This window comes from Bacillus sp. 5w2 (assembly GCF_054353775.1).
This window is the reverse complement of sequence record NZ_JBTIWT010000003.1, coordinates 1-57,671: the sequence shown is the minus strand read 5'-3', so window position 1 is coordinate 57,671 and position 57,671 is coordinate 1. Positions and strand designations below refer to the sequence as shown.

The 57,671-nt window shown below is 34.0% G+C and carries 57 protein-coding genes and 3 pseudogenes; 45 read left to right on the top strand and 15 right to left on the bottom strand.

Annotated elements, in window-relative coordinates; all coding sequences use genetic code 11:
* Window positions 1-63: 63 nt before the first annotated feature.
* Both ACXY7N_RS07690 and ACXY7N_RS07685 read right to left on the bottom strand, forming a co-directional pair.
* The gene (locus ACXY7N_RS07690; protein WP_016135219.1) at window positions 64-1,401 is read right to left on the bottom strand and encodes an NAD(P)/FAD-dependent oxidoreductase; all 1,338 of its coding nucleotides are present in this window, start codon (window positions 1,399-1,401) and stop codon (window positions 64-66) included.
* Window positions 1,402-1,666: 265 nt separating this feature from the next.
* The gene (locus ACXY7N_RS07685; protein WP_016135218.1) at window positions 1,667-2,464 is read right to left on the bottom strand and encodes a cell wall hydrolase; all 798 of its coding nucleotides are present in this window, start codon (window positions 2,462-2,464) and stop codon (window positions 1,667-1,669) included.
* A 297-nt stretch (window positions 2,465-2,761) separates the two neighbouring features.
* Here ACXY7N_RS07685 and ACXY7N_RS07680 point away from each other — a divergent pair, with 297 nt between their 5' ends.
* The 12 genes from ACXY7N_RS07680 to ACXY7N_RS07625 all read left to right on the top strand — a co-directional run bounded on the left by ACXY7N_RS07680 (window position 2,762) and on the right by ACXY7N_RS07625 (window position 15,051).
* Window positions 2,762-4,603, top strand: coding sequence for a S8 family peptidase (locus ACXY7N_RS07680; protein WP_016135217.1), 1,842 nt, complete (start codon window positions 2,762-2,764; stop codon window positions 4,601-4,603).
* A gap of 177 nt (window positions 4,604-4,780) precedes the next feature.
* Window positions 4,781-5,761 carry a phosphatidylinositol-specific phospholipase C gene (locus ACXY7N_RS07675; RefSeq protein WP_016135216.1) on the top strand — a complete coding sequence of 327 codons (981 nt, stop codon included), beginning with the start codon at window positions 4,781-4,783 and terminating at the stop codon, window positions 5,759-5,761.
* A gap of 233 nt (window positions 5,762-5,994) precedes the next feature.
* Window positions 5,995-7,710, top strand: coding sequence for a methyl-accepting chemotaxis protein (locus ACXY7N_RS07670; RefSeq protein ID WP_016135215.1), 1,716 nt, complete (start codon window positions 5,995-5,997; stop codon window positions 7,708-7,710).
* Window positions 7,711-7,940: 230 nt separating this feature from the next.
* Window positions 7,941-9,350, top strand: a complete 1,410-nt coding sequence (locus tag ACXY7N_RS07665) for a GH1 family beta-glucosidase (RefSeq protein ID WP_016135214.1) — start codon at window positions 7,941-7,943, stop codon at window positions 9,348-9,350.
* Window positions 9,351-9,380: 30 nt separating this feature from the next.
* Entirely contained in the window at window positions 9,381-10,088 is a 708-nt protein-coding gene (locus ACXY7N_RS07660) for a GntR family transcriptional regulator (RefSeq protein ID WP_016135213.1), read from the top strand.
* Between the two features lie 207 nt (window positions 10,089-10,295).
* Window positions 10,296-10,487 (top strand): hypothetical protein, encoded by a 192-nt coding sequence (locus tag ACXY7N_RS07655; protein WP_000006467.1) that lies wholly within the window; start codon window positions 10,296-10,298, stop codon window positions 10,485-10,487.
* Between the two features lie 53 nt (window positions 10,488-10,540).
* Window positions 10,541-11,221: a bacillithiol biosynthesis deacetylase BshB2 gene (gene bshB2 / locus ACXY7N_RS07650; RefSeq protein WP_016135212.1), complete on the top strand. Its 681-nt coding sequence runs from the start codon at window positions 10,541-10,543 to the stop codon at window positions 11,219-11,221.
* 23 nt (window positions 11,222-11,244) lie between these two features.
* On the top strand, window positions 11,245-12,018 hold the full coding sequence (locus ACXY7N_RS07645; protein ID WP_016135211.1) for an alpha/beta fold hydrolase: 774 nt from the start codon (window positions 11,245-11,247) through the stop codon (window positions 12,016-12,018).
* Between the two features lie 68 nt (window positions 12,019-12,086).
* On the top strand, window positions 12,087-13,523 hold the full coding sequence (gene pdxR / locus ACXY7N_RS07640) for a MocR-like pyridoxine biosynthesis transcription factor PdxR (RefSeq protein ID WP_016135210.1): 1,437 nt from the start codon (window positions 12,087-12,089) through the stop codon (window positions 13,521-13,523).
* A 30-nt stretch (window positions 13,524-13,553) separates the two neighbouring features.
* The gene (locus ACXY7N_RS07635) at window positions 13,554-13,910 is read left to right on the top strand and encodes a CidA/LrgA family holin-like protein (RefSeq protein ID WP_016086668.1); all 357 of its coding nucleotides are present in this window, start codon (window positions 13,554-13,556) and stop codon (window positions 13,908-13,910) included.
* A gap of 23 nt (window positions 13,911-13,933) precedes the next feature.
* Window positions 13,934-14,605: an LrgB family protein gene (locus ACXY7N_RS07630; RefSeq protein WP_488592357.1), complete on the top strand. Its 672-nt coding sequence runs from the start codon at window positions 13,934-13,936 to the stop codon at window positions 14,603-14,605.
* Between the two features lie 20 nt (window positions 14,606-14,625).
* Window positions 14,626-15,051 (top strand): YfmQ family protein, encoded by a 426-nt coding sequence (locus tag ACXY7N_RS07625; RefSeq protein ID WP_088084168.1) that lies wholly within the window; start codon window positions 14,626-14,628, stop codon window positions 15,049-15,051.
* A gap of 22 nt (window positions 15,052-15,073) precedes the next feature.
* Here the strand turns inward: ACXY7N_RS07625 and ACXY7N_RS07620 are convergent, their stop codons facing one another.
* Both ACXY7N_RS07620 and ACXY7N_RS07615 read right to left on the bottom strand, forming a co-directional pair.
* Window positions 15,074-15,544, bottom strand: a complete 471-nt coding sequence (locus ACXY7N_RS07620) for a CBO0543 family protein (protein WP_098412991.1) — start codon at window positions 15,542-15,544, stop codon at window positions 15,074-15,076.
* Window positions 15,450-16,628 (bottom strand): DUF2515 domain-containing protein, encoded by a 1,179-nt coding sequence (locus ACXY7N_RS07615; protein WP_016086672.1) that lies wholly within the window; start codon window positions 16,626-16,628, stop codon window positions 15,450-15,452. Before ACXY7N_RS07615 ends, ACXY7N_RS07620 begins: the two co-directional genes overlap by 95 nt.
* A 295-nt stretch (window positions 16,629-16,923) precedes the next feature.
* On the opposite strand from ACXY7N_RS07615, the gene ACXY7N_RS07610 reads away from it, so the two are divergent.
* From ACXY7N_RS07610 to murG, 4 genes are read left to right on the top strand one after another with little or no spacing between them, the layout of a single operon-like run.
* Window positions 16,924-17,910, top strand: coding sequence for a UDP-N-acetylglucosamine 4,6-dehydratase family protein (locus ACXY7N_RS07610; RefSeq protein WP_016086673.1), 987 nt, complete (start codon window positions 16,924-16,926; stop codon window positions 17,908-17,910).
* Window positions 17,907-18,818, top strand: a complete 912-nt coding sequence (locus ACXY7N_RS07605; RefSeq protein WP_016135207.1) for an SDR family oxidoreductase — start codon at window positions 17,907-17,909, stop codon at window positions 18,816-18,818. Before ACXY7N_RS07610 ends, ACXY7N_RS07605 begins: the two co-directional genes overlap by 4 nt.
* A gap of 25 nt (window positions 18,819-18,843) precedes the next feature.
* Window positions 18,844-19,164 (top strand): DUF6572 domain-containing protein, encoded by a 321-nt coding sequence (locus tag ACXY7N_RS07600; RefSeq protein ID WP_033659754.1) that lies wholly within the window; start codon window positions 18,844-18,846, stop codon window positions 19,162-19,164.
* A gap of 48 nt (window positions 19,165-19,212) precedes the next feature.
* Entirely contained in the window at window positions 19,213-20,277 is a 1,065-nt protein-coding gene (gene murG, locus ACXY7N_RS07595; protein WP_016135205.1) for an undecaprenyldiphospho-muramoylpentapeptide beta-N-acetylglucosaminyltransferase, read from the top strand.
* Between the two features lie 98 nt (window positions 20,278-20,375).
* On the opposite strand, the gene ACXY7N_RS07590 is transcribed toward murG, so the two are convergent.
* Entirely contained in the window at window positions 20,376-23,096 is a 2,721-nt protein-coding gene (locus ACXY7N_RS07590) for a sensor domain-containing phosphodiesterase (protein WP_142292012.1), read from the bottom strand.
* A 423-nt stretch (window positions 23,097-23,519) separates the two neighbouring features.
* Between ACXY7N_RS07590 and ACXY7N_RS07585 the strand changes: the two genes are divergently transcribed.
* The 4 genes and pseudogenes from ACXY7N_RS07585 to ACXY7N_RS07570 all read left to right on the top strand — a co-directional run bounded on the left by ACXY7N_RS07585 (window position 23,520) and on the right by ACXY7N_RS07570 (window position 25,064).
* Window positions 23,520-23,909 carry a VOC family protein gene (locus tag ACXY7N_RS07585; RefSeq protein WP_016135203.1) on the top strand — a complete coding sequence of 130 codons (390 nt, stop codon included), beginning with the start codon at window positions 23,520-23,522 and terminating at the stop codon, window positions 23,907-23,909.
* Between the two features lie 219 nt (window positions 23,910-24,128).
* Window positions 24,129-24,372, top strand: a pseudogene (locus ACXY7N_RS07580) (alpha/beta fold hydrolase); the annotation flags it as partial.
* Window positions 24,362-24,520: pseudogene (locus tag ACXY7N_RS07575) on the top strand (histidine phosphatase family protein); the annotation flags it as partial. The pseudogenes ACXY7N_RS07580 and ACXY7N_RS07575, both read left to right, overlap by 11 nt.
* Before the next feature lie 226 nt (window positions 24,521-24,746).
* Window positions 24,747-25,064 (top strand): hypothetical protein, encoded by a 318-nt coding sequence (locus tag ACXY7N_RS07570; RefSeq protein ID WP_016086679.1) that lies wholly within the window; start codon window positions 24,747-24,749, stop codon window positions 25,062-25,064.
* 90 nt (window positions 25,065-25,154) lie between these two features.
* Here ACXY7N_RS07570 and ACXY7N_RS07565 read toward each other — a convergent pair whose 3' ends face one another.
* Window positions 25,155-25,793 carry a YczE/YyaS/YitT family protein gene (locus ACXY7N_RS07565; protein ID WP_016086680.1) on the bottom strand — a complete coding sequence of 213 codons (639 nt, stop codon included), beginning with the start codon at window positions 25,791-25,793 and terminating at the stop codon, window positions 25,155-25,157.
* Between the two features lie 196 nt (window positions 25,794-25,989).
* Between ACXY7N_RS07565 and pepT the strand changes: the two genes are divergently transcribed.
* Entirely contained in the window at window positions 25,990-27,222 is a 1,233-nt protein-coding gene (gene pepT / locus ACXY7N_RS07560; protein ID WP_016086681.1) for a peptidase T, read from the top strand.
* Between the two features lie 37 nt (window positions 27,223-27,259).
* On the opposite strand, the gene ACXY7N_RS07555 is transcribed toward pepT, so the two are convergent.
* Genes ACXY7N_RS07555 through ACXY7N_RS07545 form a run of 3 tightly spaced genes read right to left on the bottom strand, consistent with a single transcriptional unit; the run spans window position 27,260 to window position 29,275 of the window.
* On the bottom strand, window positions 27,260-28,171 hold the full coding sequence (locus ACXY7N_RS07555) for a DNA-3-methyladenine glycosylase family protein (protein WP_016086682.1): 912 nt from the start codon (window positions 28,169-28,171) through the stop codon (window positions 27,260-27,262).
* A complete protein-coding gene (locus tag ACXY7N_RS07550; protein WP_016135200.1) occupies window positions 28,168-28,698 on the bottom strand; it encodes a methylated-DNA--[protein]-cysteine S-methyltransferase in 531 nt (176 codons plus the stop codon). The genes ACXY7N_RS07555 and ACXY7N_RS07550 overlap by 4 nt, the downstream gene beginning before the upstream one ends.
* The gene (locus ACXY7N_RS07545; RefSeq protein WP_088084166.1) at window positions 28,679-29,275 is read right to left on the bottom strand and encodes a bifunctional transcriptional activator/DNA repair enzyme AdaA; all 597 of its coding nucleotides are present in this window, start codon (window positions 29,273-29,275) and stop codon (window positions 28,679-28,681) included. Before ACXY7N_RS07545 ends, ACXY7N_RS07550 begins: the two co-directional genes overlap by 20 nt.
* A gap of 154 nt (window positions 29,276-29,429) precedes the next feature.
* Between ACXY7N_RS07545 and ACXY7N_RS07540 the strand changes: the two genes are divergently transcribed.
* The 6 genes from ACXY7N_RS07540 to ACXY7N_RS07515 all read left to right on the top strand — a co-directional run bounded on the left by ACXY7N_RS07540 (window position 29,430) and on the right by ACXY7N_RS07515 (window position 35,175).
* The gene (locus tag ACXY7N_RS07540) at window positions 29,430-30,188 is read left to right on the top strand and encodes an exodeoxyribonuclease III (protein ID WP_088084165.1); all 759 of its coding nucleotides are present in this window, start codon (window positions 29,430-29,432) and stop codon (window positions 30,186-30,188) included.
* A 300-nt stretch (window positions 30,189-30,488) separates the two neighbouring features.
* Window positions 30,489-31,454, top strand: coding sequence for an iron-hydroxamate ABC transporter substrate-binding protein (locus tag ACXY7N_RS07535; protein ID WP_016135197.1), 966 nt, complete (start codon window positions 30,489-30,491; stop codon window positions 31,452-31,454).
* A 27-nt stretch (window positions 31,455-31,481) separates the two neighbouring features.
* On the top strand, window positions 31,482-32,489 hold the full coding sequence (locus tag ACXY7N_RS07530; RefSeq protein WP_016086687.1) for a FecCD family ABC transporter permease: 1,008 nt from the start codon (window positions 31,482-31,484) through the stop codon (window positions 32,487-32,489).
* On the top strand, window positions 32,482-33,504 hold the full coding sequence (locus tag ACXY7N_RS07525; protein ID WP_016135196.1) for a FecCD family ABC transporter permease: 1,023 nt from the start codon (window positions 32,482-32,484) through the stop codon (window positions 33,502-33,504). Before ACXY7N_RS07530 ends, ACXY7N_RS07525 begins: the two co-directional genes overlap by 8 nt.
* Before the next feature lie 14 nt (window positions 33,505-33,518).
* The gene (locus ACXY7N_RS07520) at window positions 33,519-34,340 is read left to right on the top strand and encodes an ABC transporter ATP-binding protein (protein WP_016135195.1); all 822 of its coding nucleotides are present in this window, start codon (window positions 33,519-33,521) and stop codon (window positions 34,338-34,340) included.
* Window positions 34,341-34,356: 16 nt separating this feature from the next.
* Window positions 34,357-35,175 carry an alpha/beta hydrolase gene (locus ACXY7N_RS07515; protein WP_016086690.1) on the top strand — a complete coding sequence of 273 codons (819 nt, stop codon included), beginning with the start codon at window positions 34,357-34,359 and terminating at the stop codon, window positions 35,173-35,175.
* A 37-nt stretch (window positions 35,176-35,212) separates the two neighbouring features.
* Here the strand turns inward: ACXY7N_RS07515 and ACXY7N_RS07510 are convergent, their stop codons facing one another.
* Complete coding sequence (locus ACXY7N_RS07510) at window positions 35,213-35,902, bottom strand: class I SAM-dependent methyltransferase (RefSeq protein ID WP_488592356.1); 690 nt, start codon at window positions 35,900-35,902, stop codon at window positions 35,213-35,215.
* Between the two features lie 153 nt (window positions 35,903-36,055).
* Here ACXY7N_RS07510 and ACXY7N_RS07505 point away from each other — a divergent pair.
* The 6 genes and pseudogenes from ACXY7N_RS07505 to ACXY7N_RS07480 form a co-directional block, all read left to right on the top strand.
* Window positions 36,056-36,580, top strand: a pseudogene (locus tag ACXY7N_RS07505) (cation diffusion facilitator family transporter); the annotation flags it as partial.
* Between the two features lie 259 nt (window positions 36,581-36,839).
* Entirely contained in the window at window positions 36,840-37,067 is a 228-nt protein-coding gene (locus ACXY7N_RS07500; RefSeq protein WP_000849106.1) for a hypothetical protein, read from the top strand.
* Between the two features lie 291 nt (window positions 37,068-37,358).
* Entirely contained in the window at window positions 37,359-37,661 is a 303-nt protein-coding gene (locus ACXY7N_RS07495) for a metal-sensing transcriptional repressor (RefSeq protein WP_000349636.1), read from the top strand.
* Between the two features lie 203 nt (window positions 37,662-37,864).
* On the top strand, window positions 37,865-38,071 hold the full coding sequence (gene copZ / locus ACXY7N_RS07490; protein ID WP_016135194.1) for a copper chaperone CopZ: 207 nt from the start codon (window positions 37,865-37,867) through the stop codon (window positions 38,069-38,071).
* Window positions 38,072-38,166: 95 nt separating this feature from the next.
* Window positions 38,167-40,587 carry a heavy metal translocating P-type ATPase gene (locus tag ACXY7N_RS07485; protein ID WP_488592355.1) on the top strand — a complete coding sequence of 807 codons (2,421 nt, stop codon included), beginning with the start codon at window positions 38,167-38,169 and terminating at the stop codon, window positions 40,585-40,587.
* Window positions 40,588-40,748: 161 nt separating this feature from the next.
* On the top strand, window positions 40,749-41,228 hold the full coding sequence (locus ACXY7N_RS07480; RefSeq protein WP_016135192.1) for a GNAT family N-acetyltransferase: 480 nt from the start codon (window positions 40,749-40,751) through the stop codon (window positions 41,226-41,228).
* 20 nt (window positions 41,229-41,248) lie between these two features.
* Here ACXY7N_RS07480 and ACXY7N_RS07475 read toward each other — a convergent pair whose 3' ends face one another.
* Window positions 41,249-41,521: an HU family DNA-binding protein gene (locus ACXY7N_RS07475; RefSeq protein WP_001043904.1), complete on the bottom strand. Its 273-nt coding sequence runs from the start codon at window positions 41,519-41,521 to the stop codon at window positions 41,249-41,251.
* A gap of 141 nt (window positions 41,522-41,662) precedes the next feature.
* Entirely contained in the window at window positions 41,663-42,478 is an 816-nt protein-coding gene (locus ACXY7N_RS07470; protein WP_016135191.1) for a formate/nitrite transporter family protein, read from the bottom strand.
* A gap of 196 nt (window positions 42,479-42,674) precedes the next feature.
* Here ACXY7N_RS07470 and ACXY7N_RS07465 point away from each other — a divergent pair, with 196 nt between their 5' ends.
* On the top strand, window positions 42,675-43,568 hold the full coding sequence (locus ACXY7N_RS07465) for a metallophosphoesterase (protein ID WP_016086698.1): 894 nt from the start codon (window positions 42,675-42,677) through the stop codon (window positions 43,566-43,568).
* A 101-nt stretch (window positions 43,569-43,669) separates the two neighbouring features.
* Window positions 43,670-44,881 carry a M20 metallopeptidase family protein gene (locus tag ACXY7N_RS07460; RefSeq protein WP_016135190.1) on the top strand — a complete coding sequence of 404 codons (1,212 nt, stop codon included), beginning with the start codon at window positions 43,670-43,672 and terminating at the stop codon, window positions 44,879-44,881.
* Between the two features lie 52 nt (window positions 44,882-44,933).
* Here ACXY7N_RS07460 and ACXY7N_RS07455 read toward each other — a convergent pair whose 3' ends face one another.
* The gene (locus tag ACXY7N_RS07455; RefSeq protein ID WP_098986040.1) at window positions 44,934-46,016 is read right to left on the bottom strand and encodes a chitinase; all 1,083 of its coding nucleotides are present in this window, start codon (window positions 46,014-46,016) and stop codon (window positions 44,934-44,936) included.
* Between the two features lie 422 nt (window positions 46,017-46,438).
* Here ACXY7N_RS07455 and gabP point away from each other — a divergent pair, with 422 nt between their 5' ends.
* From gabP to entD, 8 genes are all read left to right on the top strand, one after another.
* The gene (gene gabP, locus ACXY7N_RS07450) at window positions 46,439-47,833 is read left to right on the top strand and encodes a GABA permease (protein WP_016135188.1); all 1,395 of its coding nucleotides are present in this window, start codon (window positions 46,439-46,441) and stop codon (window positions 47,831-47,833) included.
* Between the two features lie 134 nt (window positions 47,834-47,967).
* Window positions 47,968-48,306 (top strand): hypothetical protein, encoded by a 339-nt coding sequence (locus ACXY7N_RS07445; RefSeq protein WP_116349040.1) that lies wholly within the window; start codon window positions 47,968-47,970, stop codon window positions 48,304-48,306.
* A 318-nt stretch (window positions 48,307-48,624) separates the two neighbouring features.
* Complete coding sequence (locus ACXY7N_RS07440; RefSeq protein WP_000228316.1) at window positions 48,625-49,167, top strand: DUF420 domain-containing protein; 543 nt, start codon at window positions 48,625-48,627, stop codon at window positions 49,165-49,167.
* A gap of 115 nt (window positions 49,168-49,282) precedes the next feature.
* Window positions 49,283-50,446 (top strand): iron-containing alcohol dehydrogenase, encoded by a 1,164-nt coding sequence (locus ACXY7N_RS07435; protein ID WP_016135187.1) that lies wholly within the window; start codon window positions 49,283-49,285, stop codon window positions 50,444-50,446.
* A gap of 157 nt (window positions 50,447-50,603) precedes the next feature.
* On the top strand, window positions 50,604-51,356 hold the full coding sequence (locus ACXY7N_RS07430) for a DeoR/GlpR family DNA-binding transcription regulator (RefSeq protein WP_016135186.1): 753 nt from the start codon (window positions 50,604-50,606) through the stop codon (window positions 51,354-51,356).
* Window positions 51,353-52,264, top strand: a complete 912-nt coding sequence (pfkB, locus tag ACXY7N_RS07425) for a 1-phosphofructokinase (RefSeq protein ID WP_016086705.1) — start codon at window positions 51,353-51,355, stop codon at window positions 52,262-52,264. Before ACXY7N_RS07430 ends, pfkB begins: the two co-directional genes overlap by 4 nt.
* A 13-nt stretch (window positions 52,265-52,277) precedes the next feature.
* Window positions 52,278-54,137 carry a PTS fructose transporter subunit IIABC gene (locus tag ACXY7N_RS07420; RefSeq protein WP_488592354.1) on the top strand — a complete coding sequence of 620 codons (1,860 nt, stop codon included), beginning with the start codon at window positions 52,278-52,280 and terminating at the stop codon, window positions 54,135-54,137.
* Window positions 54,138-54,484: 347 nt separating this feature from the next.
* Window positions 54,485-55,417 (top strand): cell wall-binding protein EntD, encoded by a 933-nt coding sequence (gene entD, locus ACXY7N_RS07415; protein ID WP_016086707.1) that lies wholly within the window; start codon window positions 54,485-54,487, stop codon window positions 55,415-55,417.
* A 60-nt stretch (window positions 55,418-55,477) separates the two neighbouring features.
* Here entD and ACXY7N_RS07410 read toward each other — a convergent pair whose 3' ends face one another.
* A complete protein-coding gene (locus ACXY7N_RS07410; protein ID WP_016086708.1) occupies window positions 55,478-55,723 on the bottom strand; it encodes a hypothetical protein in 246 nt (81 codons plus the stop codon).
* A 182-nt stretch (window positions 55,724-55,905) separates the two neighbouring features.
* On the opposite strand from ACXY7N_RS07410, the gene miaA reads away from it, so the two are divergent.
* Window positions 55,906-56,859, top strand: coding sequence for a tRNA (adenosine(37)-N6)-dimethylallyltransferase MiaA (miaA, locus tag ACXY7N_RS07405; protein WP_016086709.1), 954 nt, complete (start codon window positions 55,906-55,908; stop codon window positions 56,857-56,859).
* A 21-nt stretch (window positions 56,860-56,880) separates the two neighbouring features.
* Entirely contained in the window at window positions 56,881-57,105 is a 225-nt protein-coding gene (gene hfq / locus ACXY7N_RS07400) for an RNA chaperone Hfq (protein WP_000813896.1), read from the top strand.
* An 80-nt stretch (window positions 57,106-57,185) separates the two neighbouring features.
* Here hfq and ACXY7N_RS07395 read toward each other — a convergent pair.
* Window positions 57,186-57,671 (bottom strand): Gly-Xaa-Xaa repeat protein (locus tag ACXY7N_RS07395; protein ID WP_488592353.1); only part of this gene is annotated, 486 nt, incomplete at its 5' end.

Below are 57,671 nucleotides of genomic sequence, written 5' to 3'. Positions count from 1 at the left end.
TAAGGTACATAAATAAAGCATTATGGAAGTTAAAATATTTGATTGCTATCTTAATGAAAGAATTTAATTGTCATATAAATATTTTCCAACATACAACCCACTTGCAGCGGCTTGAGATAATGAATGAGTGACGCCTGAACAATCTCCAACTAAAAATAGTCCATGCACACTTGTTTCAAAATGGTTATTGATTTTTATCGTAGGAGCATAGAACTTTCCGTCAATTCCATATAATAAAGTATCTTTATCGATCGGTTCTTGGATAAATTGTTCTAAGCGTAATAAAAATTCTTTAAGTCCTTTAATATATAATGGAGGAATTTCTGTATTCAAATCTCCATAATCTCCTTTTAGTGTAGGCTGTATACGGTTATGTTTCATGTCGTTCGCTGTTGTAGGTTGTTTTTTTAGTAAGTCCTCTAAGCGCTGTATAACAATCCGATCTCGTCCTTGGTTAATGTTTTTTATAATTGAACTTGCGTATACATTTGCTTCTTTGAGAGTTGAAAAATAGCGCGGGATAAATAAAGTGAAATTTAAGTTAGGTGTGCCAGTTCCTTTCTCCCGAAAATTTTGACCGTCAGGCATAACTAAACCTTCTTCGTACTTTCTAATAATACGTCCTTTTGGATTCATACAGTACGTAGTTGCTGTGAAATCTTCATGCTCATAAGAAAGTTTTGTCTCAAATGTATCTTTTAATATAGAGCGTAATTGGTGTTCTTTCATCTCTACTCTAATACCTAAATCTACACGAATTTGTTCTTGAGAAATATTTAGAGAAGTGCACATTTCTTTTAACCAATCCGCTCCGGAACGTCCAGTTGCAAATACTAGTTGCTTAGATTGAACTGTTCCTTCATTTGTCTCTATTGTAAAATGATCTTTCTGTTTCATAATGTGTTGTACATCTATATGAAATTGTATATTTATTTTCGTAAGTAAAAATTCATAGAGCTGCTGAAAAATGTCACTTGAAAGTGTAGTGCCAAGGTGCCTTACTTCTGTTGTTAGCATTTGTAAACCGCACGCTTCAGCTCTCTTATTAAGAGTTGGATTTTCCGTAGAATATTTTGAAACAGAACTTCCTCCGAACTGACATAGAATTTCATCTACTTCAGCCATAAGTTGTATAAAGCCTTCTTTACCGACTTTTTGCTCAAGTTCTCCGCCAAATCCGTTTGTATAATTAAATTTCCCTTCAGATTTTCCTAAACCACCAAACCCAAAATATTTATCGCATGTAGTACAATTACACACTTTTCCTTGGTCTAAAGGACAATGGCGATCTTCTAGCGCCTTACCTTTATCAAGAATTAAAACCTTTTTGTTACTTTTAGCTAGTGAATAAGCCATAAAAATGCTACTTACTCCAGCACCGATAATTGTAACATCATACATTTTCTTTCACCTGCTAACGAATAGTTTGTTTTTTATTTTTCTAGTGTATAACAATTTTATGAAGTTAAGAAATAGCTTTTATTAATAAAGAGAGAGTTTTTGAACTTGATGCTTTTTTAATTTCTCCGATGGGTGAAGTAAATACAAATGTTTTTATTTGAAAGAAGAAATGGTTTTAAAGGATCACTATGTCATATGATTAATAAAATTTTACATATAAAAAACAGACCTTTAAAGTGAAGAGGTCTGTTAATGATTTCAAATCTTATTTAGCGAAGACATGGTTACCGATTACTGCTACTGTTTGACGTGTCGTAATCCATTTGTCTGTTGATGTTTTTGGGTTATAGAAATAAAGCCAATCAGAATGTATTCCATTTGTGGAGATAGCCTCTTCTACTGCCATTTTTGCTTCTGGGCTCGCAGGATGATTAATTCTTCCATCTGTAACAGGAGTAAATGCATATCCGTGTTTAATAGGTTCATAAATAACGCCTGTTATTGTATTTGGAAAACCTTTTGCGTTTACACGATTTAGTATAACTTTTGCTACAGCCACTTTTCCTTTATAGGATTCGCCACCTGCTTCAGCGGTAACTAAGCGTGCCATTAAGTCTTTTTCTCTTTCTGAAATGCTTGAGTTAATTTTCAAATGTTGTCCCGTATAAAGTTTGTTTCCGACTGTATTGTTGATTTGTTTTATAGATTGAACGGTAACATTGTAACGCTTTGCTATCGTTTCTAATGAATCTCCCTGTTGTACTTGATAAATAATTTGTCCAGAAATGTTTGCAGGTTTGACGTTTTGACGAACGGTAATTTCATTTGAGTTCGTGGACCCTGGAATATTTAACTGTTCGCCAATGAAAGTTTGATCGTTTCCTTTATTATTAGCCTGTTTAATGGATTGTATTGAAACGCCGTATTGTTTACTAATGCCCCAAAGTGTATCATTCTTTTTTACTGTGTGAATGGTAGAAGCTTCAGCTGTACTTTGATTACATACGAATGTAATTGCAGCTGCAGATAAAGGGATTATATGTTTTATTTTTAATAATTTCATTGTAAATCCTCCTAGGAAAAATAAGGTGAAACAGTTAAGTAATGTAGTTCAGAATTTATATGTATAATATTTTAATATAAGTATATTAGCACGTATAAAATAAATAATCATTATAAGTTTCTTATTTAGTTAGTTCAGAGTCCGAATATGAAATATTGCATATGAAAATACATTGAAGTTCATATTGCTGATTACTATAATCTATTTAGTAGAAGGATAACTTTATATGTTATAGAAATTAAATCATTATAGATTAATATAATGATTTAATAGTTTGTCAATTGGAGGAGTGATGTAATGAATATATTTAAAAGAATATCTGTTTCAGTTGTAATCATTTCAATATGTTTAGGAATAGGAGGTATTGTCAATATTGTAAATGCTGATTCTATAGAACAGCAGGGTAAATTAGGAATAGAGCAAGAAGCAGGTAAGCAAATCATTGTAAAATTTAGAGCAGATTTGAAATTGCCATATGAAGATGGTATTGAAAAACAGATACAAGATCAAGCAAGTGACAAAGTACTAGAAGATCTTTTGGTAGAATATCCAGATGCAACATTTACTCGTTTATTTACATCTGTAAGTCCAGAAGAAATACAAGACCTTGAAGTGAAAGCACCTAATAATGTATCTACAAGTTTATTAAACTACTATATTCTTCGAAATCAAAATAGTGGGCATGAAGAAGAACTAGTAGATAAGCTAAAGGCATCTTCTTTAATAGAAGATGTGTATATGAAGAAACAAGAAAAAATAACGCCACCAGAAGTACAACCATCAAATGTATCTCTTAATCCTAATAATAATCCTAGATTTAAAAAACAAGGATATCTTGAAGCAGCCCCATACGGTATTAATGCGTCTTTCGCCTGGGGAGTTCAAGGTGGAAATGGAAATGGTATAACTTTTGTTGATATGGAATATGGTTGGTTATTAAATCATGAGGATTTAGTACATCAAAATATTGAATTAATGTCTGGAATAAATATAGATCAACATGTCGGCCATGGGACGTCTGTACTAGGAATTGTATCCTCTGAGGACAACGAAGTTGGGAATATTGGGATTGCGCCAAAAGCGAAAGCAAAGGTGATTTCTCAAATAAGAGATAACGGACAGTATAATACAGCTGATGCAATATTAAGTGCTGTAAATCATTTAGAAGCTGGGGATGTTTTATTATTAGAGGCACAAGCTTCCTTTGATGGATATGGTGATAAATATTTACCTGTTGAAGTACAACCAGATATCTTTGATGCAATTCGTGCTGGTACAGATAAAGGTGTTGTCATTATAGAGGCTGGAGCAAATGGTTGGAATGATTTAGATCAATTTAAAGATAGAAATGGTAAACAAATTTTAAATCGCAATAGTAAAGATTTTAAAGATTCAGGTGCAATTATGGTAGGAGCGGGCTCTTCATCTTTCCCTCACGAGCGCATGTGGTTTTCGAATTATGGAAGCCGTATTGATGTGTATGGCTGGGGAGAAAACGTAGATACAACTACAGCTGAGCAAAGTCGAAGTGCTGTAAATCTTTATACATCTAGCTTTAGTGGCACATCGAGTGCTTCGCCTATTATTGCCGGAGCAGCGACTTTAGTACAAAGCATTGCTAAAGAAAATTTAGGACAACCATATAGACCAAGTGAACTAAGAGCAATATTAAGCAACCACAACACAGGAACAAAATCTAAAGATCCATATTTAGATAAAATTGGTGTTTTACCAGATTTGAAGTCTATACTAGTAAACTTAGGGTATGGACAAAGAAAACCAAACGGTGGGAATGAGTTACAAGTAACAGAAAATGAACCAAATAATGAGCCTAGACAGGCAAATAAAGTTAACATTCATACACCGGTGAAAGGAACGCTACATAATAGGGATAATGTAGATGTATTTACTTTCCAAATTGACTTACCGGAAAATATTAATATTTCTCTACTAAATGAACAAAATATCGGAATGACATGGGTACTTCATCATGAATCAGATTTAAATAACTATGTAGCATATGGTGAAAATGAAGGAAATGTAGTTAAAGGAACTTATAATGCAAAGCCAGGTAAATATTATTTATACGTCTATAAGTATGAGAATAAAGATGGTTCATATGTATTGAACATAAATTAAACGAAAGGAACTTCAGATGAAGTTCCTTTAAATTTTTCTAACTCAGGATATGTGAATGACTTTTTAACTTTACTTCTATGCAATATTTCATACTTATAAAATGTTATTTATTTTTTACTTACCAGATTATATTATATTCAATAAGTTTGATATAAAAGGGAAAAAGGAGGAAGAATAATGAGCAGTAAGAAATTTATTTTGAAATTATTCATATGTAGTACGATATTTATCACATTTGTATTTGCGTTACATGATAAGCAAGTAGTTGCGGCTATCTCTGTTAATGAGCTTGAAAATTGGTCAAAATGGATGCAACCTATACCTGATAATATCCCGTTAGCACGAATTTCAATTCCAGGAACACATGATAGTGGAACGTTCAAGTTGCAAAATCCGATTAAGCAAGTATGGGGAATGACGCAAGAATATGATTTTCGTTACCAAATGGATCATGGAGCTAGAATTTTTGATATAAGAGGACGTTTAACAGACGATAATACGGTAGTACTTCATCATGGGCCATTATACCTTTATGTAACAATGCATGAATTCATAAACGAAGCGAAACAATTTCTAAAAGATAACCCAAGTGAAACGATTATTATGTCTTTAAAAAAAGAGTATGAGGATATGAAAGGGGCAGAAGGTTCATTTAGTAGTACGTTTGAAAAAAAATATTTTGTTGATCCTATCTTTTTAAAAACAGACGGAAATATAAAATTGGGAGATGCTCGTGGGAAAATTGTACTACTAAAAAGATATAGTGGTAGTAATGAATCTGGAGGATATAATAATTTTTATTGGCCAGATAATGAGACGTTTACTACAACTGTAAATCAAAATGTAAATGTAACAGTACAAGATAAATATAAAGTGAGTTATGATGAGAAAGTAAAATCTATTAAAGATACGATAAATGAAACGATGAACAATAGTGAGGATTTAAATCATCTATATATTAATTTTACAAGCTTGTCTTCTGGTGGTACAGCATGGAATAGTCCATATTACTATGCCTCTTATATAAATCCTGAAATTGCGGCATATATTAAACAAGAGGATTCAAAAAGAGTTGGTTGGATTATCCAAGATTATATTAGTGATAAATGGTCACCGATTCTCTATCAAGAAGTTATAAGAACTAATAAGTCGCTTTAATTTTCACCATAATTTCATAGAAACAATGTAACGCTATTAAAAGTCTTGTGGAATTCCCATAAGACTTTTTAGTATTTGATATTATGAGAATCAAAGTTCTTTGAATAGGTTTATATAATAATTTAATGCAGTTATAAGATCGATACGAAAAAAATGTCGATAAATGTCGATAAATGTCGATTATTATTGTAATATAAAACACATAAATATAATATACAGATGAGGTGGATTTGTTGTCTTTTATTAAAAATAGTAAAATAGGAACGAAATTAAATGTGTTAGTCATTATATCGAGTTTTGCTTGTATCATGTTATCTTCACTGGGGTTTTTAGGGCTTCAAAAAGGTGAAAATACATCTTCTAGTATGTATGATGAAAGGCTATTACCAATTGAATGGATAGGAACTGTAGAATCAAATTTTTACCATGTTAATATGAATTTTATGGAGATTATGATATCGAAAGATGAAAAAAGAATGAAAGAACTAATAACAGAAATGGATAAAACTAGGAAAGAAAATGATGATTTATTAAAACAATTTGAAACTAGAATTAGTTCTCATAAAGAAAAGGACTTGTATAATGCATTCCAAAGTCAATTCAAAGATTTAAGAATACAAATGAAGAAAGCACAGGACTTGGGACTGACTAATAATGAAGAAGCGTATAGCTATTATTTAAAAGAAATTGAGCCTAATATGGGAAAAACAATTCAGTCTATTCGTGAACTTATTTTATATAATAATACCGCGGCTGAACAACTACAAAAAGAGAATGTTAATAGTGTGAAAAATACAAAAATAATATTTATAATTATTTCATTTGTTGGAATCATAATAATCATTTTTATTGGTTTTATAATAAAAAATGCTATAAAAAAACCTATTGTATTATTACAAAAAGATATGGAACGAGTATCTGCTGGAGATTTAACAATTCGAACTTCTTATAAATCCGAGAACGAATTAGGCCATATTGTACAATCCTTTAATAGTATGTTAGATAACTTGCAACAATTAGTCGGTCAGGTGAAGGTCACAGCGAAAGAAGTGATTATTTCAACTGAAAATATGCTACAAGAGACAAAAACGGCAGCACATATATCAAACGAGGTTGTTCGAACTACTTCTGAAATAAATAAAGAAATAAAGGGACAAGTGACTAGTATTCAAGAAAGTTCAACTTCGATGGAAGAAATTACAACTGGAGTTCAAACGGTAGCTGAATCTTCAGCGATGGTTGCTGAAGTTGCTGTTGCAACAATAGACCAAGCAAATTCTGGTAGTGAAGTTATAAAACAATCTATTCGTCAAATGAATAGTGTGAATGAAGTTGTCGAAGAAACTTCTAAGGTCATTGATAGACTTGTTACACGTACACAACAAATTGAAGAAGCGCTAGATATTATTACTAATATTGCGGAACAAACGAATTTACTCGCCTTAAATGCTGCAATTGAGGCAGCACGCGCCGGAGAAAATGGAAAAGGATTTGCAGTAGTTGCAGCTGAAGTAAGAGGTCTGGCTGAGAAATCTAAAACATCTGTAAATGATATAAATAATTTAATACGTTTTATACATCAAGATACACAGGATACAGTTCATGTAATGAAAAAAGGTCAAGAACAGGCTAGTGGTGGTAAAGAAGCAGCACATAAGGCAGAACTCGCATTTTCATCTATTATGCAAGATATTAATAGAATAACGTCTCAAATTCAAGAAGTGTCTGCTGCCACAGAAGAAATGTCTGCTGGGACAGAAGAAGTGAATGCCTCTTTATCAATAGTTTCTGAGACTGCAACACAAGTCGCACAAGAAACGAATCGAACGGTACAATCAATTCAAGCACAAGCCACATTGATTCAAGAAATAACGACGAAATCTAATGAAATGAAAAAGAAAGTCGAAAATTTAGAAATGCTAATTTCACAATTCATTATTGAAGAATAAGTCTGTTAACATTTATCATTAATATAAACTTTAAGATACTCAATATTGCTGCGTTGCGCAATTAAAAAAAGGACCTTCATAGGTTCTTTTTTTTATAAATGGTGTGAATGCTATGTTTAATTATAGTGAAAAGCAGAAACTTATTATATAATAATTATTTAAATTTGTACCTATAAATTTTATATGTAATAATGAATTTGATTTATTCTAATAAAATGGAGGTATATACTATGAAGTTTCCACATGATTTTTTATTCGGAGCTGCTTCAGCTTCTTATCAAGTAGAAGGTGCATGGAATGATGATGGAAAAGGTGTTACGAATTGGGATGAGTTTTCAAAAATTCCTGGCAAAACATACAATGGAACAAATGGTGATGTAGCGGTTGATCATTATCATCGATATAAGGAAGATGTTCGTTTAATGGCTGAGATGGGATTGGAATCGTATCGTTTTTCGATTTCTTGGGCGAGAATATTGCCGACTGGAGATGGAGAGGTAAATGAAAAAGGAATTAAATTTTATAACAATTTAATTGATGAATGTTTAAAGTACGGAATTGTACCGTTTGTCACTTTATATCATTGGGATCTACCATTACCGTTAGAAAAAGATGGTGGGTGGACGAATAAACGAACAGCAGAGGCTTTTGTAAAGTATGCAGAAATTTGCTTTAAGGCATTTGGGGATAGAGTAAAACATTGGATTACTTTTAATGAAACAGTAATGTTTTGTGGATTAGGCTATTTAAAAGGTGCACATCCACCAGGAATACAAAATGATGTTCCAAAGTATTTTCAAGCGACTCATTATGTATTTTATGCGCATGCGAAAACAGTTGCGGTGTACAAGCAGCTGAAACAGTATGGGGAAATTGGGATTACACATGTTTTCTTACCTGCTTATAGTGTAGATGATCAAAAAGAAAATATACTAGCAGCAAATCATGCGAATGAATATGAAACGTATTGGTACTATGATCCAATTTTAAAAGGCGAGTATCCGTCTTATGTTGTACAACAATTAAAGGAAAAAGGGTGGACTCCTAATTGGACGGTTGGAGAATTAGAAATCATTAAACAAAATGCCGAAAAGAATGATTTTATTGGCTTGAATTATTATCAACCAATACGAGTAGAAAGATACGATATGGATATAAAGAGCGAGGAGCATTCTCGAGAAAGCTCAACACTTGCTCCAGGTAATCCTTCTTTTGATAGTTTTTATCGAACGGTTAAAATGGATGATAAAACATATACAAAATGGGGATGGGAAATATCTCCCGAAGGTTTCTTAGATGGATTGCATACGTTGAAAGAGCGTTACGGTGACATAAAGATGTATGTAACGGAAAATGGACTTGGTGATGAAGATCCAGTCATTGACGGAGAAATTGTAGATGTTCCGAGAATTAAATTTATTGAAGAGCATTTAAAAGTAATAAAGCGTGCAATTGAAGAGGGAATCAATTTAAAAGGTTATTATGCATGGTCAGTGATTGACCTTTTAAGTTGGTTAAACGGATATAAAAAGCAATATGGCTTTATTTTTGTCGATCATAATGATAACTTAAAACGTAAGAAGAAACTTTCGTTTCATTGGTATAAACATGTGATCGAAACGAGAGGAGAAGAGTTATAACAGATAAAAGAGTATTTTAGGAGAAACTGTATGAGTGCAAAGTATAAACAAATTGCAGATGTGTTAGAGCAAAACATTCGAGACGGGCTTTTTAATGAAACGAAAAAACTACCTACAGAAGAAGCGTTGATGAATCGATTTGAAGTAAGCCGTAATACGATACGTAAAGTAATTAGTCAGCTTGTGAATAGAGGTTATATTTTTCAAGTGCAGGGTAGTGGTATGTTTTTACGTGAAACTTCTGTAACAGATTATATTAATTTAGGAAGTTTACGTGGATTAACGAAAAATCTCGTTTCGCAAAATATTGAAACGAAAGTGTTAGAGCTTGAAGTAATAGATGCGGACGAAGAGATAGCAAAGCGGATGCAATGTGAAGCTGGAACTAGGATATATTTTTTGAAGCGCTTAAGAATTGTAGATGCTAAACCATTCTCTATTGAAGTAAGTTATTTCAAAAAGGATATTATTCCATATTTGAATGAAGAAATAGCATTAAGCTCTGTATACAGTTATTTCATTGAAGATTTACAATTAAATATTGGTTTTGCCGATAAAGTTATTAGTTGTGAAAAAGTAAATAAAGAAAATGCAAAGCTTTTAGAATTAAATGAAGGTGATCCGGCGCTTCTTATTGAAAATACAGTTTGTCTTGTAAACGGGACAATTTTCGAGTTATCTCAATCGATGTTTCATTATGAAAAGACTAAACTTTTAAATCGAATTAATTTCAAATAAAAATAATTTATCGTGTAAAAAAGCAACTGCTCCTAAGTGATCAGTTGCTTTTTATTTTCAAAGTGGATGAGCAAAAAAACACGAAAGTGGTTGGTCCGTTTTTTACAAACATCTATTATGATAAGAGAAGAAAGGTAGTATGTTATCAACATTTTAAAGAGGAAGTTCTTTATTAAAATAGACTTTCCTTAGAGAGGTGAAAATACAATGAGTTTTGCAATTTCACTAGTGGTTATTATTGTAATTGTATCGCTGTTTGGGACCGTGCTAGTTGCACGAAATGTGGAGGAGAATTACGGCAAGTCTACAAAGAGAAATGTGAAAAACTTATCAACTATTTATATTATCCTTCTTTTCGTACTACTTGTTGGGGTAACGTGGTATGCGGTAGTGATTTAATAGCTTTTAAAGGACAAGGTTAATATTGTGTATGATGGAGGAGTATGATTTTGATGAAAAAGGAACGCCACGTTTTAATTGTTTTTCCACATCCAGATGATGAGTCATATTGCGTGGCAGGTACAATTTTAGCTTATGCGCAGCGAAATGTTCCTCTTACTTATGTTTGCTTAACGTTAGGTGAAATGGGGAGAGCGATGGGAAATCCTTCTTTTGCAACACGTGAATCATTATATGCTATACGAGAGAAAGAACTAAAGCGGGCTACAAATATTTTAGGGATTAAAGATTTACGCATGATGGGATATCGTGATAAAACTCTTGAATTTGAACCTCCCCGAGAGTTAAGGCGTGTAATACAAAAATGTGTAGAAGAATTGAATCCTTCATTGGTTATTTCTTTTTATCCGGGATATGCTGTTCATCCAGATCATGATGCAACAGGAGAAGCGGTAGCCGAGGCGTTAGCTAATATTCCGGAAAATAAAAGGCCAACATTTTATGCGGTAGCTTTTTCAAATAATCACGAAGCGGAAATAGGTAATCCGCATTTTAAAAATGAAGTGAAAGAATATGTTCCAAAAAAGCTCGAGGCATTGCAAGCACATGCATCACAATTTGCGACTAAAGTAACGGAACTGAAAAGAGAGTATGAAGATGGTGTGCGAGAAACAGTTGAATGGTTAGAACAAGAACCGTTCTGGATATATTCATTCAAAGATAAGAATAAGTGATGTTAAAGCTGAAGGTGATGAATATGTATTTTGAATATAAGAATCGAAAAATTTCTTACAATATAGAAGGATCGGGTCCTGTTATATTGTTATTACACGGTCTTGGTGGAAACGCAAACAATTGGCTATATCAAAGGCAATATTTCAAAGAGAATTGGACAGTGATTTCTCTTGATTTACCGGGGCATGGGAAATCTGAAGGGCTGGAATTTCCGTTTAAAGAATATGCAAATGTTTTGTATGAATTATGCAGTTATTTAAAGCTACAAAAAGTAGTCATTTGTGGTCTGTCAAAAGGTGCTAGAGCCGGTATCGATTTTGCTATTCAATATCCAGGTTTTGTTTCTAGCTTAATTGTTGTAAATGCATTTCCCTATTTGGAGCCTGAAGATCGAAAAAAACGACTTGAAGTATATGATTTACTTAGCTTGCATGATAATGGGAAAACATGGGCGGATACATTGTTGAAGGCAATGGGAGTAGCAAATAATGAAGTAATTGTCAGGGGATTTTATCAATCTTTACAGTCTATTAATCCGGTGCATATTCAAAGATTATTTGCTGAATTAGTAGATTATGATCAAAGACCATTTCTTTCAAATATTTCATGTCCTACTTTAATTATAAGAGGGGAAAATGATGATTTCGTTCCCGAGAAATATGTAAGAGAGTTTGAAAGACGTTTGAAAAATACAACTTTCATTGAGTTTAAAAATAGTGGACACTTACCTTATTTAGAACAGCCGATCAGCTTTAATATGACGGTAGAAAGATTTTTAAATCGTGGGCTTAATTAATACTATAGTTACAGTGAATACTGTTATTAGTGAGTAAAGTATAGTTCGTTTTGAGGGGAGGCAACAGGGTGAAATGGAAACCAAATCGTGCAGATAAGACGCCTGTATATAAACAAATAGCGGATTATATTGAAAGGGGTATTTCTTCAGGTGAGTTTCCTTCTGACAGCAAGTTACCTTCTGAGCGTATGTTAGCAAAAGAATTACAGGTGAACAGGAGTACGATAGTAGCTGCATATGAAGAATTAAAATCACTTGGAGTAGTGGAACGGCAAAAAGGAAGCGGAACACGGGTGAATACAGACATATGGGGTGTTTCACATAAACGAATACCGAACTGGGGTAGGTACGTTGAGGATGGATCGTTCTTACCTAATGTACCACTCGTTCAACAAATTCGAACGGAAACACAAAAAGATGACTTAATTAATTTAGCGAGTGGTGAATTGTCACCAGAATTAATTCCGAGTGATAGATTCCGAACGATTTTGTCCGAGAAAACATTTATGGAAAACCTGGGCTATGACCATCCACTTGGAAATGAAATGTTGAGAAAAACAATTGCAGCACATGTTCAGCAATATAAACAAATTGAAGCAGATTCGAATTCTATCCTTATTACATCTGGAGCGCAACAGGCACTTAATCTTATCGTTCAATGCTTATTAAAACCCGGCGATGCGATTGCAATTGAGGACCCTTCGTATTGTTTTTCACTGCCGATGTTTAAATCTGCTGGCTTAAAAATATTCCATTTACCTGTTGATCAGCATGGAATGAATCCAGATGACTTAATTGATTTGCATAAAAAGCATCGTATTCGTATGGTATTTTTAAATCCGGATTATCAAAATCCAACTGGAACTGTGCTTTCATTAGCAAGACGTAAAAAGATTTTAGAACTGTCTTCTGAATTCGGTATACCGATTGTAGAAGATGATCCTTATAGTTTAACTTCATTTAATGGAGAAGTGAATCCAACATTAAAATCAATGGATCAAAACGGGAATGTTCTTTATATAAGTTCATTATCAAAAGTTGTTGCATCAGGATTACGTATTGGCTGGGTAATTGGCCCTACGCGTGTAATAGAGCGTTTAGCGGATGCGAAGCAGCAAGTTGATTTTGGCCATAGCGTATTTACACAGTGGGTGGCAAATCAATTTTTAGAATCAGAAGATTTTCATGCACATATTACAATGCTTCGTGGACATTTGAAAGACAGAAGAGATGCGTTAATTAGAAAGCTTGAAGAAATATTAGGGGATCAGGTTGAATTTTTTGTTCCAGAGGGTGGAATACATTTATGGTGCAAAGTGCAAGGAACGTTTGATGAATATCATTTATTAGGTGAATCGATACGAAATGGTGTAGCATTTGTCCCAGGAAGTGTTTTAGGTACTAAGAATGAATATATTCGTTTTACTTTTGGGAGAGTAAATATCGAACAAATTCAACTGGGAATGACGAGGTTTGCGGAAACGTTAAATGAGATTTCAAAATAGAGATGCGTAATATTGAAATGAGGGAAAGAAATGAAGTACGTCACGCTTTTACTTCAAGTAGTCGTCCTATATGTATTTAGCTTAGTTGGTACCTGGATTCAAGGAGTATTCCATCTATCAATGCCAGGAAGTTTAATAGGGATGTTAATGCTGTTTCTGCTCCTTTCTACTCGTATTTTACCATTAAAGTGGTTTGAGGAAGGTGCGGAAAAGTTAATCATATTTTTACCGTTATTTCTAATTCCTTCAACAACAGGGCTGATGGAATACGGGTCCTTTCTTTTCAGTAAGGGCAGTAGTATATTCCTTTTAGTAGTTGCAAGCACGGTAGTAACTTTGATTGTTTCAGGGTATATAAGTCAATTATTAGTAACATCAAAAAAATAAAATCGACAAGGTGCACGATGCAAATGGTCTTAATTATTATTACTGTAGTAATGTATGTATTGGCGACAAAGTTATATAAAAAATTTACGTTTCCCTTTACGTTACCGGTGTTAACAGTTACAGCAATTATGATTTGTTTATTTTTGATTTTTGGTATTTCTCATCATGAGTATAGGGAAAATGGGGGAGACATTCTTTCAAGATTATTGAGCCCTGCAATCGTAGCGTTAGCGATACCTTTATTTAAAGAGAGAAAAATACTTATGAAAAACTTTTTGTCGATACTTATCGGTGTAGCAGTAGGTATAGTGGCTTTAACGAGTATGAATGTAGTGATTGGTGAGATGTTAAATATAGACAAGGAACTAATATTAACAACTTTACCACAATTAGCAACGATGCCTATTGCTATTTCATTAGCGGATCAAATTGGTGGTATTCCATCTATGACTTCTAGTTTTGTAGTTGTTGCAGGAATAACAGGTGCTATTATCGGACCAACAGTACTTAAGTTTTTCCGTATAACGAGTACGATTGGAAAAGGAGTAGGGATGGGCTGCGCGTCACATATTCTCGGTGTGAGCCGTCTTGTGAAGGAAGGAGAGAAAGAAGCGACGATCGGTTCGGTGACGATGATTGTAACGGGAATACTCATTAGTATATTCATACCGTATGGAACGAAATTTATTTTTTAAATGTAATGGAGATGATAACAATGACAACATGGTTTATAGTTACATTATTTATTTTTGGAGCTATTAAAGTATTAGTTTCTAGTATGCCCACTTCTGTTGTAGAATCAATTATTAGTAGATTTGAATTGCATCAAAAGCTTGAGGCGGAGAATACCTCTATATCGATAGATGGAAAAAATATAGAGGGAGAAACGAAACTACAAGTTATTCATGAATTTAATGAGGCTCTATTTTTAGATAAACACTATTTTCCGCCGCACGGGGAAGGAACACCAATCGTTATTAACACGAAGAAAGGGAATAAAGAGATTAAGTTTTCTCTGTATAGCCATGAAGAACATGTTGATGTAATAAAGCAATATAAAAAGAAAATCGTTGCTTATCGTTTACGTTCAAAAAGTCTTCAAAACCCTACATCATTAGTAATAACCGAAGAGTATGCTTAAGAAGAGATCTATAAGGATCTCTTTATTTTTGCACGAAATCATATACTTTCCAAATAAAAGAAAAGAAAATCATATAGCCAAATAAAGAATATGTATGATTCCAATCCAAGCTATGAATAAAGAAACCAAATCTTTCAGCAATCTGTTCAAAAATGCTAGCACAAATACCTATTAAAATAATAAAAAGAATTCTAGAAACTGCAGATAATGTTTTTGAAATTTGTATGAAAATCGTTGTTAAAATCGGTAGTACAAACAAAGTAAAGCCGATGTTAACTGAAAATATGGATGAGAATGGTCTAACCGGAAAGGAATATGTTTGTTTCGTAACAAAAAAAGCATCTAAGCAAGTTCCGATAATAGAAGAGAGTAAGATTGTAATGACTAATGCGAAAAGGTTATTCGTCTTCTCGAAGGAGAACATTTTTCTTTGCAAGAATGGCAAGTTCAATTTTTTCGAGTGTTTTACAGTAGTCTTCTGTAATTTGTCCATGTATATTTTCCTCCTTATCCACTAAATAATTTACGACTTGCCAGTCCGTAAACCAATCTTCACTGTCAACTTCTTCATGCTCTATATCTCGCCATGCATAGATGAGTGCAGGGCTGTATATACGATAAGCGCCATTACGCAACTGGCATTTCTTTATTCGGCGTTTATAAAACTCACGAGAAAAAGATTCATTCACACTTGAAAATAAATGAGGCCAGTAATCTTTCCTTGATCCTGTATGAGGATGGTGTTGGGCCCAGCTTATTACTTGAGATAAAACATGTGTATCCCGAAATAATAATGAATACAACCTTTTTCCAATTAAGATCCGTTCATGTAAGGAAGTGAAATGTTTCATTGTATCACCAAATAGTAATACTTTTTCTTTCTTATCATTTGCGTAGAATGGGAAAAGGATATGATTAAACTGAAAGAAATCAAATAGTTTAAATCCAATACTATTTAGTACAGTCTTTTTAAAGTGTACATTTTGAATCACTCTTTTTTCTAAGTAGTTTTGTTCATTAATAATAGTTGCAATCGCTAATGTTTGTTTGTTACCTGTTTTCCAAAAATTGTTCCACATCGTTTCCATAAATGTAGAAACATTTAGGTGAGGGAGAAGGTGAAATAGCTTTTGTGCTCTTTTTACACTTTGTTCATAAAGCAGAAATTGAGGATATACATCTTGGAAAATAAGCCAATTCCCTCTTTCTAAAAAAGAAAAAAATGTGATTTGATCTTTCTCTGATAAAATTTTTGTATATAAATCGCCCTTCAAATCAGTCATATTCCAACCGCCGTTACGTGATACCATATGCCCAAGTAGTGCCCAATGTATTTCTGGATATTGAACGTAAAATTGGTAGTATGCACGTGTTCTTGTGACATTATTTTTATTAAGCTGTCCTGTTTGTATTTTTATGTTGTTGATAATGAGTTGCTCTTCTTTCGTTAATTTATACATCGTGCCAGAAGGAATGAGTTTGCTTTTTTGTTTCAATTCATTTTTTACATCAAATAGGGAGAGAGGCAGTGCTTTGGAAGGTCCGTTATATGTATGATTTGAATTGCTTCGGTACATTCCGTTACCTCCCTTTTTATAAATTTAAACATGACTATTGGCTATGAATCATTCTATTTATTTTATTACGAGTATAAGAAATAAATGAGCGGTGTTTTTTACAGGGAATTTAGTTATCATGCAAACAGTATAAAAAATCTTACTGTTGTAAGGTGAAATGAAAAACCGAAACTATATTTAATAGTTTTGGTTTTTTTATTTTGTCAATTAAATGTAACAAACGACGATTATGATTTGAATCAATTGAAAATAATTCAATAAATTTTAATTGAAATGCTTGGTAGGAGGAAAAGGAATGCTAAATAAAATAATTTTAATTACTGGTGGCACAGGTTCGTGGGGACATGAACTTATAAAACAACTATTAGAAAAATCACCGAAAGAAATTAGGGTTTTTTCAAGAAATGAAACGGTTCAGTTTGAAATGCAGCAACAGTTCATAAATGATGATAGATTAAAATTTATTATTGGAGATATTCGTGACAAGGATCAATTACTCTATGCATGTCAAGGTGTACATTATGTATTCCATCTTGCAGCTTTAAAACACGTTCCAGTATGTGAGTATTATCCTTATGAAGCTATAAAAACCAATATACATGGTACGCAAAATGTAATTGAAGCATCTATACAGATGCAAGTGGAGAAAGTGATATATGTTTCAACGGATAAAGCAGCAGATCCATCAAATACGTATGGGATGACAAAAGCAATTGGTGAAAAGTTAATGGTTCATGCGAATGTGCAAACGAAGCAAACAAAATTTATTTGTGTTCGTGGTGGAAATGTTTTAGGGACAAGTGGAAGTGTGGTACCGCTTTTTAAAAAACAAATTAAAAAATCTTCACAAGTAGGGATTACCGATGCGAATATGACTAGATTTTTCTTAACAATTGAAGATGCTGTTGGATTGTTATTTAAAGCCGTATATCAAGGCAGAGGCGGGGAAATCTTTGTTATGAAAATGCCGGCATGTAAAATAACAGATTTAGCAGAAGTGTTAATTGAAGATTCGAAAAAAGAAAATGTGAAGTTAAAAGAGGTAGGGATAAGGCCGGGTGAAAAATTAAGTGAAATGCTTTTATCTGAGGTAGAGAGTAAAACGAGTATAAGTTTTGATCAAAATTATTTTGTGGTACTACCGACTATTCCTATAGAAGGGCTTCAAGAATATTATGCTAGTTATCCACTTGTGGATGTGAAGAGTTTTAGTTCTCAACAAGACTTACTTGCAAAACATGAGGTGAAAAAAATGCTATTAAAAGGAGGATTTTTACGATGAAAAAAAATGCGAGCCTTTTAATAACGGGTGCAAATGGTTTTACAGGACGCCATGCTTGCCAATATTTTTTAGAACAGGGCTTTCATGTAATTCCTATGTTTCAAAATCGTACACATAGAGAAAAAATTGAAAATGGTATTACTTGTAATTTAACAAATAAGAGCGAAGTAATGAAGGTAATGAAACAAATAAAGCCAGATTATGTATTGCATTTAGCAGGAAGGAATTCGGTCATAGAGTCTTGGACAGCTGCACTTGAATATGTAGAGATTAATGTCATAGGGACGTTATATTTATTAGAAGCAATTAAGCAAGAAGCACCACATTGTAGAACATTAGTTATAGGATCTGCTTTGCAAGCAGATCGTATGAACGAAATGAAAATTTCAAATCCATATAGTTTAAGTAAAACGATGCAAGTCATTATTGCAGAGGCTTGGGGCGGATTAATGGATTCAAATATTATCATTGCAAAGCCCTCAAACTTAATTGGTCCAGGAGTATCAAATGGCATTTGTTCGATTCTCGCAAAAAAAATGATAGATATAGAATCAGGTAGAAGTAAAGCCATTATTGAAGTAAACAGTTTGAAAGATAGTAGGGATTTTCTAGATGTACGTGATGCGGTTAAAGCGTATCATGTGTTATTACGAGATGGAATAAATGGAAAACAGTATAATATCGGATCAGGAGTGAAGCGATCTTTATTAGATGTACTAGAACAATATAAAGAATTAACTCAGCTGAATTTTTTCATAGAAGAAACAGAGAAAAGTGGGAGTGACTCAAATGAGAGTGTAGTAATAGAGGAAATAAAAAGGTTAGGTTGGATCCCAGAAATTCAATTTCATCAATCATTAAAAGATGTACTTGAGTATGCGAAGTGTAGTGACATCTGCATTCAATGAAAAACAAAAAGGGTGTAAGAAATATATGAATGGCTATGGAACAATAAATAATCAAAATATCCTATTCCTTTTAATTGTTGATACGCTGGACTGGAAAGATGAAGAAGGGCATGTTTTGTGTATCTATGAGGCGATAAATAAATGTCGAGCTTATGTGGAAAGTAAAAAGGATGATAGGAAAAATCCAGTAATAGGTACAGGAACTAGGCCTGTAATTCAAGTCTTTGCTCAGTATGAATGTAGTGAATATGGAAATGATTTTTATGATCTTATTAAAGATTTTTTGCAAGATATAGGATTTGAGCTAAATGTTTATATAAATAATAGTAAGTTTACTTACATTTAATAGATTAGTATAAAACAAGATTTTTAATGATAAAGGTGGATATAAATTATGAATAAAAAGATTCTCTTTACTGGGGGCGGTACAGCCGGACACGTAATGATTAATATGGTATTAATTCCTAAATTTATGGAAAAAGGATGGGGAGTTGAGTATATTGGATCTCAAAATGGAATTGAAAAACTATTAGTTCAAAATGTGAAATACAATAGTATTTCAACGGGAAAGCTTAGGAGATATTGGGATTGGGAAAACTTTAAAGATCCTTTTAAAATAATAAAAGGTTGCATACAAAGTTATAAATTGATGAAACGCATAAAACCAGATGTTATTTTTTCGGCAGGGGGATTTGTGTCCGTTCCTGTAGTAATAGGAGCGTGGATGAATAAAGTACCCGTAATAATACGTGAACCAGATAGTACGTTAGGATTAGCAAATAAAATAGCATTACCTTTTACTACAAAACTATGCACAACATTTCCTCAGACAGGAGCAAATGTAAGGAATGAGAAGAAGGTTTATGTAGGACCAATTGTAAGGGAGGAAATTGAGAGGGGCAACATATTGCGGGGAAGAAGCTATTGTAAATTTCAGCAAGATAAACCAGTATTGTTAATTATGGGGGGGAGTCAAGGTGCTCAATGGATAAATGATATGGTAAGAAAAAGTTTGGAAACATTGTTATTAAATTTTAATATTGTTCATATGTGCGGTAAAGGGAAGGTAGATTCATCTATTGGCATGGAAGGTTATATGCAATTCGAATATATAGGGGAAGAATTGCCGCATATATTAAATATGGCGAGTGTTGTAGTTTCCAGGGCGGGTTCTACTGCTATTTCTGAATTGTTATTTTTGAAGAAACCGATGTTGCTTATCCCGTTAACTAACAGTTCCAGTAGGGGAGATCAAGTTTTAAATGCCGAATATTTTTCTCGGCAAGGATATGCGGAAGTTATACTCCAAGACAGAGTAAGTACGAATACATTTATACATGCAGTAAATAAGTTGTATACAAATAAGGAGAGATATATTCAAAACATGAATGGATATAAAAAAAACAATAATGAGGGGATTCATCAATTAATAGATATAATAAATGAAGTGGTGAAGTAATAGAAATTTAAATAAAAAACAAAAGGAAAGAAGATATCTTCTTTCCTTTTTACTATAGTTGTTCAAATTCATTATTACTTATAACGATTAGCTATGTACTATGGGTGAATCCCGATTTCTAATAGTTCAGTAAATGCATGCGTATGAATAGGTTTACTATAATAGTAACCTTGAATAAACTGACATTTATTTTTTTGAAGGAAATTTACGTGCTCTTTCGTTTCTACACCTTCAGCAATGACAGACATTCCTAATGTATTTGCTAATGTGATGATTGTTTTAATAATTTCCATTCCATCGTCACATGTTTCAGACATTGTAATAAATTCTCTTGGGATTTTTAACGTATCGATTGGATATAAAGGTAAGTAAGCTAGCGAAGAATAGCCTGTACCAAAGTCGTCGATTGAAATGTGAATCCCTAAATTTTTTAGTGTACGCAATTTTATCAATGTTTCTCGCTCATCCATCATTGCAATTCGCTCTGTTAACTCAAGATCGAGAGAACTTGCGGGTAAACCTGTATTTGCTAAAGTAGAAGAAATAGACTTTACAAAATCCTCTTGTTCAAATTCTTTAGCAGATAAATTTACACCTATTTTTAAATGTGAATATCCGAGTACGTGCCAACGTTTCATTTGCTCACAAGCCTGCTCTAATGTCCATTTTCCTATTGGAATAATTTGTAGTGTTTCTTCTGCAATCGGAATAAACTCGTATGGAGAAATAACGCCTAATTCAGGATGATTCCACCTAATTAGAGCTTCTGCACCGATAATTTTATTAGAGTCACTATCAACTTGAGGTTGATACAAAAGGAACAATTCTTCATTTTGTATTGCGTTTGGTAAATCTTTTTCTAATTGTAATCGTCTTTCAATTTTTTTAGCGATTACATCGTCATAAATAGAGACAGAGTTAAGCTCTTTTGCCTTTGCATCATACATTGCAACATTAGCGTTTTTCAAAAGTGTAGCGGTATCGATTCCGGAATGTGGATAAATAGCGATGCCGATACTCAGTGATAAAGTTAAAGTATGCTCATGTATGACAAACGGCTTTTCTATGCTTTCAAATAATTGGTTACATAACTCGAATAAGGCATCTTCGTCAGTATAATTTTCAATTAAGATTGTAAACTCATCACCACCGATTCTTGACAGATGAGTATGTGATGGAAGACAGGATTGGAATCGCTTTGCAACTTCTTCTAATATGTAATCTCCTGCCGAATGTCCAAGTGTATCGTTGATTGCTTTAAAGCGATCTAAGTCTAAATATAATAATGCAAACTCGCTTTCTGTTTTTTTAGCACTGTTTATAACTTTTTTTAATTTCTTATGGAAAAAGGCACGGTTCCCAATTTTCGTTACAGTATCATGGAATGCTAAATATTTTATTTCTTCTTGCTGTTTTTTTAGTGCAGTAATATCTTTCACCATAATATAGCTTCCTGAAATTTGCCCGTCTATCATAATAGGGACGATGGTAACGTATAAAAAATAAGTAAAGCCATCTTTATATTGAGAACTAAGTTGTAAGGATGCCGATTCTTGTTGTTTCACTTTTTCTAATGCTGATGCTAGTTTATATTTATCTTCATCTAAAATAATCGAAAAACAAGTTTCACCAAGTAACTCGTCAGTTGGTGCTCCAAGTAGTATACTTCCAGCTTTATTTACATTTAAGAATACTCCATGTAAATCAATTGTAAAAATAGGATCAGGGTGATATTCATATAATGATTTGAATTTTTGTTGCTTTTGAGATAGAGCCTCTGATTTATGAACTAAATCTGAAGTCCGTAAAGTAACTTTTTCTTCTAATTGGGCATTAAATGCCTGTAAACGTTTGGTTAGGGAATTGTTTTGCATACGTACAATAGAATGACGAATGAGTACGAAAATAAAAGTAATACAATTTCCTGTAATGAGAGTGGAAGATGATGTTTGTTCTTTTAACGTAAACCCGATTAGTATTGCAACGGCAAGATAGGGAAATACAACTAAAGCCTTTTTTCCTATTATAGGGTTAACAATGAAATAATTTTTATGGCTATTATGATCTTCTGAAATAGATCCAGCTATTGCAATAAATAATATAGGTATTCTATATAAAAGACGTAATAATGTTATCGTTTCAGTTGATAAATGGTTATTTAGGTAAAAATAAATATAGTTAAAAGTTGCAGAACTTATTAATACAAAAATAAAGATGTAAATTTTCCGTTTGGAATTAAAAATTGTTGGACGGAAAAAGAGACTAACACCTAGTAGAAGAAATAATAAATCTGCAATTGGATATAGAAATGAAAGGAAAACATCTCCTAGTGAAAGAGAGAATATATTTAAGTTTGGTTGATTAAATAAATACCACTCCAATGTGAATATGGAAGTAAGTACTATGCATATATCACAAATAAAGAATGCTTTTTCCCATTTATCGCATTCTTTTAAGATTTTATAGCAGAAAGCGATAAGACAGAAAAGTAGAAAAAACATGTAAAATACATCAGAAATAGTAAAACGATGTATTGGAATCTCGAAGAAGCTATCTTGATATGTATATACTATTTTTCCTAATAAAAAACTACCAATTGCTATTGTGATACATATCCAAAACGGATTTGAACTGACTTTTTTAGAATATATAGAGTAAATTAGTGATACAAATGTAATGGCTTCAACAATAAATGAAGCGAAGCGTACATCTGAATTTGAAAAATGGGTAGGGAACAGATAAAAAAACATAAAATAGATTGAATAACATATTAATGTTCCAATTAATATACATAGTTGTAAATTTTTATTTAATTTCAATAAAATCACCTTCTTTAATTATGCACTATATTCGTAATATCTATACATAATAATATTATTTAAGAATTGTATCAGATTTCCTTATAAAAATCATGCGTATAAGGAAAGTAATAAAGAGTTTAATGCTTCTTAAAATTGAAAAAATATTATGTTTGATAGTATGTATTACATCAAGATTTTAAATGGAAATTGTATATTTAGTCATCCTTTGAATTTTAAAGGTTTTTTAGTGGTTCGCAAGTGAATATGCATAATTGCATAAAGATAATACATTCAATTTTTATATAAAATGTTTTTGTTATAAAGTATGTACTAAACTTTTGTATGCATCTATTCTCATACTAATGAGGGATTTCAAAAAGATGTTACGTATATACAATCATACGTAAGCATGTATGAAATTTTTAGTATAGGAGGAAGAGCATGAAGAATTGGGTGAAGTTTCGGATAGCACGTCCAACTGATCAGTTTGAAAAAGTTATAGCATTCTATGAAAAAGGGTTAGGGTTAAAACGTATAGGTGAATTTTACGATCATGAAGGCTACGATGGGGTCATGTTTGGACTCCCAGATGAAGAGTATCATTTAGAATTTACAAGACATATAGAGGGGAGTCCTTGTCCAGCTCCAACAAAAGATAATTTACTTGTATTTTATATGCGTGACGATAGTGAAATGAGAAAAGTGACTAAAAGGCTGCATGGATTGGGATATGATGAAGTCGAACCAGAAAACCCATATTGGAAAGATAAGGGGATAACGATAGAGGATCCAGATGGCTGGAGAATCGTGTTAATGAAAATAGAAGAATAAGGGGTAACGAAACTAATAAGAACAAGGTTTTAAATTATGATAGGGTAAAAATAGATTAGCTTCCTTCTCGGAAATAAAAATAGAAGGAAGTTTTTTGTTTGTAGTCTGAAATTTTTAATTTAACAATCAATTGTAGGGGGATATAAATTGAGAACGTGTATTCTTATAAATTTGATAGTGTTGTCATTCAAAAGGAATGTATAAATAGGGGGACTTTTTATGTTATTTCGAATGAAAGATGCAGAAGTATACTATGAAATTATGGGAGAGGGTGGAACCAGTCATTATCATACATGGCTGTGCCCCTGACCATAGATTAATGATGAAATGTATGGAATCAGTATTTCAAAAATATGAAGGATATAAGCGAATATATATTGATTTACCTGGAATGGGGAAATCGAATGCTCCAGATTGGATAAATAGTTCAGATCGTATATTAGAACTGTTAATTGCATGTATTTGATAATCAATATGGGTTTGAATTTTTAATACATACTTCGAAGCCTGACATATATAAGTTGGAATTTAAAGATGAGCAATTCATGAATGTAGAAAGATTATGGATAGGAGATAGAAAGAATCTTTATCAACTGTTTTTAGAATCTTAAATCAATAAGTAATTATTCAATTTCTGAATAATATAATTGAAAGTTGGTTTAAGGAAACAATTTTAAATGTGACAAAACTCCAAACGCTGGATTTATATTCAATTGGAGAAAAAGATGTAGAATTTTGTCTTACGGTCCCCGTTTACTTTTCATTTCATTACATATAGGCTTTGTGGTGTAAAGGAGAAAATCACCTTTACACAAAATTTATAAGGAGGACATTGTGATGAAAAAGATTAAAAAGTTTGCGGGAGTTGCTTTAGCGGGCACGATTGGATTAAGTGGACTACTGTTTTTAGAACCAAGTGTAAGTGCTGCAGAAACACAGCAGGTGAAAGAAGGAAATTTCAATGCAATTGATGTAATGATGAATCAAAGTGAATTTTATGTATTGAGTGGTAGAAGTATTGATATTCTTTCTGGAGATAAAGAAGCAATTCAGCTAAATAAATACACAATTAGTTTTAGTAAACCTGGGAAGTATGTTATTAGAGTAAATGGTTGTATTTATGATGATGTATATACTTTTATTGTGAATAAATAGTATATATTCTTAAATTGTGAGATAAAAAAGAAACACCCTATTTGCGGTGAGAATCGTAAATAGGGTGAATGATTTGTATTGAGTTGTATTTTAAATATGTTCACTAACTTTCTCTTTGTTATGTAAAGTATGTAAGAGTGTTTGAAACATCTTAAATGATTGTTGAAAGATTGGACTTTGAATAAAGGTGTACAGAAAAGTTACGATGAAAACAGGACCTCCTAGCATAAATCCAATAACTAGTACAACACATTCTACTATGATTCTAGCACGGCTAATAGACAGTCCTGTTTTGTCGGAAATAGTAAGCATGAATCCATCGCGAGGTCCAGCACCAATCCCAGCCGCAACATACATTCCTCCCCCAATACCTGTAATGGCAATACCAGAAAATAAAATGAGTAAGTTTATCCATAAATAATCACTAGCGTTTGGAAGAATATTTGATTGTAAGAAAAAGTCCATAATGGGACCGATAAGTAGTGCATTTAAAAATGTGCCCACATTTATATATTTTCGATCTACTAATAAAGAAATGAGAACGAGACATAATCCACATATGACACTCCAAGTACCAATGGTCCATCCAAATCTTTGGTAGAGAGCCATATTTAAAACTTCCCAAGGATGTAAACCGAGAAATTTTACTTTGACTGCAAGAGCATTTCCAAGGCCAAAGAAAATTAATCCTAAGAAAAAAAGAAAATAGCGAAAAAGGGTTAGCCTCATCTTTCATACCTCCTATAGTTTATAATTATGAATGTTACATGTTAAAGTTTAAATGTACAAATATTATGACTCCTATTGATTTGTTTTAAATCTTTAAAAATGTAAATGGAATATATACTTTCACAGTCAAAAAAGTTAAAAAATTTCGTCTTAAGGATTATAATGAAGAAAGAAATATAAAAGGGAGTGAACGAGTTTGAAACAAGAGCTTATTGAAAGATTTACGAGATATGTAAAAATTGATACACAATCAAATGAAGAAAGTCATACAGTTCCAACAACACCTGGGCAAATTGAGTTTGGAAAGTTATTAGTGGAAGAGCTAAAAGAAATTGGGTTAACAGAAGTAACGATGGATGATAACGGTTATGTAATGGCAACACTTCCTGCTAATACAGATAAGGATGTTCCTGTAATCGGCTTTTTAGCACATTTAGATACGGCAACAGATTTTACAGGGAAAAACGTAAAACCACAAATTCATGAAAACTTCGACGGAAATGCGATTACGTTAAATGAAGAGCTAAATGTTGTGTTAACACCAGAACAGTTCCCAGAATTACCATCTTATAAAGGGCATACCATTATTACAACGGATGGTACGACACTTTTAGGAGCAGATGATAAGGCTGGTCTGACTGAAATTATGGTTGCAATGAACTATTTAATACATAATCCACAAATTAAGCATGGGAAAATACGAGTTGCATTTACGCCGGATGAAGAAATTGGCCGTGGGCCAGCGCATTTTGATGTAGAAGCGTTTGGTGCATCATGTGCTTATACGATGGATGGAGGTCCATTAGGTGGTTTAGAGTATGAAAGTTTTAATGCTGCAGGTGCTAAGTTAACGTTTAATGGAACGAATACACATCCTGGAACAGCGAAAAATAAAATGCGTAACGCAACTAAACTTGCTATGGAGTTTAATGGATATTTACCAGTAGAAGATGCACCGGAATATACAGAGGGTTATGAAGGATTTTACCATCTACTTTCTTTAAATGGTGATGTAGAGCAAAGTAAAGCGTATTATATTATTCGAGATTTTGATCGTGAAAATTTTGAGTCGCGTAAACATAACGTTGAAAATATTGTGAAGCAAATGCAAGAGAAATATGGACAAGATGCAGTCGTTTTAGAAATGAATGATCAATACTATAACATGCTTGAAAAAATTGAACCAGTGAGAGAAATTGTTGATATTGCATATGAAGCGATGAAAAGTTTAAATATCGAACCAAACATTCATCCGATTCGTGGTGGAACAGACGGATCACAATTATCATATATGGGATTACCAACGCCGAATATTTTCACTGGTGGTGAAAACTATCACGGCAAATTTGAGTATGTTTCGGTAGATACGATGGAAAAAGCTGTTCAAGTTATTGTAGAAATCGCAAGACGATTCGAAGAACAAGCTTAAAAAAAAACCAAGTAGTGCAGATGTGCTACTTGGTTTTTTAGTATAGTACTCGCCACAAATAAAAAGTTGCGTAAGACTCCCAGTTGATCCAATTTGCCGCAAAATCTTTTATTTCCTGTTTAGTCGGTTTACTTTCGGAACCTGTTATACATTTAATTGCATTATGCAAACCAACATCGTCAATTGGAAAAGCGGAAGGAAATCGTAAACAGCGCATTAAAACATAGTTGGCAGTCCAAGGTCCTATACCATGTATAGCAGTTAATTGTTTTTCAGCTTGTTTCATATCTTGTATTTGCTGTAAAGATTCTTTTGATAGTTTTCCTTCTGTAATAAGCTTTGCAATACCGATTAAATATTCACACTTTCTAGTCGTCATTTTTAACTTTTTGAGATCCTCTACGTGTAAATTAGCAATCGTTTTAGGAGAAGGAAATATCCAATGTTTTCTATCGTTCCATTCTACATAATTTCCATAATGTTCGACTAACCTTCTTTTTAGCGTATAAGCATATGTGAGGTTAATTTGTTGACCGATAATTCCCCAGGAAAGTGCCTCAAATAAATCTGGAATACCTAAAGTACGAAGACCATAATATTGTTCAATCGGTCCTTGAAGGAGTACATCATGTTTAGCTAATGTATAAAAGGGAGCTAAATCAGTAGTTAAATCAAACCACTCTTTCACATAGTTAGCTACAGCTTCGTGTATCGATGTTTCAGATGTATAGGATTCTTCTAAAAAACGTATTTGAATATTACCATCCGTATTCATACTAATTTCAACTAAAGGATTTACATCGTGAACAGGGATAACTTTATAAATTTTGTTATCTTCAATGTGGAACATACATTCATTGTTAGAACGTGATAAATAGTGTAAATTTTCTTGGAAACTAAATTCTGTCGGAACTGCTAAAGTTAATGCGCTAGTATATTTTGCTGTCATATGCATTTTACCTGCGACTTTTCTAATGTAAGCAATTTTTGCTTCATTTCTAATCCACCTCTAAAGCCGGTTAGTTTACCATTTTTTCCAATAACACGATGGCAAGGAATTGTAATGAGAAGAGGGTTGGCAGCAATAGCAGTAGCAACAGCACGTACAGCAGTAGGTTTTTGAATTCTTTCGGCAATTTCTGAATAAGAATATGTCTTCCCATAAGGAATTTCACGTACCGTATTCCAAACCGATAATTGAAAATCAGTTCCGTAAGCATCGATAGGACAAGTAAAAGTTTCTCGTTTATTTTCTAAATACTCGATAACTTCTTTCACATATGTTTGTAGATAATCTGGATTACAGGTCAATATATGTTGTGGCAATTTTTTTCTAGCCCATATATTGAATTCTTCAAGGCTTTCGTCTTGTGAACCAATGAAACATAGTCCATTTTCAGTTGCAGCAATATGAAATTGCCAATTTTCATGTGTAAGTAGCGTCCAATATATAAATTTATTTTTGTAGGAATTCATTATTGTATCCCTCTTTCATTTCGTTCTTTTTTCGATATTCAGTAGGAGAAAATCCGGTTTTCTTTTTAAATAAAGTTGCGAAATACTCGGGGTTTTCTATCCCGACAGCAGTACTAATTTCTTTAATGGATTGATTTGTTTGTAAAAGGTGTTCTGCTGCTTTAACAATCCTGAACTGCTGTATATATTCTATTGGACTTATTCCTGTCATTTTTTTGAAAGTGCGTTGTAAATGAAATGGGCTACCATGACACATTTCAGCAAGTATGTCGAGAGTTAATAATTCGTCAAAGTGCTTTTCGATATAATCTTTAATTTGTTCTACCCACTCTTCATTAGGTAAAGTGATCCCATTTGGCTTACAACGTTTGCATGGACGAAATTTTTCACTTAATGCTTGCTCTGCATGAAGAAAAATTCGTACATTGTTTTTATTCGGTATTCTTGATTTGCATGATGGCCTGCAAAAAATCCCGGTTGATTTCACAGCATAAAAGAATTTTTCATCATAGGAAGAATCATTATGAATAATTGCTTGCCAATACTCATTTGTTAACGTAAACCCTTCATTGTGCAAAGAACATCACCCCTGAAATTAGTATAACCTGAATAATGTACGTATGTATGCATTCACAAATGTAAGAGCAAGATTACAAAGGTGAAAATATGATTGTTTTTCTATTTTGTGATAGCATGAAATTTGGAAATAAACATCAAGAGGAGGGCTATAAATGAAGTTCATTTCATGGAATGTAAATGGTTTGCGTGCAGTTATCGCAAAAGGTGGATTTTTAGAATATCTCGAGGAATCCAATGCAGATATATTTTGCCTACAAGAGATTAAATTACAAGATGGGCAAATTGATTTAAATCTAGAGGGATATTATACATATTGGAATTATGCTGTGAAAAAAGGATATTCAGGGACGGCTATTTTTTCGAAAAAAGAACCGCTTTCTGTTACTTATGGTTTAGGCATTGAAGAGCATGATCAAGAAGGACGAGTTATTACTTTAGAGTTCGAAGATTTTTACATGATAACGTTATATACACCAAATTCAAAACGAGGATTAGAACGATTAGATTACAGAATGAAATGGGAAGATGATTTCCGGGCATATATTAAACGATTAGATGAGAAGAAACCAGTTATTTTTTGCGGTGATTTAAACGTTGCTCATAAAGAAATCGATTTAAAAAATCCGAAAAGTAATCGTAAAAATCCTGGGTTCTCTGATGAAGAACGAGAAAATTTTACACGTATTTTAGAAGAAGGATTTATTGATACGTATCGTTATCTGTATCCTGATCAGGAAGGCGCATATTCGTGGTGGTCGTATCGTATGGGAGCGAGAGCAAAAAATATTGGATGGCGTTTAGATTATTTTGTTGTTTCCGAGAGAATGAAAGAACAAATAACAGAGGCGAAAATTAGTAGTGAAGTAATGGGATCAGACCATTGCCCGGTTGAATTACATATAAATTTCTAAAAAAAGAAGTATTCCCCTAACATTAGGCGGATACTTCTTTTTTAATTCAGTTTGTTAAAATTTTTCAAATCTTTCTTGAAATAATTGCATATTAAATATATACTTAGTAACGATAATCATTATCAATGAAAAGGATTATCAATGGATGAGGTGTAAAAGAATTATAGCTTAGGGGAAGTGAACGAGAATGAGTTCTGGATAGAATTATTAATCTAATGAAATATATATGTAAGACAAGTTTCATATAGTTAAATTTTATTGAGAATATAGTTTTGAAAATTCGAGAGGAGATATATAAAGATGAATAAGAAGTTATTTACATTAGGGATGGTTACAGTTTTAAGTGTAGGACTTGCAGCATGTAATAGTGCGGATAAGACTTCAGGCGAGCAGAAGCAGCAGACAAAAGCTACGGAGACGAAAAAAGACGAAAAACGAAAAATTACATATTTAGGTAAAGAATATACAGTACCAGCAAAAGTAGATAAAATTGCGACAGCTAGTTTAGAGTCAATGGAAGATGCAGCAGTACTTGGAATTAAACCAGTTGGTGCCATTACTGTTGGTGGTAAATTACCGAAGTATCTTGAGAAAGATTTAGAAGGTGCGAAATCTGTTGGTGAGAAAATGGAACCAAATTTCGAAACATTACTGCAATTAAAACCAGATGTTATTACATCAAGTACGAAATTCCCAGCAGAAACAGCTGAAAAATTTACGAAAGTAGCTCCGACATTCCCTGTATCGCACGTTTCAACAAATTGGGAAGATAACTTAAAGCTAATGGGAGAATTAACTGGTAAAAAAGATAAAGCAGAAAAAATTATTAAAGATTACAATACGGATGCTGAAAAAGCAAAAGCAAAACTAGGAGATAAGTTAAAAGACAAAAAAGTACTTGTAATCAGACTAAGAGCAAACGAATTATTCTTATATCCAGAAGGAGTATACTTCAACCCGGTAATTTATAAAGATCTTGGGCTAACTGCTCCAGAACAATTGAAAACTGTAAAAGCACAAGAGAAAATTTCATTTGAAAAACTTGCTGAACTTAACCCGGATTATATTTTCTTACAATATGAGACAACTGAAAATAAAAACCCGAAAGTGCTAGAAGAAATTGAAAAGAATCCAATTTGGCAAAGTATGAATGCTGCGAAAGAAAAGAAAGTATTTGTAAACGTTGTAGATCCAATGGCACAAGGTGGTACTGCTTGGAGTAAAACAGCATTCTTAAAAGAAGCAGTGAAAAGTTTATCTAAATAATACAATAAGTAAGGTGCGTTGAATGATATGCAGAAAACAAATGCAGTACCAGTGACTATATTATGTATAGCACCCATACTCATCTTATTTACAGTTATACTTTCTATTTTGTATGGGGCGAAAAGTATTGATGCTGAAACAGTGTGGAACGCATTATTTCATTTTGATTCAAGTGATGTAAATCATAATATTATTATTACTTCACGTTTACCAAGGGTAGTTGCAGCTCTTTTAGTCGGAGCATTTCTAGCCATATCAGGAGCACTTATGCAGGGGATGACAAGAAACTATCTTGCATCCCCTTCTATTATGGGTGTGACGGATGGGGCAGCTTTTGTTATTACACTTTGTATGATTTTCCTTCCAGGAATGTCATCTATTGGTATGGTGATATGTTCAATGATTGGTTCTGCACTAGGAGCCGGTATCGTGTTTGGTTTTGGTTCGCTCCTTCAAAATGGCTTATCACCAGTTAGGTTGGCGATTATCGGAACAGTTATTGGAACATTTTTAAGCAGTGTATCTGCTGCAATGGCTTCATATTTCCAAATTTCTCAAAATGTTAGTTTTTGGTTTAATGCAAAGTTAGACCAAGTGGATCCTAATATCATTAAAATAACGATACCGTTTGGGATAATTGGAATAATTTTAGCGTTGTTAATATCAAAATCTATTACCATTCTTTCTTTAGGAGAAGAAGTTTCTATTAATCTAGGGCAGCGTACAAAACTAGTTAAAGCGATGGCAATTTTATCAGTTATCTTTTTAACAGGAACAGCAGTTGCTTTAGTAGGGAAAGTTGGTTTTGTAGGTTTAATTATTCCGCACATTACTCGCTTTATAATTGGGGTAGATTATAAGTGGATTTTGCCATGTGCAGGCGTTATTGGCGGCGTTTTTTTAGCATTATGTGATATTTTAAGTAGATTTGTAAACTATCCATTTGAAACACCAATTGGAGTCGTTACCTCCTTAATTGGAATTCCTTTCTTCCTTTATTTAATCCGTACAAGAGGAGGAGAGAGACATGCTTAAAAGTTCAAGTCAACGTTTTGGAATGACGATGGGGATTATTATATTTTTAATACTATGTGCTATTTATATTAGTTTAACGAATGGTACGTTTGACATTACGATTACAGATGTATTTAAAACACTCTTTAGAATAGATCCAGTACCAGACCATGATTTAGTTATTTTTGAGTTTCGTCTTCCTCGTATCGTAATTGCTGGATTAGTAGGATTAGGCCTAGGCGTTGCAGGTGCTGTAATTCAAGGGATTACGAGAAATGGATTGGCAGACCCAGGTATTTTAGGAGTAAATGCCGGAGCAGGAACAGCAATTGTCATTTTTATGTTTTTCTTTCAAGGACAATTAAAGAGCACAGACTGGGTTTCTATTATGATGATGCCAATGTTTGGTTTAGTCGGTGGATTAGGTGCAGCTATCATCATTTATCTGTTTTCTTGGAAAAACGGTAAGTTAGATTCGCAGCGTCTTTTATTAACAGGGATTGCAATTGGATCAGGATTTGGAGCATTTTCTATGTATTTATCACTCAAAATGAAGTCAACTGATTTCGAGATGGCCGCAGTTTGGGTGTCAGGAAGTATATATAATGCAAACTGGAAGTATATTATTGCTATGTTGCCGTGGCTTATCATATTAATTCCGCTTATACAAAAGAAAGCTTATTTATTAGATTTATTTCAATTGGAAGAAACGAGTATTACAAGTTTAGGTGTTTCAGTAGAAAGAGAGAAATCTATTTTACTACTAAGTAGTATCGGACTTGTAAGTGCATGTGTTGCAGTTTCAGGAAGTATTGGTTTCATTGGTTTAATGGCACCGCATATAGCGAAAAGACTTGTTGGTATTCAGCATAAGCATATCATTCCTACGTGCGGAGTAATCGGAATGTTCCTTGTAATAGCTTCAGACTTTATTGCAAAAACAGTTTTTACCCCTGTAGAGTTACCTGTTGGGATCGTTATTTCTATTGTCGGTGTACCGTATTTCTTATATTTACTTTATAAGGCGAAAGCGTAAGAGGAGGAATAAAAGTGAGTATTTTAAGTGCAAAAAATTTAGAAACGAGTTATGAAAAGCTTACAGTGTTTCGCGATTTAAATGTGGAAATACAAGAAGGAAAAGTAACGACAATTATAGGGCCAAACGGGTGCGGTAAATCGACACTGTTAAAAACAATGGGAAGAATTTTAAAGCAAAAGAGCGGTAAAGTATATTTGCAAGGACAGGATTTACATACAATTCCAACGAAAGAAATTGCGAAGCAGTTAGCTTTACTCCCGCAAACTCCAATTGCACCAGGAGAACTTAAAGTGGAAGAATTAATTTCTTATGGACGCTATCCACATCGAAATAACGTAAATAAGTTAACTTCAAAAGATAAAGAGATGATTGACTGGGCATTAGATATAACGAAAACTTCTGCATTTCGAACGAGACAAATTGCAAATTTATCAGGTGGTCAAAGACAAAAGGTATGGCTAGCGATGGCTTTAGCACAAGAGACAGAAGTGTTACTACTAGATGAACCAACTACATATCTCGATATGTCTCATCAATTAGATGTATTACAAATTGTGGAGAAGTTAAATAAAGAACATAATTGTACGGTTGTTATGGTACTGCATGATATTAACCATGCAGCAAGGTTTTCAGATGAAATTATTGCAATGAAGGAAGGGGAAATCGTTACAACTGGTAGCCCAGAAGAAATCATTACAAATGAAGTGTTAAAAGAAGTATTTCATATTGATGCGCGCGTCATGGTTGATCCGTATAATGGGTCTCCTGTTTGTTTTGGATACGATAGCGTTGTATCTCAAGAAGAGAAAGTAGAAATATATGTAACGAGTTAAGAAGGGGGGATATAAGATGAATACTACTATTGAAAAACAGCAGATTATAACATCTAATACAGAGCAGTGGAAAATGTATTCAAAACTAGAAGGCAAGGAATATCAAATTCATATTTCAAAGCCAAGGCAGCCAGCACCAGAGTCAGGATATCCTGTTATATACGTATTAGATGGCAATGCCTTTTTTCAAACATTCCATGAAGCGGTTAAAATACAATCAGTTAGAGCAGAAAAAACAGGTGTTTCACCAGCTATTATAGTAGGTATTGGTTATCCAATTGAAGGGGCATTTTCAGGTGAAGAAAGATGCTATGATTTTACGCCTAGCATAATTTCAAAAGATGCGCCTTTAAAACCAGATGGCAAACCGTGGCCTAAAACAGGGGGAGCGCATAACTTCTTTACTTTTATAGAAGAAGAACTGAAGCCTCAAATCGAAAATGATTTTGAGATTGATAAAGGAAAACAAACGTTATTTGGGCATTCGCTAGGTGGTTTATTTGCTTTACATATACTATTTACAAACGTAAATGCCTTTCAAAATTATTTTATTAGTAGTCCATCTATTTGGTGGAATAACCAATCTGTACTTGAAAAAGAAGAGAATCTTATAAATGAATTAAACAGTGCCAAGTTTGAAACGGGAGTATTTCTTACAGTTGGGTCACTAGAACGAGAGCATATGGTTGTAGGGGCAAACGAATTGTCAGAGCGCCTTCTCCAAGTAAAACACGATCAGTTTAGATTTACGTTTTATGAGGCTGAAGGGGAGAACCATGCATCTGTTGTGCCGACTTCTTTAAGTAAAGGGTTAAGGTTTATTAGTCACGTATAGAAGAGGGAAAAGGTAAGCAATTGCTTACCTTTTTTTCTTATTGTTTAAAAGCAACGTATCCATCAATTAAAAAACTAGTGAAAAAGCGAGTGATTTGAGTAAAGCCACATTCCTCCATAATAGTTAGTAGATTTGTTTCGGAAATAGGAAATATTTCTGTTTCAAAAGAATTTTCAAATCGGTCCCAATCTTTTAATGGGATTTGATTTTGCATCATATGGTTGCGCCAAGCATTTAATTGTGCAGAAAACATACTTGTATGGGGTATACTATTTATTGAAGAGAGAAAGAATGGAGCACCGGGCTTTAAGCGACTACTAATTTCATTAAGTAACTCTTGTTTCTCTTTCAAAGTTGGGATGAAGTGAAGAACAAGCATACAAGTAGCAGCGTCAAATAATGGATTGGTTAATAATGAATGAACAGTTCCATGTACAAAGTGAATTTGATTTTGTATGCTTTCGTTTTCAATTCTTTTTTTAGCTAACTGTAGCATGCTTTCAGATGGATCAGCACCTGTAAAAGATAAGTTGCTATTTTGTTTCCCTATTGAGAGAATTTCTTGTCCACCACCAGCACCTATTACTAGTAAATTTGGATTCATATTTTCTTTAGGGAATGTAGTAAGTAGAAAATGATTCATCATGTCATAAAGGGTAAAATATCCAGGGATTTTCAACGGAATTGTTCGTTCATACGTATGTACAGTACAATCATTCCAGCTCATTTTTTAGCCTCCTCTTTTACAATAAAGTTTCACTTTATTATGAAATGGAATGGTTAGAGGAAACAATCCCATAAATCTGGGGGGAATAAAGATGATTTATGAACAAGCAACGAAAGAAATAACAGTGTTAATGAAAAGCGAGAGTTCAACTAGACAATTGGTTTACTAGCAAATTTAATTAGTGCATGGGCACTTATGAGACAAGGTGATGTAAAAAATAACGTGAATTTACGTAGCGCGTATTTACATGTTCTTGGAGATGCTTTAGGATCAGTGGGAGCATTAGTTGCGGGTGCACTTATGTCATTATTCTCATGGTATATTGCAGATCCAATTATTTCAGTAGTTGTAGCTTTATTAATTTTAAAGAGCGCGTGGGGAGTAACAAAACATTCCATTCATATACTTATGGAGGGTACACCAGTTGCAATTGAACTAGAGAAAGTGAAGCAAGCGATTAAAGGAGTAGAAGGTGTACGTGATTTACATGACCTTCATATTTGGACAATTACATCTGGATTAGATGCATTAAGTGTCCATGTAATGATTGATAAAAAACAGGATGATCAAGAAGTACTTCAACATATTATTGATATGCTAAAAAAAGAGTTCCATATTGAACATGCTACAATTCAAATTGAAACACTGAACATTAAACATAATGAAATGATTGTCTAATAAAATGCAAACAAAAGGCTATGGGGAAGTTCTCCATAGCCTTTTGTTTGCTCAAGTAGAATTGTTCTTTTTGAACGTTTTGTTTCAACTTTTCGTCTAAAGAGACAAAAAGTTGTCACAATTCGGTCACAATTAGCATAAACATAAAATAGACGAAATGAACTTATTTCCAAAAAGGCTTGATTCATTCCATTCATGATTAGTAGAGCTGAAAAAGCATGGATTAAAAGTTCACTATATTCTCAAGGAGGTAGATCGTATGAAAACTATTCTTGCTATCGCTGGGCTTATTTGGGTTTTATCACATGGCATTCCAATTTATGAAGGAGAACAAATTCGCAGTGCTCTAAATAAAAATTTTAATGAATATCACGTTATTGATCGGCAAGATAATGTTGTGACAGTTCGTGTAAATGACTGTTTTCATACGGTAACCGTTGAAGGAACTTCTGTAGTGAATGATACAAAAGTATGTGATCAGCAGTAATTATATATAGGCAGAAAAGAGTCTCAATTTATACGTGTATAAATTGAGGCTTTTATATTTATGGATGGATAATAAGCGGAGATAGATAATCTACGCTTATTATTCTTTTTTGAAAAAAGGAAAGGGTATCATGAAAATTGAGACTGAGAAGCTAATAAATTGTTAAGAATAAGCATAGAGCGGAAATATACTCATATGGGGTATCATACATAGATAATTAATGCTATAATTGGTATACTCGTAAAAGCAATTGTTTTATTGGATGAAGAGAAACTTTAAGAAGGTGATAATATGGATCATAAAGAGCATGAAGCGGTAACACATAGATCAGAAAAAGAAAAAGAACAAATTATAAATAGATTAAAGAGAATTGAAGGACAAGTCCGCGGTATTCAAAATATGATTGAAAATGATCGTTATTGCGTGGATATTTTAGTGCAAATTTCAGCGATTAATGCAGCGATGAAAAAAGTAGGAATGGGTGTATTAAAAAACCATACAAGTCATTGTGTTTCAGGCGCTATTAAAGATGGCAATGGTGACGAAGCAATTGAAGAATTAATGACGGTATTTGAACGTTTTTCAAAAGCATAAAAACAAGCTAGTATGTCACTGGCTTGTTTTTTTGTTTACCTTTATATAGGATTTTGGGGTATTGGTGTGAAAAAGTGTGTGTAAAATAAACTTTTAGAAAATAATTGAAAAATCATGATACAAAACCATTGATTACCTTAGGGGGGTATGGTAAGATGTAATTGTGATTAACAAACAATGAAGAAACAAGAGGAGGATTTTAAATGGAACAGTTAACATTACAAGTTGAAGGTATGTCTTGTGGACATTGTGTAAATTCAATTGAAAGCAGTGTGAAAGAACTAAACGGTGTTGAACAAGTGAAAGTTCAATTAGCAGAAGGAACTGTTGAAGTTACTATCAACTCATCAGTTGTAACGTTAAAAGATATCGTTGCTGTAATTGAAGATCAAGGGTACGATGTTCAATAATTATTTTTAGATATGGAAATAAATCGTACTTTATAGGAAGTACGATTTATTTTGTTAATAATTATACCTTGTGAGGGTATATAGAGGTGAGAGACATGAATGAACAAAAAGAGGCCAATCTTCAAATATCAGGAATGACATGTGCGGCATGTGCGAATAGAATTGAAAAAGGTCTGAAAAAAGTAGAAGGTGTTCATGATGCAAATGTAAATTTTGCACTTGAAAAAACAAAAATAATGTATGATCCCCAAAAAACAAATCCGCAACAATTTAAGGAAAAAGTTGAATCGTTAGGATATGGAATTGTCAGTGATAAAGCTGAGTTTACTGTTTCAGGGATGACATGTGCAGCATGTGCAAATAGAGTAGAAAAGCGTTTAAATAAGTTAGAAGGTGTGAACGGAGCGACAGTAAATTTCGCTTTAGAATCAGCTACAGTAGATTTTAATCCTGATGAAATTAATGTAAATGAAATGAAGAGTGCAATTACGAAATTAGGATATAAATTAGAAGTGAAATCAGATGAGCAAGATGGATCAACTGATCATCGCTTACAAGAAATTGAGAGACAAAAGAAGAAATTTATCATTTCGTTTATTTTATCATTTCCGTTATTGTGGGCAATGGTAAGTCATTTCTCATTTACATCGTTTATTTATTTACCTGATATGCTTATGAACCCTTGGGTGCAGCTAGCTCTTGCAACTCCAGTTCAGTTTATCATTGGTGGGCAGTTTTATGTTGGGGCTTATAAAGCGTTACGAAATAAAAGCGCCAATATGGATGTTCTCGTGGCACTTGGAACATCGGCCGCCTATTTCTATAGTGTATATTTAAGCATTCAATCTATCGGTTCTTCGGAACATATGACAGATTTATATTTTGAAACGAGCGCGGTACTTATTACACTAATTATTTTAGGTAAATTATTTGAGGCGAAAGCAAAAGGACGCTCGTCAGAAGCAATTAAAAAATTAATGGGATTACAGGCGAAAACCGCTACTGTTGTACGAGATGGAACAGAAATAAAAATTTTAATCGAAGAAGTGGTAGCTGGTGATATCGTTTATGTAAAACCAGGTGAAAAAATCCCAGTAGATGGGGAAATTGTAGAAGGAAAGTCAGCGATAGATGAATCGATGTTAACAGGTGAAAGTATTCCAGTTGATAAAACAATTGGGGATGGAGTAATCGGTTCTACAATAAATAAAAATGGCTTTTTAAAAGTGAAAGCAACTAAGGTAGGAAGAGATACTGCATTAGCTCAAATTATTAAAGTAGTAGAAGAGGCTCAAGGTTCAAAAGCTCCTATTCAAAGGGTAGCAGATCAAATTTCAGGTATTTTCGTACCGGTTGTAGTTGTGATTGCTATTATTACATTTGCAGTGTGGATGCTATTTGTTACACCTGGTGATTTTGGCGGAGCACTTGAGAAAATGATAGCCGTACTTGTTATCGCTTGTCCGTGTGCATTAGGTCTTGCAACGCCTACGTCTATTATGGCGGGATCAGGAAGATTGGCTGAGTATGGCATTTTATTTAAAGGCGGGGAGCATTTAGAAGCAACCCACCGATTAGATACAGTTATTCTAGATAAAACAGGTACTGTTACAAATGGGAAGCCGGTGCTAACAGATGTAATTGTAGCGGATGGATTCCACGAAGAAGAAATACTACGTTTAGTAGGAGCGGCAGAAAAAAATTCTGAACACCCACTTGCAGAAGCGATTGTAGAAGGAATTAAAGAAAAGCAAATTGATATCCCGAGTTCAGCAACGTTTGAAGCAATTCCAGGATTCGGTATTGAATCAGTTGTAGAAGGGAAACAATTATTAATTGGTACACGTCGATTAATGAAGAAATTCGATATTGATATTGAAGAAGTTTCTAAATCGATGGAAGCGCTAGAACGAGAAGGAAAAACAGCGATGCTTATTGCGATCAATAAAGAATATGCTGGTATAGTTGCCGTTGCGGATACTGTAAAAGATACTTCAAAAGCAGCTATCGCAAGACTTAAGAAAATGGGTCTAGACGTTGTTATGATTACAGGAGATAATACACAAACTGCTCAGGCAATTGCTAAGCAAGTTGGTATTGATCACGTAATTGCAGAAGTATTACCAGAAGGAAAAGCTGAAGAAGTGAAAAAACTGCAAGCGCAAGCTAAGAAAGTAGCAATGGTTGGAGATGGAATAAATGATGCTCCTGCACTGGCTACGGCGGATATCGGTATGGCAATTGGAACAGGTACGGATGTAGCGATGGAAGCGGCAGACATTACGTTAATCCGTGGTGATTTAAATAGTATTGCTGATGCAATCTTTATGAGCAAGATGACGATAAGAAATATTAAGCAAAATTTATTCTGGGCACTAGCTTATAATGGGTTAGGAATCCCGATTGCAGCGTTCGGTTTCTTAGCACCTTGGGTTGCTGGAGCTGCGATGGCATTTAGTTCTGTATCCGTTGTATTAAATGCATTACGACTACAAAGAGTGAAATTAAAAAAATAAAAATCTATAGAGTAATTGCATATGCTTTTAAACAAAAAACAATACTTTGAAATAAGTATTGTTTTTTGTTTATATAGAAAGAAAAAAGATATAATAAAGCAGAAATATTGAATACTAGATGGTAGAAAAGTTAAATGATAGTCTAGTAAGGAGGTTCATATATGTTAAAAGACACGATCATTAGAACATTCCATAAAGAGGATTTAGAACAAGTATTACAGTTGTTCTATGAAACAGTTCATACAATTAATGCAAAAGATTATAATGTATTACAGCTACAGGCATGGGCACCAGAGCGACTAGATAGAGAAAGTTGGTTAAATTCTTTAGAGAAGAATATTAGTTATGTAGCGGATCATAACGGTGTGATAGTGGGATTTGGGGATTATAATGATGAGTATTATGTAGATCGTCTCTTTACTCATAAAGATTATCAAGGGAAAAGGATAGCGTCATACATACTACAGAAGTTAGAAAAAGAAGCAGTGAACTTGGGGCATAGGGAGATATATACAGAAGCGAGTATTACAGCAAAACCTTTCTTTGAAAATAAAGGTTTTATTTGCATAAAGGAACAAAAGAAACAACATAATGGTCAGATTTTTACTAATTATGTAATGAAAAAAATAGCCCTCTCATAGACGAGAAGGCTATTTTTTCATTATTTTACAGCTTCTTTTAGTTCTTTACCAGCTTTGAAAGCAGGTACTTTAGAAGCTGCGATTTGCATTTCTTCACCAGTTTGTGGGTTACGGCCTGTACGAGCAGCTCTTTCGCGAACTTCGAATGTACCGAATCCGATAAGTTGTACTTTTTCACCAGCAGCTAAAGTGTTAGTGATTGATTCTACTACAGTTTGTACAACTACAGTAGCTTCTTTTTGAGAAATCTCAGCGTTTTGTGCTACGTTTTTAATTAATTCTGTTTTGTTCATGTTTTTCACCTCATATGTAAATAATGCTATTTAAGTTGTTATTATAACGTATAAAACATTCGAGAACAAGTGTACGCACATATATTCGTAAAAAAAATGAAATTTGTAATATTTTTTAGAGCCACTGTATAGACAGTTCATTTAAGCGGATACAGATTGTTTCTTTAATTCGGTTTGCTCTTTATTGGAAGGCAGTTTCTTATTATAAGATATAAAATAAGGTAGTGCTACAAATAACATACCTCCTACTAAGTTTCCGAAGAAAACAAAAATGAAGTTTGGAAAGTATTCACTCCAAGTTAACCGACCGGCAAAAATTACAGCTGGGATAACAAACATATTGGCTACAACGTGTTGAAATCCAATCGCAACAAAAGTCATAACTGGGAACCAAATGCCGATAATCTTTCCGATAAATTCTTTACTTCCCATACTGAGCCAAACAGCTAAACAAACGAGCCAATTACATCCGATTGCAGAAATGAAAGCTTGTAGTGGTGTATCTTGTAGTTTAGCTTGCGCAATAGAAACAGTTTTCGCTAAAAAAGCACCCTCTGTTAATCCGACAATATGACCGAAAAAATAAGCAACGAATATAGCACCTATGAAGTTGCTAAACGTAACAATAACTAAATTTCGAATGAAGTGAAATAAGTCGATTTTTTTATGAAGCCACGCCATTGAAACGGTCATCATATTGCCAGTTACTAACTCACCGCCTGCAAGAATAACGAGTATAAGACCGATTGGGAATACAGCGGCGCCTAGAAAACTAGTAAATGATCCCCAAGATTTTGGCATTGTTCCAATAACATGAATATCGAGTAAATACCCTAATGCTATGAAAGCACCACCAAAAAAACCGAGAATTAACATAGGAAGTAATGATAAATGAGCTTTTTTTCTTCCGGAATTAGCAGCAAGTTCCGTAATTTCTTCTGGTGTAAATACAGACATGAATAATCTCTCCTTAATAAGATGATGAAATGAATAGATGTAATATTTCTAAGAATCTACGTATTATAAAAATATGTTATGACTTCTGTATAAATTTGTCAAAGTGAATGGAGATAGAATTGGATATAACTAACAATGTTCGTGTTGTCACATTAATGTAACAATAAGGCTTTAAAGTACTTCTAGAGGTGAGAACATGCATACGCATCATGTGAAAAAAGAACAAAAAAAATCAATCGTCAAGATATTTATAATCAGTTTCATAAGCATAGTAATGATTTCAATAAGTTTGTATTTCTATGCGACAGAAATAGAACGGAAACTAGTAACAGTTACGTGGAATGAAATAGAAGCTTCTACAATTCCTAAAGAGTTTAATAATAAGAAAATATTACAATTCTCGGATGTACATTTAGGGCCAGAATTTACACTGAAACAACTAGAAAATTTGGTGGAGAAGATGAATGCGTTACATCCAGATGTAGTAGTTTTTACAGGGGATTTAATAGATAAGTTTGGATCGTATAAAGCCGAAAGAGAAGAGGCGAAAGGTATTTTACAGAAAATACATGCGCCCTTAGGGAAATATGCTGTGTTTGGGAATCATGATAGGGGCGGGGGAGGTAGTTTATTTTATAAAAAGTATATGGAGGAAGCTGGTTTTTCTGTGTTAGTAAATGAAGTGCAGAAAATTAAAGTGGAAAACGGCAAATATATTACAATATCAGGTTTGGATGATTTTCTATTAGGGAAGCCGCAAATAGATTCAACTTTAAAAAACTTGAAACAAAATGATTTCAACATGTTATTAGTACATGAGCCGGATGTTGTAACCAAAATCAATCGTTATCCAGTTAATCTTCAACTGTCAGGACATAGTCACGGAGGACAAGTCCAAATTCCTTTTGTAGGTCCGTTAATTACTACCAAACTAGCTGAGAACTATGTTGAAGGTATGTATGAAGTAGAGGGGAAGAGTAAGCCGTTATATTTATATGTAAATCGTGGCATTGGGACTACTAGGATGCCTGTTAGATTTTGGAGTGTACCTGAACTTTCAGTTTTTGTATTGAAGCAAAATAGTGACTAGAATGGTAGCGGGACTTTCAGAGAAAGTTCTTTTTTTATTGATTAAACACAGAATATTATGTAACTTTTATTTAAAGTGTTAAAAAAGAAAGGGGCATTTCTATGATAGAAACATGGCATAAAGAATTGGAAAGTTTATATAACCAAATGGTTTTGTGGCGAAGAGATTTTCATCAATACCCAGAGCTATCGTTTCAAGAAATAGAAACATCGAAAAAAATAGCTGAAATCTTAAAAAGCTTTCATATTAATGTGACAACAGATGTTGGGGGAAGAGGGATAATCGGCGTAATTGAGGGTGGAAAACCTGGGAAGACGATAGCGCTACGTGCTGATTTTGATGCGCTACCTATTCAAGATGAAAAGCAAGTTTCATATAAATCAAAGGTTCCTGGCGTAATGCATGCTTGTGGGCATGATGGACATACAGCAACACTTTTAGGAGTTGCAAAAATATTAAGTGACCATAGAGATCAGCTTTCTGGAAAAATAGTTCTTATACATCAACATGCAGAAGAGAAAGAGCCTGGCGGAGCAATTGCTATGATTGAGGATGGGTGTTTAGATGGTGTAGATGTTGTGTTTGGAACACATTTATCTTCTCAAATGCCTTTAGGAATGGTTGGATCGAAAGCTGGAGCAATGATGGCAGCAGCTGATTCTTTTGAAGTGAAGGTTCAAGGGCGAGGTGGTCATGGAGGTATGCCGCATCATACTGTAGATGCTATTATCGTTGCAACGCAAGTTATTAATCAATTACAACTTTTAGTTAGTAGAAAAGTAGATCCGCTTCAATCTGCAGTATTAACAGTAGGCACATTTCATGCTGGTCAAGCAGATAATATTATTGCAGATACTGCTACATTTACAGGGACCATTCGAACGCTAGATCCTGAAGTGAGAGAATATATGGAGAAGGAATTTAAACGAGTTGTTGAAGGGATTTGTCAGTCTCTTCATGCTGAAGTTACTATTCAATATAAACGAGGCTATCCAATATTAATAAATCATGTAGATGAAACACGTCATTTTATGACGGTTGCGGAACATGATCTTGGCAGAGAAAGGGTCATGGAAGTACCACCTATTATGGGGGGAGAAGATTTTGCATACTACTTAGAACATGTTCCTGGAGCATTTTTCTTCACAGGTGCGGGTAATGAAGAAATAGGAGCGACATATCCACATCATCATCCTCAATTTGATTTTGATGAACGAGCGATGTTAATTGGTGGTAAATTACTTTTAAGTCTTGTGAATAGTTATGTAAGAGATGAAAAAGAATCTTTTCATCATGTAGAAGTGAAAAAGTAATTTACATAAATAAAAAACAACAATAGGCCCTATAACCTATTGTTGTTTTTTATTATTTTTGCAAGGGAAGACCATCAAAATATGTTCTGTAATTATTAGAGAATTCAAAGTTGTTTTTTGCATCCCAATTAATAGACCAAGACATTAAACCGCGAAATGCAGGATAGCCACTCTGGTTAGAAATTTTATACTTTCCTCCGAACGGAACCCCTTTAATAATATAATTTAAAGCTTTTTTCATTTCAGTCGGAGAAATATATCCGCCACTTGGAGCTGCCGCTGGTGCTGCAGGAAGTCCAATCATTACCTGATCTGAACGAAGAGCTGGGAAAATGTTATTTGCATTACCACCTACAGGAAAACCATGTAAGAGCATGTCTGCCATAGCGACCTCGTAGTCTGCAGTACCTTGATTGTAATTATTACCGTCCATTCCAATCCCGCTACCAGCGTTGTAGTGTTGAACGTGAATGTATGTTAGTTTGTCTTTCACTCCGTAAATAATCGGTAAATATGCTCCCCAGATGCTTCCGTATGCGCTATAACCACCTTGAACATAAGCTGTTTCAGGAGCCATGCTTAATAGAAAATCTGGACCATAATGATCTGAGATTGTCCGAATAGCTGAAATAAGATTTACGATTTGAGGAGTAGTTGGGTTTTTGAAATTAGTGTCATTTCCGTTTAAGTAAACTCCTGACTCAAGGTCAATATCTATTCCATCAAAACCGTATTTATCGATCAGAGATTGTATGGAATTAATAAAACGTAGCTTAGCGGCATTGTCAGGAAGTAAAACGATCCCATTTTGTCCACCTATGGAAAGAACTACTTTTTTTCCTTTGTTTTTTAAATAAGAAATATCTGATTTGAACTCTGCATCCGTACCATACACAGGAGAAAATTCAACAGTGGAACGATCACTCCCAGTTTCACCGAAAGATACATTGATTACATCCCATTTTGGTGAAACGTCTCTTAATTTAATAATGCCAGTACCGTTATCAAAGTTATGCCAGTATCCAACGAGTAATTTTGATCCTAAATTGTTTGCTGCTTGTGCTTGAAAGGGAGCTAGCGGTAGCAGTAAGAAAATTACTAAAGTACAACAAATGAATTTGAACTTGTTTAACATATCAACACTCCTATACAAAAAGTTGTCTAGATGTATAATCTTGTTTATTTGATAATATCTGAAAATTCATTCTTTTGTAAGGTGACTATAATTTTCTCAACAATTGTATATGGGAAATTATTAAACCTAATGTAATAATTTCTGAAGGAGGTCGAATTGTGATTGTTAAATTCAGAATATTTTGATATATTTTAAAGTATAGGACAAGATTTTTCGCATAATACTCTTACATAAAGTGAAACTTTAATCAGTGGGGGTTTTGTTCATCCCCCGCTGATTATCAGCCCTCACCAATCGGGCTTTTACGGGCAGTAGATCCCCATCTAACTTCATTGCTTCCGCTGAATTTTGAGATGGGGGTCTTACTGCCTGTTAATGCGTGATAAATTTCAAAATTAAGTTTGGAAGGGGATGTACAAGAGTTGGATAAAAATCTTAAGAAAGACCTTAAAATACGCCACATTACAATGATCTCAATCGGTGGCGTAATAGGAGCCGGTTTGTTTGTTGGAAGTGGGGCGGTTGTGCATTCAGCAGGGCCAGGTTCTATCGTTTCATATGCATTAGCAGGACTTCTAGTTATTTTCGTTATGAGAATGCTTGGGGAAATGGCAGCTATTAACCCGACAAGTGGGTCATTTGCAACATATGCAAGAGAAGCAATTGGTCCATGGGCAGGTTATACAATTGGGTGGCTATATTGGTTTTTCTGGGTAATTGTTATTGCAATAGAAGCTACAGCAGGTGCTGGTATTATTCAATACTGGATTCCAGAAATTCCACTCTGGCTATTAAGCTTAATATTAACGATTTTATTAACATTGACGAATGTTTTCTCGGTGAAATCATTTGGAGAGTTTGAATATTGGTTTTCTTTTATTAAAGTAATAAGTATTGTTTTGTTCCTTTGTCTTGGACTAGCTGTTATTTTAGGGTTTGTACCAGGAACGGAAGCACCTGGCACCTCGAATTTAGTAGGGCAAGGAGGATTTATGCCAAATGGTATAAGTTCGGTGCTACTTGGAATTACCGTCGTTATATTTTCATTTATGGGATCTGAGATTGTTGCGGTAGCAGCCGGAGAGTCTGCTGAACCTGTAAAAGCAGTCAAAACAGCAACAAATAGTGTGATTTGGCGTATTCTCGTATTTTTTATTGGTTCTATTGCTGTAGTCGTTACACTCCTCCCATGGAATTCAGCAAACATATTAAAAAGTCCATTCGTAGCGGTACTGGAACATATAGGAATACCTGCGGCAGCGCAAATTATGAATTTTATTGTTCTAACAGCCGTACTTTCTTGTTTAAATTCGGGTTTATATACAAACTCAAGAATGCTTTTTTCGATGGCAGAAAGAGGAGATGCTCCAAAGGTATTTTTGAAATTGAACAGTAGTGGTGTTCCAGTTCGAGCGGTTTTATTTGGAACTTTCTTTGCTTACATTGGAGTTGTTTTTAGTTACATATCTCCAGATAAAGTATTTTTATTTTTAGTGAATGCATCTGGCGGGATTGCGTTACTCGTTTATCTCGTTATAGCAATTTCACATTTAAAGATACGTAAAAAAATGGGACAAGCGGAACAACAAAATTTGAAAGTGAAAATGTGGCTTTTTCCGTATGTAACGTATGTTACAATTGCCGCTATTATAGCAGTTTTAGTTGCAATGCTTGCAATTGAATCTTTACGTTCACAAGCACTATTAACGATGCTTGTTACTATTCTTATAATAATTTCTTATTTTATTTTTAATAGAAATAAAAATAGTACAGTGTTGTATCCAAAAAGTAGGGATGAAGAATCCGTTCGCTTCTAATTTCTTGTTTTTGAAGAAAAGGTACATCCAATCATTGCTAGAAAAGATTCATATATAAGTAAAGAAAAGAGTAATTACTATTGTCATAGTGAATATAAACTTTTTTCTTGACTTTTTATACGAAGGCGAGCAGAATGGTAAAAAAGGAAGGGGGGATGACGATGGAAGAGTACGTATTAGAGCTGTATAACCTGTTATATACGACAGAATGGCAAGATATTGTTTCGTTTCTAGGAATAGTATTTTGTATGAAAATTGTAATTGTATATATGGAAGAGCAAGGTATGTTCTATTCCTTCTCATCTCCGTTCGATGTGCAACGCGAGCCGTTGCTGAACTATGCCAAGGTAAATTACGAACAATTTCCTTTTGTAATTTTCTTTATGATTCGATTTATAACAGCAATTGTAAAGAAAAAGGAAAGTGACGATGAAGAGTACCACTCAACTTGTAATATAGCGACTGCTCTATAAGCTAAATACAAGGAGGAGATTTATATGTGGTTTCGATTTCTTATGATTGGTTTCTTTTCATTAACAGCAATTTCTTTAATGGGATATCAAGTGTCTGAAATTTATCAAGCATATAGCAATACGTTTTTTAACAAAAACTAATTACATTGCTATTTAAATAATAAAGCGATAAAATCCTTCTTAAGAAGTTTTGTTAAGAAGGATTTTTTTCTTTGCTCTGTCTTACTGTGTCAAACTATTGTCACATTTACACTGTGAATAGTATGTTAAAATAGTGAGGTTACGTATACATATTTGAAGGAAGAGGGAGTGACCATTTTGGTGGATCAATCAACAAATCAGAAAAGCTATGCTCCTATTGTGATAACGCTTTCTGTAATTGTAAATGCGATTATTTTATTTTTGTTCTTTGGACCTGTTGGCTATGAAGGAGAAGTACATTTTGATGTAACAATTTTACCAATGTTAAATGCAATTTTTAATAGCTTTACGTTCGTATTCTTATTAGCAGCGTTATACTCTATTATTAAAAAGAATGTGAAAATGCACCGTGGTTTCATCCTGGCAGCATTTACAACGACGTTGCTATTTTGTGTTTCTTATTTATCGTATCATTACTTGGCGCCAGCAACACATTTTGGTGGGGAAGGATTCATTAAATATGTGTACTTCATTATTTTAATTACACATATTATCCTTGCAGCAATCATTGTACCACTTGCATTATTTGCGCTTGTATTTGGTTTTACAAATCAATTAACACGTCATCGTAAAATTGTACGTTGGACGATGCCGATTTGGTTATATGTAAGTTTATCTGGTGTTATTGTTTACTTAATGATCTCACCTTATTATCAATAAAAAATCTCAGCCTGTAGGCTGGGGTTTTTTATTAGGCAAATATTTTTGTGAAATGAAAAAAATATGTTATACAAAAGTATAGTTGCTTTTCATATAGAAGGGATGGTAAAGGAATATGCAAAATTTTGTATTTCGTAATCCAACGAAACTTATTTTCGGTAAAGGTCAATTAGAACAGTTGAAAACTGAAATTCCACAGTTCGGTAAAAAAGTTCTTCTCGTATACGGGGGAGGCAGCATTAAAAGAAATGGTATTTATGATAATGTAATTTCTATTTTAAAAGATATAAATGCGGAAGTATTTGAATTGACAGGTGTTGAACCAAATCCGCGTGTATCAACTGTAAAGAAAGGGATTCAAATTTGTAAAGATAATGGCGTTGAATTTATTTTAGCGGTTGGCGGAGGAAGTGTAATCGACTGTACGAAGGCAATTGCAGCTGGTAGTAAGTACGATGGAGATGTATGGGATATTGTAACGAAAAAAGCATTTGCTAGTGAGGCTTTACCATTTGGTACGGTACTTACTCTTGCGGCAACAGGATCTGAAATGAATGCTGGTTCTGTAATCACAAACTGGGAAACGAATGAAAAATATGGCTGGGGTAGCCCAGTTACTTTCCCGCAATTTTCGATTTTAGATCCAGTTCATACTGCGTCTGTACCGAGGGATCAAACAATTTACGGTATGGTAGATATTATGTCACATGTATTAGAGCAATATTTCCACCATGGAACAAATACAGAATTACAAGATCGTTATTGTGAATCTGTTTTAAAAACAGTAATTGAAACTGCTCCTAAGCTTTTAAGTGATTTAGAAAATTATGAGCATAGAGAAACTATTTTATATTGCGGAACGATGGCGTTAAACGGCATTTTAGCGATGGGAGTAAAAGGAGACTGGGCAACTCATAATATTGAGCACGCAGTTTCTGCGGTTCATGATATACCACACGGGGGTGGCCTTGCAATTCTATTCCCGAACTGGATGAAGCATGTTGTAGATGAAAATGTAAGTCGTTTTAAACAGTTCGCTATTCGCGTATTCGATGTAAAAACAGATGGAAAGATTGATCGAGAAATTGCGTTAGAAGGAATTGAGGCGTTACGTCAATTTTGGACTTCAATTGAGGCGCCAGTAACGTTAGCTGATTACGGTATTGGGGAAAATGAAATTGATTTAATGGCGGATAAAGCGATGGCTTATGGTGAGTTTGGTAACTTTAAAAAATTAAATAAAGATGATGTTTTAAGTATATATAAAGCTTCTTTATAGGTGAATCGAGAAAAGAAACCCATTTGATTGTTATATCAAATGGGTTTCTTTTTGTTGTTTATAACCGTTCGTGACTGATTTTGATTATTTATGAATGTTTGTGGTTGATTTTTGTGATCGTTTTCATTATACTGTAATCAAAGAAGAGGTGAATAAAATGTTAACTCCTGAACGTCATCAAATGATATTGCAACTTGTAAAAGAGCAGAAGGTTGTTAAATTACAGCAATTAGTGGAAAGAACAGAAAGCTCTGAATCAACAATTCGTCGTGATTTAGCACAATTGGAAAAGCAAAGGTTATTAAAAAGAGTTCATGGTGGTGCTGCTGTTTTAACAGGAAAAGGACAAGAGCCGACGATGGTTGAAAAATCATCCAAAAACATTCAAATAAAAAACCAAATTGCTAAGTATGCAGCTAGCATTGTTGAACAAGGTGATTGCATTTATTTAGATGCAGGAAGTACAACATTTGAAATGATTCCATTTTTAATAAATAAAGATGTTACTGTCGTTACGAATGGACTTATGCATATTGAAGCTTTAGTTGACAATAATATTCGTGCGTATTTACTAGGCGGGATGATGAAGAGTAGGACGAAAGCTTTAATTGGTGCAATGGCGCAAGAAAGTATGCAGAAGTACCGTTTTGATAAATGTTTTTTAGGAGCGAATGGTGTACATGAACAGCTTGGTTTTACAACACCGGATCCAGAAGAGGCACTTTTAAAACAAATGGCATTAACATTAGCGAACGAAGGATATTTTTTAATTGATGAAAGTAAGTTTTCGGAAGTTGCGTTTGCGAAAATTGCCAATGTGGAAGAGGCGAATATTATTACAAAACATTTAGAAATTGATTTAGAAAAATATAAAAGACAAACCAATGTAATTGAGGCTGATAAACAATGATCTATACAGTTACTTTAAACCCATCTATTGATTATGTAGTACAAGTTAGTTCCTTCGATTTTGGCGCAGTAAATCGAGCAGAGAAAGATATGAAGTTTCCTGGAGGAAAAGGGATTAATGTTTCTCGTGTTCTCCATCGTTTAGGTGTTGAAAATATAGCGCTTGGATTTACTGGTGGATTTACCGGTCAATTTATTAAAGATGTATTACAGACGGAAGGTGTAACAACAAATTTCGTCCAAGTAGATGGAGATTCCCGAATTAATGTGAAAATAAAAGGGCAAGAAGAGACAGAATTAAATGGACAAGGTCCTAATGTGACAAATGAACAATTTGAACAATTAATGAAACAAATCGAAAGTATGAAGCAGGGAGATTGTGTGGTACTAGCTGGAAGTGTACCGGCATCTATCCCAACTACTTTTTATGAATCAATCGCAGCATTTGGGGCTGAAAAAGGTATTCGTGTAGTAGTAGATGCGAGCGGAAGTGCACTTCAGCATGTAATTAAAAATAAGCCATTTTTAATAAAGCCTAATCATCATGAACTTGGTGAGTTATTCGGAGTAGAGATTTCAACAGTAGAAGATATTTTACCGTATGGAAGAAAATTAATCGAACAAGGTGTAGAGCACGTTATCGTATCAATGGCCGGAGATGGAGCTTTATTATTTACGGCAGAAGGTATATATGAAGCAACTGTTCCAAAAGGTGTTGTAATTAATTCGGTTGGTTCTGGAGATTCTCTCGTTGCAGGATTTGTAGGTAAATATGAACAGACAAAAGACATTGAAAAGGCATTTCAATATGGCGTTGCAACGGGGAGTGCAACAGCATTTTCAGCTGATTTATGTGAAAAGGAAAAAGTAGAAGAATTATTGTCGCAAGTAATTGTAGCTAAGCGATAGGGGGAAGCAACATATGAAAATTACAGAACTATTAAAAAGGGATACAGTTATTATGAATTTGACAGCTTCAAATAAAGAAGCTGTCATAGATGAATTAGTGGAGAAATTAGCCAGCGCAAATCGTTTAAATAGTAAAGCAGAATTTAAAGAAGCTATTTTTAAGCGGGAGTCACAAAGTACGACTGGAATAGGGGAAGGGATTGCAATACCTCATGCGAAAACAAAAGCTGTTAAGCAACCAGCGATTTGTTTTGGTAGAAGTGTAAGCGGTATCAACTATGAATCACTTGACGGACAGCCAGCGCATTTATTCTTTATGATTGCTGCAAGCGAAGGGGCGAATAATACTCATTTAGAAACGTTGTCGCGCCTATCTACATTATTAATGGATGAAGGTTTTCGCAGACAATTATTAGAAGCAAAGGATGGAGAGGAACTTCTTCGCTTATTTGATGAAAAAGAGAATGAAAAAGAAGAAGGAGAGGTTGAAGTTGCAAAACCAGAAGGAAATGAACCGTACGTATTAGCAGTTACCGCTTGCCCAACTGGAATCGCTCACACGTATATGGCTGCGGATAGCTTGAAAGCAAAAGCAGCAGAGCTAGGAATAGCGATTAAAGTTGAAACGAATGGATCAACAGGTATAAAGAACGGTTTAACGAAAGAGGATATTGAAAGAGCAACAACTATTATCGTTGCGGCAGATAAACAAGTAGAAATGAACCGTTTTGCTGGGAAGCATGTCATTCAAGTACCAGTCGCTGATGGAATTAGAAAAACAGAAGTACTTCTTAATCGCGCTGTAAAACAAGATGCACCAATCTTTAAAGGGATAAAAGAAGATGGGAAGGCAGAAAGTACAGAGAAAGAAAAAGGATTAGGAATTTATAAGCATTTAATGAGCGGTGTAAGTAATTTGCTTCCATTCGTTGTTGGTGGCGGAATTTTAATCGCATTAGCATTTATGTTCGGTGGAATTAAGGCGGAAGGTCCTATTGCTGAAATATTAATGACTATTGGTGGTGGAGAAAAAGGAGCCTTTTTATTCCTTGTACCAATTTTAGCTGGATTTATTGCAAGTTCTATTGCTGATCGACCTGGTTTTATGCCTGGTGTTGTCGGAGGATTTTTGGCGGCACAAGCAAATGCTGGCTTTTTAGGTGGATTAATTGCCGGTTTCTTAGCGGGGTATATTGTTTTAGGATTGAAAAGATTGTTTTCAGGATTACCAGTACAGTTAGAAGGAATTAAACCTGTTTTGTTATATCCGGTCTTTGGATTGTTAATTACAGGGGTTGTTATGCAAAAAGTAGTAAACCCACCTGTAGTAGCATTAAATGAAATGTTAACAGGATGGTTGAATGGTTTGAGTGGAACGAATGCTATATTATTAGGTCTTATTCTAGGTGGCATGATGGCGATTGATATGGGTGGTCCAATTAATAAAGCCGCATTTACATTTGGTATCGCTGCAATAGAAGCGAAGAACTTTGGAGTACACTCTGCTGTTATGGCTGGTGGTATGGTACCGCCATTAGCGATTGCATTCGCAACTACCTTCTTTAAATCAAAGTTTACTGAAGCAGAACGTAAATCGGGTTTAACAAATTATATTATGGGAGCATCGTTTATTACTGAAGGTGCGATTCCGTTTGCAGCTGCAGATCCGGTTCGAGTAATAGTAAGTTGTGTTGTTGGTTCAAGTATTGCGGGTGCATTATCTATGTTATTCCAAATTACATTACCAGCACCGCATGGTGGATTGTTTGTTATCGCATTAGTAAATAAACCGGTGTTATATATTTTCTCGATATTCATAGGGACAGTTGTTTCTGCTCTTATGATGGGAATTTGGAAAAAGAAAGTTAAATAACACATGTAAAGGGAGCAGCTTTTATGAGCTGCTCTCTTTTATTACAAAAAAGGAGGTTAATAATTGGAAAATGATGATTTTTGGTAAAAGATGTAATGAAATATGATTTTTTTGTAACAAAAAAGTAATACTGTAATTTTTTTTGGAAAAAATTCTGGTGCTTGTATGTGGAAAATATATGAAAACTATTGAGGATTCTATTGGAAATGGAATTCATTAATATGGAAATTTATGTTACAACTCATTAATCGTGTATTACGAATGGTTTGTAATTGTGTGATTTCTAAAAATCCTAAAAATCTGTTGCTATAATGAAAATACGAAAACAAAGCAAATGGAGGCTATTCATGAAAAAATTATTAGGTATAGCAACGGCGGCAGTTTTTGGTCTTGGGATTTTTGCGGGTTCTGCGAAAGCAGAAACAATTGTAACAACAGACGTATTAAATGTTAGAGAAAACCCAACTGCAGAGTCAAAACTTGTAGGTAAAATGTTAAGTGGGAATAAATTAGATGTTATTAATACAGAAAACGGATGGGCAAAAATTAAATTAAATGGTAAAGAAGCGTTTGTAAGTGCTGAATTTACAAAAAGTACATATTATGTAACGGCGGGCGTGTTAAATGTTCGTGCTGGAGCGAATACTGACTCTGAAATTCTTGGTAAACTGAATAAAGATGATGTAATTGAAACGACAAATCAAGTTCAAAATGAATGGTTACAATTTGATTATAATGGAAAAACAGGATATGTTCACGTGCCATTTCTAACAGCGACGGCACCTGTGATTGAAAAGAAAGAAGTTGTAACGCAAGAAGAAGCACCGGTAAGAGTAAATACGCCGGTTAAAAATAATAAAGTAGTTAAGAGCACAGAGTCTGTTAAGAATGTAGAAACAAGTAAACCTGTGGCAAAAGAGAAGTCAACTGCGAAACAAGTTGCTAAATCTACTGAAACAAGTGCACCTGCTGGTGGACGTGAAATAACAGTAGAAGCGACAGCGTATACAGCAGATCCAAGTGAGAATGGTACGCATGGTGGTCGTGTATTAACTGCAATGGGGCATGATTTAACAGCGAATCCGAATATGAAAGTAATTGCTGTTGATCCTAAAGTAATTCCACTTGGATCAAAAGTATGGGTAGAAGGATATGGAGAAGCGATTGCTGGAGATACTGGTGGTGCGATTAAAGGAAATCGTATTGATGTTTTAGTCGGTTCAGATGGTAGTGCTAATAGCTGGGGGCGTAAATCTGTAAAAGTGAAAGTTATCAAGTAGTATATGTATTAATATAAAAGGCGGTTGCTTGAATGTATGTAAGCAACCGCCTTTTATGGATTATTGAAAAGGATAAATCGTTTTACCTGTAATAATTTTATATGCACTGCAAAATTGATTTTGAATATAATCTGTATTTTTATTTTCTGGATGTAATGTTGTTTCTTGGAGAGTGGAATGAAAAGAACGTAGCAAACAATTTAAGGCGAAATATAATTCTTCTTGTGAGCAATTTTGTTCCTTTGTAGCAGTAGCTAAAATGAGGTCTTTTGTCAAAGATGAAAAATTGATAGTGGATTGTTCCATAGTTAACTCATCCTCTCGAAGGTATTTTTAATCATGTATATGACGAATTGGACAAACTATGTTCTTTTTTTATTTATAATTTCATGTACCGAAATGAAAGAACTTGCAATCATGCCGTTAAAATTGGTAAGATTGGATATAATCAATAGATGGAGTACATTACATAAAGAGAGTTGAATGATATGGGAGAAGTGCAACGTGAAAAAGTTGCTGTCATCATTGGACCAACTGCTGTTGGAAAGACGAAGTTAAGTATTGATCTTGCCAAAGCGTTGAATGGTGAAATTATAAGTGGAGATTCCATGCAGATTTATCGTACGATGGATATTGGAACTGCAAAGGTGACGAAAGAAGAGATGGACGGAATTCCACATTATATGGTCGATATAAAAAATCCGGAAGAATCATTTTCTGTTGCCGAATTTCAAGAACGTGTTCGTAAGCATATTCGAGAGATTACAGAGCGTGGTAAATTGCCGATTATCGTAGGTGGAACTGGTCTGTACATACAATCTGTTTTATTCGATTATCAGTTTACGGATGATGCTGGTGATACGATATACCGAGAACAAATGGAAAAGTTAGCATTAGAACGTGGTGTGGAATATGTACATAAAAAATTACAAGAAGTAGACCCAGAAAGCGCGGAGCGTATTCATGCAAATAATGTACGCCGTGTCATTAGAGCGCTAGAAATTTTCCACACGACGGGTGAAAAAATGAGTGATCAACTTGAAAAACAAGAAAACGAGTTATTATACGATGTTTCCTTGATTGGCTTGACAATGGATCGAGAAATACTATACGATCGCATTAACTTACGAGTTGATATAATGATGGACCAAGGTTTATTAAAAGAAGTAGAAGGATTGTATAATAGAGGGATACGAGATTGTCAATCTATTCAAGCGATTGGGTATAAAGAGATATATGATTATTTTGAGGATCGTGTCTCTTTAGAAGAAGCGGTATCACAATTAAAGACGAATTCACGTCGTTATGCAAAGCGTCAATTAACGTGGTTCCGTAATAAGATGGATGTCACATGGTTTGATGTTACAGACGGTGAAAAAACGTCAGAAATTTTACGATACATAGAAGGAAAGTTACAACTAAAGTCGAATAATAGTAAGTAGAGAAAAAGAGGAGGATTCGACATGAAGCAATCAATCAATATTCAAGATCAGTTTTTAAATCAACTCCGTAAAGAAAATACGTTTGTTACGCTGTACTTATTAAATGGTTTCCAGCTTCGTGGATTAATTAAAGGATTTGATAATTTTACAGTCCTACTGGAAACAGAAGGTAAGCAGCAGCTTATTTATAAACATGCAATTTCTACATTTGTACCACAAAAAAATGTTTCCATTGAATTAGAGTAGTAATGAATTATTGTACATAACAAAAAAAGAGCGAGTTTTTCGCTCTTTTTTTATTTGTCATAAACAATAAATAGTGAAATTTAAGCAATTCTAAATACAGTTAGACGAATGTTAGTGTTTCCTGTTGCAGGGATCGTAATCTCGTTAAGAGTAGATTGGACAGAAATGTTTGCGTTAGCTGTTAACGTTTCGATTGTAGTGAATGAAAGTGAGTCGCCTATTAGATTTGAAGAGAAGTTGTCAGTTGCGACTGCTCCATTAATTGAAATGCCTACTCCAAGAGGAGCGCATCCTGGCGCAGTTGTAGAAATAGATACGCTAATGACATAAATACCACCGTTGATAACTGTAACTGTATCTGTGCCATTAAAGATAATATTATTTACGTTAATTGCAGTACTGAAAATAAAGTTATTAAATTGTAGTACTGTTTGTTGAATGTTGTTTGTTACAACAATTGTTGCTACAGGGAAGCTAGGTCCAGTAGGCCCAGTAGGTCCGGTAACTCCTATACCAGTAGCGCCGGTAGCACCCGTGTTACCTTGAACGCCTTGAGGTCCAGTGGC

Bases quoted from the DNA above. Each gene is read 5' to 3' on its own strand.
- ACXY7N_RS07550 (WP_016135200.1), bottom strand. From the start codon at position 28,698: ATGAATTCCTACAAAAATAAATTTATATATTGGACGCTACTTACACAT.
- ACXY7N_RS07690 (WP_016135219.1), bottom strand. From the start codon at position 1,401: ATGTATGATGTTACAATTATCGGTGCTGGAGTAAGTAGCATTTTTATG.
- ACXY7N_RS07475 (WP_001043904.1), bottom strand. From the start codon at position 41,521: ATGAACAAAACAGAATTAATTAAAAACGTAGCACAAAACGCTGAGATT.
- ACXY7N_RS07605 (WP_016135207.1), top strand. From the start codon at position 17,907: ATGAAAAAAAATGCGAGCCTTTTAATAACGGGTGCAAATGGTTTTACA.
- ACXY7N_RS07685 (WP_016135218.1), bottom strand. From the start codon at position 2,464: ATGAAATTATTAAAAATAAAACATATAATCCCTTTATCTGCAGCTGCA.
- ACXY7N_RS07680 (WP_016135217.1), top strand. From the start codon at position 2,762: ATGAATATATTTAAAAGAATATCTGTTTCAGTTGTAATCATTTCAATA.
- hfq (WP_000813896.1), top strand. From the start codon at position 56,881: ATGAAGCAATCAATCAATATTCAAGATCAGTTTTTAAATCAACTCCGT.
- ACXY7N_RS07570 (WP_016086679.1), top strand. From the start codon at position 24,747: ATGAAAAAGATTAAAAAGTTTGCGGGAGTTGCTTTAGCGGGCACGATT.
- ACXY7N_RS07525 (WP_016135196.1), top strand. From the start codon at position 32,482: ATGCTTAAAAGTTCAAGTCAACGTTTTGGAATGACGATGGGGATTATT.
- miaA (WP_016086709.1), top strand. From the start codon at position 55,906: ATGGGAGAAGTGCAACGTGAAAAAGTTGCTGTCATCATTGGACCAACT.
- bshB2 (WP_016135212.1), top strand. From the start codon at position 10,541: ATGAAAAAGGAACGCCACGTTTTAATTGTTTTTCCACATCCAGATGAT.
- pfkB (WP_016086705.1), top strand. From the start codon at position 51,353: ATGATCTATACAGTTACTTTAAACCCATCTATTGATTATGTAGTACAA.
- ACXY7N_RS07470 (WP_016135191.1), bottom strand. From the start codon at position 42,478: ATGTCTGTATTTACACCAGAAGAAATTACGGAACTTGCTGCTAATTCC.
- ACXY7N_RS07430 (WP_016135186.1), top strand. From the start codon at position 50,604: ATGTTAACTCCTGAACGTCATCAAATGATATTGCAACTTGTAAAAGAG.
- ACXY7N_RS07660 (WP_016135213.1), top strand. From the start codon at position 9,381: ATGAGTGCAAAGTATAAACAAATTGCAGATGTGTTAGAGCAAAACATT.
- ACXY7N_RS07465 (WP_016086698.1), top strand. From the start codon at position 42,675: ATGCATACGCATCATGTGAAAAAAGAACAAAAAAAATCAATCGTCAAG.
- ACXY7N_RS07535 (WP_016135197.1), top strand. From the start codon at position 30,489: ATGAATAAGAAGTTATTTACATTAGGGATGGTTACAGTTTTAAGTGTA.
- ACXY7N_RS07495 (WP_000349636.1), top strand. From the start codon at position 37,359: ATGGATCATAAAGAGCATGAAGCGGTAACACATAGATCAGAAAAAGAA.
- ACXY7N_RS07555 (WP_016086682.1), bottom strand. From the start codon at position 28,171: ATGACAGCAAAATATACTAGCGCATTAACTTTAGCAGTTCCGACAGAA.
- ACXY7N_RS07510 (WP_488592356.1), bottom strand. From the start codon at position 35,902: ATGAGCTGGAATGATTGTACTGTACATACGTATGAACGAACAATTCCG.
- ACXY7N_RS07485 (WP_488592355.1), top strand. From the start codon at position 38,167: ATGAATGAACAAAAAGAGGCCAATCTTCAAATATCAGGAATGACATGT.
- ACXY7N_RS07600 (WP_033659754.1), top strand. From the start codon at position 18,844: ATGAATGGCTATGGAACAATAAATAATCAAAATATCCTATTCCTTTTA.
- ACXY7N_RS07635 (WP_016086668.1), top strand. From the start codon at position 13,554: ATGAAGTACGTCACGCTTTTACTTCAAGTAGTCGTCCTATATGTATTT.
- ACXY7N_RS07530 (WP_016086687.1), top strand. From the start codon at position 31,482: ATGCAGAAAACAAATGCAGTACCAGTGACTATATTATGTATAGCACCC.
- ACXY7N_RS07480 (WP_016135192.1), top strand. From the start codon at position 40,749: ATGTTAAAAGACACGATCATTAGAACATTCCATAAAGAGGATTTAGAA.
- ACXY7N_RS07610 (WP_016086673.1), top strand. From the start codon at position 16,924: ATGCTAAATAAAATAATTTTAATTACTGGTGGCACAGGTTCGTGGGGA.
- ACXY7N_RS07565 (WP_016086680.1), bottom strand. From the start codon at position 25,793: ATGAGGCTAACCCTTTTTCGCTATTTTCTTTTTTTCTTAGGATTAATT.
- ACXY7N_RS07625 (WP_088084168.1), top strand. From the start codon at position 14,626: ATGACAACATGGTTTATAGTTACATTATTTATTTTTGGAGCTATTAAA.
- ACXY7N_RS07645 (WP_016135211.1), top strand. From the start codon at position 11,245: ATGTATTTTGAATATAAGAATCGAAAAATTTCTTACAATATAGAAGGA.
- ACXY7N_RS07655 (WP_000006467.1), top strand. From the start codon at position 10,296: ATGAGTTTTGCAATTTCACTAGTGGTTATTATTGTAATTGTATCGCTG.
- murG (WP_016135205.1), top strand. From the start codon at position 19,213: ATGAATAAAAAGATTCTCTTTACTGGGGGCGGTACAGCCGGACACGTA.
- copZ (WP_016135194.1), top strand. From the start codon at position 37,865: ATGGAACAGTTAACATTACAAGTTGAAGGTATGTCTTGTGGACATTGT.
- ACXY7N_RS07410 (WP_016086708.1), bottom strand. From the start codon at position 55,723: ATGGAACAATCCACTATCAATTTTTCATCTTTGACAAAAGACCTCATT.
- ACXY7N_RS07435 (WP_016135187.1), top strand. From the start codon at position 49,283: ATGCAAAATTTTGTATTTCGTAATCCAACGAAACTTATTTTCGGTAAA.
- ACXY7N_RS07445 (WP_116349040.1), top strand. From the start codon at position 47,968: ATGGTAAAAAAGGAAGGGGGGATGACGATGGAAGAGTACGTATTAGAG.
- ACXY7N_RS07615 (WP_016086672.1), bottom strand. From the start codon at position 16,628: ATGTACCGAAGCAATTCAAATCATACATATAACGGACCTTCCAAAGCA.
- ACXY7N_RS07585 (WP_016135203.1), top strand. From the start codon at position 23,520: ATGAAGAATTGGGTGAAGTTTCGGATAGCACGTCCAACTGATCAGTTT.
- entD (WP_016086707.1), top strand. From the start codon at position 54,485: ATGAAAAAATTATTAGGTATAGCAACGGCGGCAGTTTTTGGTCTTGGG.
- ACXY7N_RS07455 (WP_098986040.1), bottom strand. From the start codon at position 46,016: ATGTTAAACAAGTTCAAATTCATTTGTTGTACTTTAGTAATTTTCTTA.
- ACXY7N_RS07675 (WP_016135216.1), top strand. From the start codon at position 4,781: ATGAGCAGTAAGAAATTTATTTTGAAATTATTCATATGTAGTACGATA.
- ACXY7N_RS07500 (WP_000849106.1), top strand. From the start codon at position 36,840: ATGAAAACTATTCTTGCTATCGCTGGGCTTATTTGGGTTTTATCACAT.
- ACXY7N_RS07665 (WP_016135214.1), top strand. From the start codon at position 7,941: ATGAAGTTTCCACATGATTTTTTATTCGGAGCTGCTTCAGCTTCTTAT.
- ACXY7N_RS07515 (WP_016086690.1), top strand. From the start codon at position 34,357: ATGAATACTACTATTGAAAAACAGCAGATTATAACATCTAATACAGAG.
- ACXY7N_RS07630 (WP_488592357.1), top strand. From the start codon at position 13,934: ATGGTCTTAATTATTATTACTGTAGTAATGTATGTATTGGCGACAAAG.
- ACXY7N_RS07460 (WP_016135190.1), top strand. From the start codon at position 43,670: ATGATAGAAACATGGCATAAAGAATTGGAAAGTTTATATAACCAAATG.
- ACXY7N_RS07620 (WP_098412991.1), bottom strand. From the start codon at position 15,544: ATGGACAAATTACAGAAGACTACTGTAAAACACTCGAAAAAATTGAAC.
- ACXY7N_RS07540 (WP_088084165.1), top strand. From the start codon at position 29,430: ATGAAGTTCATTTCATGGAATGTAAATGGTTTGCGTGCAGTTATCGCA.
- ACXY7N_RS07420 (WP_488592354.1), top strand. From the start codon at position 52,278: ATGAAAATTACAGAACTATTAAAAAGGGATACAGTTATTATGAATTTG.